This window comes from Eubacterium sp. OM08-24, from assembly GCF_003438075.1.
Lineage (GTDB): Bacteria > Bacillota > Clostridia > Oscillospirales > Acutalibacteraceae > Ruminococcoides.
In genome coordinates, this window is the sequence record NZ_QSTA01000006.1 from 27492 (window position 1) to 85162 (window position 57671).

Sequence of the window (57671 nt, forward strand, 5' to 3'; positions counted from 1 at the left end):
TATTATTGTCTTTATAGTTACATCTTTTCAAGGATATCTTGATGATGCAATGGATTTAAAGGTTTTTAGATTTTTATCTAAACCCATTGACGAAAATAGATTTTTTAGGAGCATGGAGATTGCTTTAAATCTGTATAAACAAAGCACAGAAAAAATTGTCTTAGACTATTTTGATGAATGTCACAATATATTTACAATTGACATCTTGTATTTAACTATAGAAAATCGCAAAACTAAACTAGTTACAAAAACGCAAGAGTTCATTTCAAATAAAAAGTTTGATTATTGGAAAAAGCAGTTATCCAAATACGAGTATTTTGCCCAATCACACTATAGTTACATAGTTAATTTAAAGAATGTAACAGACTTTAATAAAAATGAAATCACATTATCATTTAATTCTAAAAAAGCAACAGTACCTATATCCCGTAGTTTCTATGCATCATTCAAAAAAGCTTTTTATGAATATATGGGAGGTACAACATGATTTCTAGTATCTGTTACGCTATAGTCTTTCTGATTGAGTCACTCATATCTTTTTATTATTTTGATTTTAAATTTAAACGAAGAATATCAAAAAAATTTATTCCTATATCAATACTTTTATCCGGTTTAGTCCTATATATTATAAACCTTATCGAAATTCCGCTGATAAATGCTGTTTGTTTTTATGTTTGCAATTTTATTATCTTGAGAATTTGCTATAATTCAAGCATAAAATCCGGTATATTTGCTAATTTTGTCTTGTTGTTTTTAATGATTATCACAGAATTAATTGTTATTTTACCATTTTCTGTTGTATCTCGTTTTAGTCTTTTTGAAAGCCGGTCTGACGCATTTATCCTCATTATTCAGGCAATTATGAGTAAATTGCTTTATTTTATTTTTATATGGGGTGTTCTAAAATTTTCTGAAAAAGAATCTAAAAGTACAGGTTCTAAATTTTCATTACTGCTTTGCGTTTTACCCATGGCTTCAATAATATTAATGCATACAAATGTATATCTTTGTACATTCTACTCCGTAAACAACAACTTTAAAATTGCTATAATTATAGGTAACATTCTCATACTATTGTCAAACATAATAGTTTTTTACCTCCATGAAACAACGATAAAAATAAATAGGAAATACACTCAAATACTTTTAGATTATCAGCAGGAAATAAATACAATAGATTACTATGATTTGTTACGAGAACAAAACGAAAACTCAAAGATATTAATTCATGATATAACAAAACATTTAAAGACAATTAAACAATTATCAGAAGACAAGGATTCAAATATAGCTCAATATATTTCTGAAATTGTTAATGATTTTAGTATTATGAATCCAATTGACTACTGTAATAACCCTACAGTAAATTTAATTACTCATAGGTACTATGAGATATGCAAGAGAAATAACATCAACTTTACAATCAGTATAAAAAACACAAATATTGATTTTATGAAAGAACATGATATAACCGCCTTGCTTGACAATCTTTTAGAAAATGCAGTTGAGTCAGCGTTAATGACAAATGAAAAATTTATTGATTTTTCTATTAGTACAAGAAATTCCAATTTTGTAATCATTAAAATTTCAAATTCTTGCAATAAAAAACCTAAATACATTGATGGAACTCTCGTATCTTCTAAAAGCACATCCGGTATGCACGGAATTGGCACTAGAAGTATTAAACGAGTAGTTGAAAAATACAATGGAAATTTAGAAATGAAATTTGATAGCAATACAAATACATTCACTTCTACTATTGGAATAAACTCTAATATACAAAATAGCAATCAAACATAATCTCTTATATTTACATATATTATTATTCGTTATTTACTTATTGAAACAGTGTTACCGCCCTTGTTCACGGTAACACTGTTCAGTTACGATTTATCTAGGCTTTTTCGAGTTTTATAATAATCATGTAAGTGCTTAAGTATCGCTCTTTAGAAATAAATTATATTTTCTTAGACTTATATAATCTATCTGCATTGATACTATTGTCTGTTTCAACAATTATTTATGTAATTTTGATGTTAAAAATCAAATTATAGTATCAGGAAAAGGAATATCTAATGAAATGTTTTAAAAATCGCTATAACAATTTATCATATATAATTTTCACAATACTATCTTTGTTTTCAATAAGTTTGATTTTTAACAATAATATATGGTTTGATGAAGCTTATACACTGTCGCTAATTCAGCACAATTATTCCGAAGTAATTGAAATATTAAAATCGGATATGCATCCTCCTCTATACTTTATATCTCTGAAATTCTTCTGTGAGATTTTCGGTTATTCGATTTTAGTAACTAAAATTTTTTCGGTACTCGGTTACATTGCAACGCTTTTGCTTGGCTGTACCGTGGTTAAGAAGCATTTCGGTTCGGATACATCAGTGGTCTATATGCTTACTATAGGGGCAATTCCTATGTCGCTTTATTTCAGCGTTCAGCAAAGGTCATATGAGTGGTGTATATTTTTTGTTACGCTTTGCTTTACGGAAGCTTTGCTGTTTCTTGAAAATCACGGGACGCGGCATTGCGTTATATTTGTTATCACCGCTTTGTTTGCCGCGTACAACCACATTTACGCTTTGCTTGCGGTCGGCATGATTTTCATTTTCGTGAATATCTATGCTTTTGTAAAAGACGGAAAGCTGATAAAAGCAATCATAATATCTGATATAGCTATGACGGTGGGATATTCTCCGTGGATTATCCCGCTGTTATATCAAACCGAGGCGGCTGCCGGTAGCTTCTGGCTAAAAGGAGTAGAACCGCTTTCGGTGGTTGTGTTTGCATCGGGAATTGTTATTTCGACGCTGATACTCGCCAAAAAGGAAAACCGCAGGTTATCTGTAATATTTGCGATAACCTGCGTATTAAGCGTTCAGGCGATAGGTCTGCTTGTGACAATTTTCATTCGCCCCTTTTACATAGCGAGGTACAGCGTTGTTATATCGGGAATTTTCGCGCTGCTTGTCGCTTTCGGCACACAACATATAAAAGAAAAAGTTAAAAATATTATTTGCGTATTGCTTTGCGCACTTAACGTAGCCTGTCTTATCGGCACGGGAATATTTGAATACAACCCGTCAATGAATAATTTTTTCAACCGCTTTGATGAAATAGCTTCTTCAACAGATACATTTTTATATTGCGACAGCTCATTCGGAATTTTGTCATATTATTATCCCGAAAACACGCATATCTGCACTTATTACGAACCGTGGTTTTCGGCTTTTGACAATGTTGATTGTGTCAATAAAAAGGATATTGTAAATGATATTGATTTTGATAATACGGTTTGGTTTGTTAAGAACGAATTAACCAAGACGCCTGATTACATAAAAGATAATTTTATTTTGGAATTAACGGATACATTCAAATGTGATTTCAATACCTTTGAGGTGTATTTGGCTAAAAAATAATATGTATTATATGTTCTTACCATCATACTTTTATAATGTTTTATTTTTTATTCTATATAGCAAACTGCTCTTACCACCCTGTTCACGATAACGCTGTTCGGTTTCGATTAATCCGGCTTTTTTCAAATCTTTAATAGCTCTGCGGACGGTAGCAGGCGACAGCTTTATGTCGTCTGCTATTGTTTTTACAGAGGGGAAGCATTCACCATTTTTATCGGCTCGGTCGTGTAGATAGGTATAGACTGCTACGGCTCTGTGGGGTAAGTCCATTTGATAGAGAAAAGTTAATCTACTCATTGTCCAGCACCTCCTGAGGTTGTCTTTCGGTTCTGACGACTACTTTTCCCTGCTTATTTTTGTTCTGTTCAACGCTTGAATTTTCGGGTTCTTCTGTTGGCTCATATTTCTGTTCAGAATCAATAGTATTTCCACGGTCGGCTTGTTCCGCATTTGGTGAGGTCTTAAGATTTTCATTTTTCTTCTTTTTCTCACTGCTTGCCTCATCAAAATCCGAATCAGTTGCAGGCTGTTCAAGATAGTGAGGATAGTATTTCTGAATTATGTTATTGAACAACTCCGAACGGTTTGCATAGTGAACTTCACGATTGCCGTTTTCCATGACCTCATACTTTTCCTCAAATTCAATGCCCCATTCAAAGAACAGCTTAAGCTTAACTTTCATGGGATAAAAACCTGTTTTCATAACAACAAATGTGCCTTTTGGAAGTGACTTCAACTCATCGGGAGTCATAAGTGGTCGTTCAATCATTTGCAAGGATTGCGACGGATCGTTTTTGCTCCTGCTTACAGAGCCTGACATAACAGTTCTTGAACCGAGTGCTTTTGATAGGACTTCCGCACTTGTGCTGTTTGGAGCAAAGCCGCCGAAAATGGTCAGCTGTGTGTTATCTATGATAACATCAGCACCCTCTTTGCCGTAATTTTTCTCAAGTTGTGCGAAGGATTGAATTATTGGCACTATCTGTAACCGCCTTGAACGGGAGGCAGAGAACATCATCTCTGCCGAATCAATCTTCGGCAAAGTGCCAAATTCATCGCAGAAGAACACACAGCGGTTTTTCAGTACACCTCCATTTTCATCTGCAACTGAAAGTATTTCTCGGTAAAGCTGTTGGATAATCAGCGAAACCATAAAGAAAGTGTTGGGGTTTTCTTCGGGCATTACAATGAATATTGCACACTTTTCATTACAGAATTTTTCAGCGTCTATTTCTGTATCAAAACACAAAAGCTGTTCAAGCTCAGAGTCAAGAAATGCATTCAGCCTTGAAAGTGCCGTACTCATTACGCTTGACATAGCCTGTTCAGCTGTGTTGAGAGCCGCCCCTGCAAACCACTTTGCCTTGTGGTCATCGGGCAGATAGTCCATAAGAAGCTGAAACTGATTTTTCCCTTTCTTTCCTGTTGGTGCGAGTAGTTCCTGAATGATTTTGAATACCGAAACAATGTGGCGTTCTTCAGGTTTGCAAAACTCTGACACAAGTAAAATTGTTGCTGTGAGAAGTCCCTCGGCGGCATCATAAAAATATGCATTTTGACCGAATGATGCCGAGTCCATACCGGAAAGAATAATTGTTTTTGAAATGATTTTTGCATATTTTTCTGCCCTCACCTTGTAAACAAGATGTTCGGGTTCGGCTTTGTATAAGTCCATATATTTGTTTACGAGGTGCAGAAGATTGTTACCATGGGAGCGTGTGGGATTACGCAAATCTATGACTGAAATTTTGTAGCCGTAATACTTTTCTGCAATCGTTCCGTAGTTGCGAACAATATCGCCTTTGGTGTCGGTTGATAAAAATGACATACCCGTTGCACAGGCATATTCAATGCATGGATATAACCAATAGGCGGTCTTGCCGACACCGGCCGCACCAATCATCAGAGCGTGAACATCTCCTGTATCAACCATTGCGGTTGTTCCTTTTCTACTGTTCTTGCAACCGACAACTATTCCTTGTTCAGTTGGTCTGCTGTCAGGATTTGTACGCCATTCATTTGGTTTAAAATCAATTTGCTTGTAGGTTTTCTTGATTTCCTTTTTTGTCGCCCAACGAGCCGTACCATGCTGACCTTGTCCGACCGTCTTGTTCTTTATGCGGTTGAGGGAATAGTAATTTCCGACCGTAGAAATAATTATGAACAAGGCAAACATTGAACCTGCAACAATAATCAGAGTTATAACACTTGACGGCATATTTCATCAGTCCTTTCACCGTTTAAAATATCATCATTCCAGTCTTTATGGATAGGAATGAGGATTTCGCTTTTGATATTCATTGAGTTTAATTTATCGGCTATCCGTTTGTTTGCTGTCTGTCCTGCCTCGTCATTGTCAAAGCAAAGAAACACATTTTTAATATTTGGATTGTCTTTAAGACATTGAAAAAGCACCCTGTCCGAAACGGAACAGGATGCCGCATAGCTGTGTTCTTGCCAGTTTTCCTTGTGCATTGAAATGTAGGAAAGCATATCAATCGGTGCTTCAAAGAGATAAATTTTATCGCTTGTGCCGTGCCAGTGAAAACTGAATTCGGGTTGACTTCCTGCAGCATTTCCTTTGTACGGATTGTTCGTCACAGTTCCTCGCTTGTGGGCGTGGCGAGGTTTACCGTTTGAATCGTAGCCGACAAAGACAGCGTTGTGAAAATCTGACGATTCATAAATCATTTTCCGCCGCACGAACTCATACAAAACATCTTTATCAATACCACGAGTCAACAGCAGATAAGAAAAAACTCGGCTCATTCTGTCATTCCTTGGTGGCAATTTAAAGGGTTTATGCTCTTTTTCTATGGGCGGTGATGTTATGATTTGACTGCCACCGTTATTCAAAAGCATTTGAACCGCTTCGGCATAGTCCTTGTTGTAAAATTTGCGAATGAAATCAATCGCATCACCGCCTTTTTGTTCGTACTGATGATACCAGAGATGACCTCTGATTGTGACCTTTTGCGAACCGTCAAGCCATTCATATTCCGAACCTGATTTCTTGACTTTCTCGCCTTGATGGATTAAAAAATTAGCAAGGTCTGTTCGCCTTGCCTGTTCTCGCTGTTCTTTTGTAAAATGAATGTAGGTTGATATTTTAATCACTTCCTTGTATATATTTTTCTTTTCTGCTGTAATATCTTATAGTTGGTAGTTCTTCTCTTATCACTGTGACAGGAGGCACCTATCAACCTTTGGGTGCAGTTTCCCCTTGGCGGTGTGATGATTTTTTGATTGACAATTTCCTATATATATGGTAAGATAATTATAAATAATCGATCAAAAATTATAAATTTCAGGAGGTTAATCCTATGACAAAGGAAGAATTATTTGAGCCAATAACGAAGAAATATAATGAACTAAAACTTGCATTACAAGGAACAGATATAGATAAAATAAGAGAACTTACTTTAGAAGTTCATGCTATGGTGCATCCTGCTGAAATTTCTGGAAGAACTGAAAAAACTATTGCAGATTATGTTTTGGATTATATGTTAAGAGGCAATCAAAATGAATTAGTGCCCAGAGAGGATTATGATGTGGATTTACATTACGCAGGCACTAGAACCGTTCCTTTGTGTTGGCAATTTTGGCATACATATCGAATTGAAGATTTAGTAAGCAATATTTTAATGGCAAATCAAAATCAAATATTCAATGAAGAATGGCAAAGAAAAATTGGTTCACCTATTACAGATACAGGCAATGCTTTGGAACTTGATGAAGCAATAGCGTTTGGAAAAGAGATAAACGTTGAAGCTCTTCATGAATATATGCTCGCAGTTGGTAAAAACACACGTAATATATTAGGAAATCTAACATTAGTACAGATAAATTCAATGGTACCGGAAGAATGGGTAATGAGAATATTAGAAGAAGGTGGAGTAACAACAGATTTTCGCTCGGTATGGTTATTAGTATTTTGGGGAAGGTTAACAATGGGAGGTATGATTTTAACTCCAATGACTGACCATCATATGATGCATTTACCTCCATGTTTAAACAATTTACCGATATTAGATTGATTTAAAGAAAATCCCTTTTGCCAACTTTATTCATTAAATCTGTGATTACATTTTTAAACCCTGAGCTTGTTTCTTATCATTTATCTTCTGCTGAAGCTTTTTATCCGTTCTTTGCACTTTCTGCTTTTCTTCAAAACGGAGCTGATTTTGAATTATGTTGCAGAGGTAGCGCAGGAGATAAAGGGAAGAAACTGCAACACTGTTTCGGTTGGTTTTAATTGAATAATGAGGATACAGAACACCTCTGCCTGAATCAAAGACTGATTCGACAGAGGTGTTTTCTTCATATTCAAAGGGATTTAAAACAGATTCTTCGTCCGTATTCTCTCTTTTCTCAACCTCATCTTCAGTGAGATTTAGTTTCAACGCTTCCTTGATTATTGCATTTTTGATTGACTTGAATTCCTTATTATCAACCAATGGAATACGCTCGGGCATTTCATCCGTGTAGGTGCGGATTGTATTTTCCTTTTGCTCATACCAAAGGACATACAGCTTTTTGATTCTATCATCATTTGCAAGCTCATCAACAATTGAATCAACGATGGCTTTTACATCGGGTTTCAGATAACCGTAGACCTTTTTGCCTTTCGATTTTGAAAGTCTGTCGGCAAGTTCCAACAGCTTATGCTGAATTGATGCACTAATATATATTTCAGAGTTAATCTTTGAAACCAAATCCTCTACAATTTCACGAGCCTCAGCACGGAGCTTATCTCTGTGTTCGGTCTGCTTCTGATAAATACTTATCAAGTCCTGACGGAAAATTACCTTTGCAAGATTTGACTTTATGTTTTCAATGCCTTTTTCCGTTAGATACGCTTCGTTCGGCTTTTTAGAATATGCAATCATATGAATGTGTGGATGGTGTCCTTCATTATGAAAAGCCGCATACCATTTGAAGTTTTCGGGAGCGATTTTCATATTCTCCGCTATCATATTTCGCTGTGAACGAATTAAATTCATCCAAGCTTTTGCATTGTTGTAGCCCAGCCGTTCCACATCCTCTCGCTTTAGAGAAATGATATGAGTCCAGATATTACTATTACTCTCGGCAATCTCTTTTTGCACATTAGATAAAACTATCGGCACACCATCATCAGTAAATAAGCCGTGTGAGGATATTTTTTCTACTCTCGGTCGCTGTGCAATGTAACTTACATACTTTTCTCTGTCGCCGAATAGTTCAGCGTGAGCTTCGGCAATCCGCAAAATCAATTCATCTGCATTACCTATGTTCGGCTTATCAAGATAATCCTGATACTCATACAAGTCCTTTGAGTCAGGATAATCAGAAAGCAATTTCTTAATAATCTGTTTTTGTCTTTCGGTTGTTTCCATAAACTTTTGTGTACTGTCAGCCTTTTCAACTCCGTCACGAGTCGCAATGTAGGAAACATAATTTCCGATATGAGTTTTGAAATTCGGCTTGATGTAGGGCGATTTCATAATAATTCTCGGCATAGCTTACCCTTTCTGAAACCTTACAACATCATCAAACTTATATTTACCGCTGTTTCGTTTGACCTCATCAACACATATTTTTCTTAAATCTCTCAGCTGTCCTTCGGTAATATCATTGGTCGCCGCAACAACATGCATCAGCATGGCAAGTTCCACACCTTGCTTGAAGAGAACTCTTGCGAGCCTGTCCTCAGTATCAAGAATTTTTGAACTGATGACAGATTCAAGTGCAGGAGTAAGCACACGACTTACATTTTTTGAGTTTAGCCACGCAATGTAAAATTCTATTGCATCGGATATGAATTCACTTCGTGATGTTGCATTGGTTATTGAGATTGCATTATCACAGGCTTTGAGTAAATCCTGATTGATGTACAGTCCTATTCTCTTTGAGTCGTTGTCCATTTTTCACCTTTTCCTTCAGTAACACTTGGAGTATTCAGAAAAAACCTCTTAAAATCGGCAAAATCGGGCAGTTTGGAATACAAGCGGTAACACAATCCAAAAAAAGTAACACCTTTGAAAATCCCCGAACGGCGTTGCCGGTCGGTGTGTTTCGGCGACCGTTGCTCTGCAACGGAATACGCCTTTATCCTGCTTAAATACCTACCCTTGAAAAACTGCCCAAATTGCCGTAACTTCGATTTTTCACACCTTGCCACAAACCACCCGATTTCGGCTTTTATTCGATTTCGGATACTTTTCCGACTTCTCCTTTTAAAGCCGACACAGGGCGAATGTGGCGAGAATACCGCCGTTATTCTGCTTTTATTGATTTGCCGTTTATTACTTCAAAATTACACTCTGTATATGACAGTCCGTACTCCTTAACCTCACGATTCAGAATATCAAACATAGCCTGTTCAATACTGCGAGGGGATAACTTGATTTCATCACTCAAAGTGTCATAGCAAATCCATTCTTCACTCTCGGGTTTGTCCTTTACAAGAATATCAAAGCCGAGGAGCATTTTATCGGGTGTGGGAAATACAACGGCATTGATTTTCACACAGCCGACTGTGAGTGAAGCAAAGAGAGTGTCATGCTTGTCCTTTGGATTTTCACAAAGTAATTTCTTAACTTCGTTTACCGACAAATACATTTTGAAAATATACTTATCACCGAGTTGCTTTTTCAGTTTCTTCCTCTCGTTCATAAAGTCATACCACCCATTCCCATATCTTCATCTTCGTCAGGTGAATCAAACAGATTGTTCTGTTCAAGGTTTTCGTAGTATTTCTTTGCACTGTCAGTTACCGCATCATTTAGAATTTTCATATCAAAACCGCAGTCCTTGTAACCCTGTGACGCTGTATCGTAGTAGCTCGCACTTGGCAATCCGAACTGCTGTTTCAGATTCATAATGTAAACCATTGCAGTCAGTTCAGAGCCGTTATTCAATTTCACAGGCAAGTCCTGCTTGAAGTAGTGTGACGGATAACCCTCGTAGCGGTCAAGCAATCTTTCATCTCTCGGCTGAAGTTCCCATAAAGCAACGGGAACTGACTTGCCAATACAAGGTGCGATTGTTGCGTATGAACAATTTGGCATACCCTTGAACTGTAATTCGTAATTTTCAATTGTACCTTTGCCAACAAGTTTTGCAGTTGGGCAACGATATTTCATCTGATTGAGATTAAGGTTACTGCCATAGGCAATGTATAATTTTTTACTCATAATAGATTTCTCTCCTTACATACTCATAACAAAACCCGAAGTTTCTTCCTGTTCATCATTTGGAACAGGATTGACTTCGGGTTCGTTGACATTTATATTTTCGTTTGTATTATTAAGTTCTGCGGCTCGTTTTTGAGCAAGCCTTTCCTTTTGTTTTTCAGCCTGTGCAGGATCCTTCCACGCAATGTTTCCGTCAAGATTTTTCAGCAGATGATGACGAGCTGTTTTGAATTCGTCACCTATCAAACCTAATCTCAAAAGCCAAGTTCTGAAAGTATACTTTTCATTGTCCGATACAGTTTTAGCGTGTCTTGCAGACTTCTGTATCAACGCCTGATGACTGATTGCAAGGCACAGCTGAATCGCACTTTTGACCTCGCCTGCGTGTAAGGTGGAATTGAAAAGGCGGAATTCAATCGTACCCTTGTAGAACACGCTGTGAAGATTCAGTGCGTGATAGCGAGTGTCATCATAATGTCTGTAGCTGTAATCTTCGCCGTCATACCACATTGATTTTATCTGCTCCATTGACATAGGAGGACGGTTATTGATTTCATCAAGGAAACGAGTGTCCATCTTCTGACAGTAATGCTCACGGGAAACATTCACTTTCAATGCTTTGTATAGCAAGTCCTCTTTTTCATTTCACCTCTGTTATATACTCAAATTCATGTAAACTCGGTGTACTTTCTCCTTTGCTTACACACAAAGTAAAAGTTTTATAAGGATTATAACGCTTTATTAATGTATCTCCGTAAGAAGGATAAGTATCAAATTTTTGTGAGCATTGTCTATAATTTTCAATATCAAAGAAATAACCGTTTATTACAAGTTTAAAACTATAACTCTTACTAATATTTTCAAATATCGTAACCAATTGTTCTTTACTTATATTATCATCACAGTAGATTGCCTTTACATACATACCGCTAACATTGTGCTTTTTAACAAACTCTTCAATTGATAAATTTGTATTGATTTCAGGCTTAATATCCGTAACTATTTCAACATCAACCGCACAGTCTATGTTATATTTATTAAAACTCTCTACAATATCATTTTGAACTTTATATGTCATAATATTGCTCACATAATCATCTGTTACATTGCCGTCATTATCTATTACAGCTGTAAACATCAGTTTAGGGGTATCTTTCGGATGCACATAAAGTGTTGCGGAATTAGTATCTATTCTGTTTCCTATGTATTCAGCCTCAAAATCCTCGTTGTATTTTTCATTCAGCCTTTCGCATACTGTATTTGCCGTAGTATCGTTGAAAGTGCCGAGCATTGAGCAAGCACCCATTGATAAAGAAAATCCTAATGTCAAAGTTAAAACAACTGCCTTTCCTATAAATTTTATCATTTTATTTCTCCCAAGTTTTTGAAAATATAGTATTGTTTTTAATTCTAAAATTCTGTATAGACACGATTTCCGGCTTATCAAGATCGTAATTATACTTGTCTATTAGAGCATAGCAATCCGGCAAAACATGAAAAATCGAAACGCTCATATTCATATTTTCTGACGCCGCTAACATTTCATTTGCCATTTCATCATCATTATCAATTTTTTGTGTAAACTATTGCACTAATTAATCTACATTGAGAACTATATTCTTTGTAATTGCTGAATGCATTATTTGATCCAAAATACATTGAACTTGTATCTACAAAAATCTTGTTATCACCATCAAATTTTTTTGCACATTCCAAATATTTATCCGTACTTAAAAAATAACCGTTTATCAATAATCCAAAACTATATTTTGGGCTAATATTTTTAAAAGTTAATAGCATTTTCTCTTTACTGATCGATTCATCATAAAAAACAATCTTAAAATATATATCTTCTATATTGTGTTTATCAGCAAATTCATTTACCGACAACGATTTATCAGTTTCTTCACTAACATCTGATATTATTGAACCATCGACAGCACAATCTATACCGATTTTGCTAAATTCATCAACTATATCATTTTCTATTTGATAAATAATAATATTGCTCGCATAATCATCTGTCACATTGCCATCATTATCTATTACAGCTTTAAACATCAATTTAGGAGTATCTTTCGGATGCACATAAAGTGTTGCGGAATTAGTATCTATTCTGTTTCCTATGTATTCAGCCTCAAACTCCTTGTTGTATTTTGCATTCAGTCTTCCACATACTGTATTTGTCGTAGTTTTGTTGAAAGTGCCGAGCATTGAGCAAGCACCCATTAATAAGATAACACCTAATAAGAGGGGAATACAATTACTTTTTTACTGCCTTTTTCATAATTCTTATTTCCTCATTATTTTTATCATAGCTAATAATTTATATTATAGCACAAAAACAACAAATGATATACCAATAATCAAAAAATATTATATTTTTATCAATCATTACTTTTAAGAAAGCCAAATATATAAATGTGTAATAGTCATGAGCAATACAGTTATTTTTCATAACAAAAACAAGCGACAGTTTAATTTTCTGCCACTTGTTAAATATCTCTATTTCATTTTTCGGATTACCCCAACTCTTGACATAGAGCCAGTTTTTTTACAAAGTCCTTGTCCTCTGATTTATCGGACAGGGAGAACAGATAGATAACCTCTGCCTGCGTGTTATAGTCGGACAGTTTTTTGCTTTTGAGTTGATTTTCAACCTCAGTCATTGTGTTGTTGATAAGCTGTAGATTTTCCATCTGCTCGGCTGAGATATTTTCTTGTATGGACTTACCCAGCTTGTCAGTGTCAATATCCATACTGCCGTTGAAAATTGACACAACAGCAATAATCGGCATAACCACAATTATGATTACGCCGATTATTATACCGCCTATTGTTTTTATGACCTTTTTATCCGTGAGCAGAGAAACTGCTATTTTCTTTAGTGCCGCACCTATGGTTGCACTCATTGAATCACCTCCGCAAATAAAAATCCGATTGACTTTCATTTAAGAAAAACAATCGGATTATAATATTTTTTAATTGTAAAAATAATCTTAAACAGGATATTGACTATCTCACTTATAAAGACAGTTTTCTACATAAATCATCATTCTGTTATTCTGGTAACCATATTCAATAAATGCTATCAATGGTACTAATCCAACAAACCATGGTTTACTGACAACAAATGGCAATACAAAAGCGACAATTAGAATTAACAATAAAACAACAAAAAGTGATATATGCTCCTTACGCCATTTCTTTTTGAAATATGCTTTTCTTTCCTCAAACGAGAATGCACTTTCTTTTGAAACAGCAATTATGTTTTCATCTGCATTTTTCCGAAACTCTTCGTCTGACATCTTTTGTCCAGCCAACAATTCATTTATGCTAACATTAAATTCCTTTGCAAGTAGTTGGAGCATTTCAATGTCTGGCATATAGTTACCATTTTCCCAGCGAGATATTGTTTTGTTTGTTACACCAATTTTCTCTCCGAGCTTCTCTTGAGTTAGTCCGCTCTGCCGACGAAGCGTAGCAATAAATTTACCGATTTTTATTTGATCCATGACGTTCACCTCCGAAAATATGGTACATCAACGGTTATGAGAATTCTTCCCCACAAACAGAGAATGTGTCAAATATCAATTTATTAACCTGTTATTTTGTAATTATCATACCACAATTTTAAAATTCTGTCTATTCAAAATTTTATCTTCCACCTGCACTTCCGAAAATTTCGGCTTTGTATTCAGGAGCCTGAACAAGAAGCAGATACCTTTCGTTTCCACACCTATACAGACAAGTGCCACGCTCACCGAATTTGATTAGGGCATACTCATTTGGTTCTACCATTAGGGCATCTTCAAAGTCCTTTGGATTGATATTACCGGGGAAGAACAGGAAATGATGAGTCGGAATTGAAAACAGCGGCTTGGTAATTCCTTAACGCTTGGAATCAGAAAATCGTCGATATTTTGCGAGGCAAGAATTACTGCTGAATCTTTCTTACGTACACGTTTCATTGCATTGCGGATATACTCAATTGCAGTGAGGTTGGATAAAAATAAATAGAGCTCGTCTATTGATGCAACTGTGTTTCCCTCTCCAAGGAGCTTGTTGCTCATATATGAGAGGATATTAAAAAGCATAGCGTCTGCGTAATATCATTATTATAAGAAAATATTTCTTTTACAACCGAGGGGAAATTTCGCCCCTCGGAATCTTGATTTATGCAGTTTTAATGTCTTTATGCTGGATATTAAGCTGTTCCTTGCGCTCAACGGTGAAGTAAATCACAATATCATTTCCGCATTCTGTTGAATGCCATTTTGCCTTTTCGTGTACCTCAATCCTGCTGATAAATGCTCTTAAAATTTCAGGCGTCAGTTCCTGAATGTCAATGTACTTCTTTGCATTTTCAATAAAGTCCTGAATCAGCTGCTCTCGCTTTTCATTCTCATCAAGAAAGGCGTTCATCTCATTGAGCTTAGTTTTCAGTTCTAACTGCTCGGTTTCATATCCTGCTGACAATGATTCGTAGCGTTCAACAGAAATTCGTCCGAGCACTCGATCTTCGTACAGACAACGGATAATACTTTCAAGCTCTGCTATTCTTTGCTCTGCCGCTTCTTTTTCTCTCAGATAAGTTTTCATTTCACGCTCGGCTTCGGCTCTTGCATTACGGCTTGCTATTTCATAAAATTCTTCGGGATTCTCACGTACATATGCGGTTACCTCTCTCAGCTTTTGAAGTATCACAGCGTGTAAATCCTGTTCGCTGATTCTGTGTGCCGTACAGTGATTATTGCCGTATCGCTGATAGGTTTTGCAAAGGTAGTTGTTTTCTTTAGGGTACTTAAGCACTCGGCGAAGATACATTCTGCTTTTGCAATCAGCACAATAAACTAACCCGGCAAACACATCTGTCTTGCCTGATTTGTTCGGTTTTCTTCTTCCTGCAAACCACTTCTGCACCATTTCAAAGGTTGATTTATCAACGATAGGCTCGTGGGTATTTTCAAACACCAGCCAATCCTTGCGGTCGTTGTGAATTTGCTTTTTCAGCTTATTTGATTTGGTGGTGGTTTTGTAGTTCGCCGTTGTGCCGATATATACCTCGTTTACAAGCATTCCTCTGAGTGTAACATCACTCCACAGATAGGGATTATTCAGCTTCAAGCCATTTTCTTTTCTGCCGTATTTGTAGTAGGCATATGCGCTTGGCGACATAATTTTATCTCTTTCAAGAGTCATTGCAATCGTACGGGTTCCCACTCCGTTGACATACATATCAAAGATTCGTTTTACCACGGGAGCAGTGTCGGGATCGGGTACTAACCTGTTATCTTCGGATTTCATATATCCGTAAGGAAGCTTAGAGCCTATCCTTTCACCACGCTCTGCCTTTGCTCTTTGGACTGCCCTGATTTTTTTGGATGTGTCAGCAGCAAAGAAATCATTGAAGTAATTACGGATTCCGATAAATTCATTACAGCCTTTTTCGGAATCAACACCGTCATTTACGGCAATATATCTCACATCGTTCTGAGGGAATATAATTTCAATATATGTACCGGTTTTAAGGTAATCTCTGCCGAGTCGGGAAAGGTCTTTTGTGATAACAGTTCCAATTTCTCCTTTTTCCATATCGGCAATCATACGCTTGAAGTCAGGGCGTTCAAAGGATACTCCGCTGTAACCGTCATCAATATAGAACCGACAGTTGCCAAAGCCGTTATCGGCGGCATATTTTTCGAGCATACTTTTTTGATTTTTAATGCTGTTTGATTCACCCTCTAACTCGTCCTCCTGAGAAAGACGGCAGTAGAGTGCGGTAATCTTTTGTTGGTTTGATTTCATAATTTTTTCATCCTTTCCGAGCCGTTCAGGCTCTGTTGAATCAAACCGAATAGGATTGCAAGTCAACAATACTCCTACTCGGTTTGAATGTCCAGTAAAATATTTATCCCGTTTTTCGTTCAAGTAAATTTTTAATTTTTTCATCGGCACTTGGGTTGTCACCGTTCTCGGTTCCGATAGGAAATACCGATGTGACTAAAAATGTCTTTTTGCCGATTTTAACCTTATCGCTTTCGTACAGATGACGGCGGTTAAACGCAATATCGTTTCTTGTGATTGGTGTTATTCTATTTTCAGTTTCGTTCATGGCAATCCTTTCTTTACATCTTCATACCAAATCCGCCTTGTGGATTTTCTTGTATGTTCTTTCTCTCTTTACGAGGTTTTTTCATTGTAGTGCAGTCCTCTACAGGGTGGTTGCTGTCTAAAATATTTGTGAGATTTGCGACCAGATATGCAATATCATTTCCGTTATTGCTGTAATAGCTGTCGGTATCAAAGCCAGGAAAAACAGTATCCTCACATGATGATTCAGTTTCTCCTCCGCCTGACTGATACTGTATGAATATTTCTCGCTCGCGCTCCCAACCTGTTGTGAAGCATTCTTCGCCGCATTGTTTATCTGACTGACGTAATTGTTCGTCATATCCTGAAGCTCCTTCTTGAAGGTCTGCGCCATTGCATTGGAATTGTCGATAGACTTCTGCAAGGAATTCATCTGGCGGTTAAGGTATATCCGTATTTCCTCTTTCGTAGTCAGTTCTGAAATTTCGTCCAGTATTGATTTCAGCATATCTATCTGTGCTGTCTGAGTTGAAATTAATGCTTTCCAGTTCTGCTCCGTAACCGCTACGCAGGGTTCTGCTTTTGAGGCGATTTGCATTTGCTTTTTGGCTTGTTCCTTTAATTCCTGTGGTGATTTCTTCCCGTATTCTGAATTCATTTTCCATATTCTCCTTAAGATATTTTTCTTCGTGTAATTTATTATCCCTGCACTTCATTCCATTTGGTGTAGTGTAGGTAATGCTTTTTCTTTCTGCCGTCCATTTAACTTCATAGCCTTCGTTCTCCATCAGGCTTATGAAATGTTCCTTTGAGGTTGCATATTTCATAGCTTCATCAACAGCTATTGCAAGCTGTAACTTCCAGCTTTGACCTTTGTCTGCTGAACGATATTCTCTTGCCGACATCTGTTTTACTTTTGGTTGCTTAGGAATTACAACTGATAAACCGTATTTTCTGCATAGGTTGTCAGAATAATCTCTCAACCGTTGTATCTCATTTTTATCTGGATGATATTTCAATCCTGTTTCAGCACTGACAGAATTTAAAATGAAGTGTGAATGTATATGCTCTCTGTCAATATGAGTAGCAACTAAAACTTCATAACCTTTGAATCGCTCTTGTGCAAACTTCAAAGCAATTTCGTGAGCAGTTTCGGGTGTTATAGGTTCATCGGGGTGGAACGACTGAAACAAATGATAGTACATTCTGCCATCAGTTTTTCTATATTGAATTTTAGTATTCATCATTTCATTGAACGCTGACTCTGCTACACAATTCACTCCGCTCACCAGCTTTCTGCCATCGTACAAAGTTTTCTTATCCTGTTTGCAGTAGGCAAGGATTGAAGCTAACCCTTGCCGTGACTGCATTTGTTTGCTTGCGATAAATTTTACTGTTGCTATTATGACCACCTCTTTCTGTCAAGCAAATCGGTAAGTAGTTTATTCATCTCTGCATACTGATTTGTAAGTTCAGCAAGATTAAAGCAAATGACTTTACCCATATTGCAAAGTGTTGCAATTTGATTTAAGTTTCTGCCGATAGCCTTTTGCTGACGGATAATTTCATCAAGTCCGTCAACAACAAAGATTTGTTTTCCGAGGCAAGCCTTCGTTATATATTCGGTTAAAGTTAAATTTGCCTTGTCTGCTTTATTGTGAATCTTCTGTAAATCGGATTCCGATATTCTTATGCTCATTTTTCTGTCTTTCATTTAGGTTTCCTCCTTTGCCAATAAAGTGGGTTCGGGCTTCTGCCCGTATATTGCATTCGGCAGGTCAGCGACCAGCCGAATGCGTTGCTTGCCACAGCTTAAAAGCTGTGAAAATGTGAACCCCAACTTTACGCTGAATTCATAATCCGTTATATAGAATTACTTTCGCTCACAAACCGCCCAAATTTTGATTTTTGCTTGAAGTCGGGTACTTTATCCGTTTTCTCTTGAAAGTCGGACAAACCGCCAAATTCTGCTCAACATCTGCATTAAGGACGATAAAAACGATAAATCAAACGGCTATATTTTCATCGTACTTATCGTACCTAACGTACTCGCTATCTGAATTATCAATCTCAAAATCATATTTGATTTCAACCTTTCTGATGTTATTTTCCTTATACGATTTGAAATAAACGTGATTATCATTCAAGTCATACTTCCACTTGTTCATCATCCTTTTCAGAATACGAGCAGAAAGATTTTTGCCTGAATAAGCATTATATCGTTCAAGAAATTCCGCATTGCTTCCGTTGAAATATTTTTCTGCTTTCATCATCTCAATGAGCAAGTTCATTTCATCAGGCAAAAGCATATTCGGATTCTCTGCGCTGTCTGCAGTCATTTTCCAAGTGCAATCCTCTTTTGAAAATGCAAGCTCAATTTCTCTGTCCTCAATATCTCTTCCCGTGCAAAATAAAGTTGCGTTGCCCTGCGTGCGATTGCTTTTTTTCAAAACAAATAGAGCATCGGCACAGCCAGCTATACCATTTGTACCTGAAATCTCATTGATTGGGTCAGAGTCGCCTTGCTTTCTTAAATGATGAACCAGAAGAATAGCAATTTTCAACTCATCAGCAAGTTTTTTGAGTTTCTGTACCTCAAGATAATCATTTGAATAGCTCGAGTCATTTTTTGCAGAACGGATAAGTTGAAACGTGTCAATGATTATCAAGACAGTATCCATATGCTCATCAACAAAAGTTTGAATCTGTTCTTCCAACCTTTCATCAAGTTTTGAACAATCCGTAACAAAATGAACATCACTCGGCACTTCATCGGTTATCGCTGTCAGCCTGTCCTGCAATCTGCTTTCATCATCTTCAAGTGACAGATACAGAGTTGTACCGCTGTCGGTATGCAGATTCCATACATCTTTGCCTTTTGCAATCCGAACGCACCAGTCAAGAACAAGCCACGACTTACCTACCTTTGGTGAGCCGGCTATAATCGAAAGACCGCTTGCAAGAAGTGAATTGATTATAAACTTCTTTCTCGGCAAATCTTTTTCAACAAGACTTGCACCGTCGATTGAATCAAATCTTGCCTTACTGCTCAACTCCAAATTTAAATTCTTAATCATTTTTCTCATTTCCCTGTTACTCATACCTCATATGATTTCAAAATATTTTAGCTTTGGTATGGTTATTCAGTTGTAATCCAAAAGCTGTTGGAATTTTTTCACCAGTGTGATACAATAATCTCATACTTTTCAAGAAAAATATATGACAAAATGAATTGAAGTGATTTTTATAATTTTCACTTCAGGACAGAGGTGTATATGGCAAAGCACGAAGGTTTATTATTAAAAATTGATTCCAAAGGAAATATTTCCGGCTATATGCAGGAAAATAACAATAAGATTCCAATTGAAAATACTACTATCAAAAATGAGTTGATTAGTTTCTCAGAAGAAGATTTTGAAGAGTATTCTGAACTGCAAAATGAAATAAGAAAAGTTTACAGAACATATCCTGATGAAAGTGAAGAAAGATTTGCACTGATTAAAAAGTTAACTGCAAAAGCAGAAAAGGCATTGGCGGAATATAGAACTTTTTACGGTCTTTTGAACAGACTTATGATTGAGGATTTTTTAGGAGAGAACGACGGAACTGAACATTATCTGCGTGAATATGCAAGCTATCTTGACCAGATAAAAACCGTGCAGTTTTTTGTTTTGCACTTTTTCAGCGATTTATCAAATCAAATAGAAATTGATGTTAACGAAGATTTCAATTACAACAGCGTACAGATTTCCACCGTATTTTATTTTGAGGATAACAAATCCAGACAGATGTACCATATCCGTAACCTGACAGAGTATTATTTTCTGCTGTTACATTTATTTGTTGAGAACGGATACCGCCTCTGCCTCTGTCAGCTTTGTGGCAGATACTTTGTGCCAAAGACAAAAAAGAAAACCCTGTACTGCGACAGAGTTCTGAATAATGGTAAAACTTGCAAGGAATTTGCGCCGAAATTAAAGCACCGAATCTTGGCAAACAGAAATGAGGTGCTGAAAACTTTTGACACACAGCGAGGCAAAATGTATAAGCGTTATGAAAGAACACTGAACACACCTGATACTGTGGAAAAGCCTTTGAGTTTTGAGGAATATTATGATTGGCTTGAAAAATCGAGAACAGCAAGGGACAATTATCTTGAGGATAAAATTCCCAAGGAGGAAGCATTGAACATAATTTGTATTGAGTAAAATTTGTAAAAAGTAATCGGATAGGCAATCAATGGGAAAAATTAACTGCCTATCCGTTTTCTTAATTATTTACTACATCAATGATAATCCTTGCACCCAGTCGAAATCCGTTCAGAAATATTTCTCGTTCGCTGATTTCAGAAATTTCACGATTACAATCCTTGTATTTTTCAAAGGTTTCTTTCTGCGCCTCAGTCAGGGCTGCCGCAAGCTTTTCTTCATTCCTGTTGAGCAGTTTCAATAGCTCCTTGACCTCATCATCAAGCTTTGCACATTTTTCGTGAGGGAATAAGTTTCCGTAATATAAATCTTCAAGTATATCCATATCTTATGCCACCTTTCGTAGAACAAACATATCCCACATAACTTTGCATAAGTCCTGATATACTTACATTTATTACTTTAATTAAGTTTGAAATTTATTTTTATTATTACTTTACAAAAAGCAATACAAGAAGTATAATAAATATCACAATTTAGTAATATTAAATGCATAAAATCAAAAAATCTCAAATAATTTCCAGTTAAAATATATAATAGGAATAGGAGCATACAAATGAAATACAAAATCTTATCAGCAATAATATCCATCGTACTTATGATTTTGCTTGTAGGCTGTCAGCAGAACAATACAATTATTAAGCCTGATATAGAAACAAAAACTGTGACGGAAAACAGCGAAGGTGATTATATAACTTTTTCACTTGATATTCCTTCAAACTGGAAATTATACGCTCAGAATTATACATCTATTGCTTGTTTTAGTCCTGATGCAAACAAAACAAATGCCAGCGAAAATATTTCTCCCTACAAATTAAGTATAGATAACTATATCATTCCATCACTAATGCCAATAGATGACAAATATAAACAAGCTTATAAAGATTTATTTAGTGGCAAATATGATGGTATTAAAGATTTAATTTGCGATAACATTGAATATATAAATATAGGGAAGGTAATAGACAGTTTCCCGGACGTTACTTTTGAAACTCCTGAAAGCATTATGGATTACTTTAATATACTTGTTGACGGTATAAGTACACCGGATGTTACAATGCCAGAGTCATGGAATGATAAAAAATGGGCAACTGATTTTACTTTCAGTGAATATAACGGTAAGAACGGAAAGATTATTGCGGTAGAATATTCCTATGTAATTATAGATAAAACCTACAAAGCTATTAATTGCTACCGTGATGACGACTTTTCCGTATGCGGAGCTTTTGATGACGATGCAGATCTTTCTTCGGGCGATTTAGCACTATGGGTTGCCGATAATATGGAAATTACCAAACACTATAAAATTGAAGATAATATGATAAAGCAAGAGGGAGTAGATTATTAAATTTTATGTTTTTAAAATCTATATATTGTAATTACAGCCGAAGTATTTTCTACTTCGGCTGTTGTGAATATATTTATGCTTTTACAAATTCAAAAAATGCTGCTTTATCTTGAGGTAATTCACTTACAGGATTAATTTGAGGCAAAATATTTATACGATCAATTTCTGTACCCCAAAAATCTTTAACAACAATTTCAATTTTTTCACTATCATATATAGTCGCATATTCATACATTTTTCCATCTTTGCCACAGAAAATTTGAGATACATATTTATCCTCTTTTCGTCTTTCATCAAATGTAAACTCAATATCATATTTATATGAATCATTTGGTATTATTCCCTTAAATTTCGCATACTGCCCTTTTGCAAAATCATTAACAGTACTTTCCCATACTTGTGCAGAATACATATTAGCTCCTGACCAGCGGCCATAAAGAGCTCTCATAGATTGATTTTTAAGTGATATTAAATTATTAAAGAAATTGCAATATTTAGATTCGCCACAACGAATTACCGCTTGCTTTTGACCCGTAGAAGAAACTTTATAATATTCAACATCCATATAGAGTGTCTCCCAGCTATTTGCAAAAGAGGTAATTCCACCTATAAGTATTGCTGAAAAATTGCCTATTGCTGGATGGTTTTGTGCTTCAACCATACTATCGTCAAATTCTAATCCAGAAATAAACTTTGCAACATCAAAGGTATTTTTTTGCAGTCTTGTTGGTTTTTTCTCATCCGGTTTATTTTCATACTGATAAGCAGGTTTAATATAGGTTTTTCCATTTTCATACAGCATAATTGGATATATTTCTTTAGTTTCAGGATTTTTAACTGCACCATATTTATAAACCGGTGCTGGAGTAGGTGTAGGCGTAACAGTATCCTTTTTTTCAAGAACAATTGCCTGTAAATTTAATCCTTTATACGCCGTTTCAACAGAAGATTTGCTATAGTACGTTTGTGATTGAGAAGTTAGAGGGTCATTAAAAATATAATGAGTACTATCATATCCAATCAACAGTAAACAATGTTCCGGTGCAATCCAATTAATTGTTTTTCCGTTGTAGGTCCATGTAGAGCTGATGTATGGAGTGTTCATATACATAGTTGCCCACAGAATTACCGGTATACCTTTGTCTATGTAGTTAGAGCATAAATTTTTCAGAGAAACACCATATAATTGTTTTGCAGTATATTTTTGTCCGGATAAAACTTTATCCAAAGCCTTTTTTATTACCGGAGCATAACATCCATAACCACTCGTAGATCTGGGATTTCCTCCGAATGAAATATTGGGATCAAAAGGTGTGCCTGATCTGTTAAGATAATTATCAATAAATGTATCTACTGAGATATTGATTCCTGCATGATTTAATGCCATAACTGTAGTAACACTTTCGCATCCTGTCGGATATTTGCCTAACTGAGAAATAAACGGAGCTTGAATTATTTTACTATTACCTGTAGGTGTTGATGGTTTAGTATAAATTTCATTTTCCTCGTAGATATGGATTTCCACACCGTTAATATTTTTACCGTCAATACCTGCATAGGAACAACCTGTGTCCAAAGTACCATCTAAATTATACTTTGACTGTACACTGCGCATCCACTTTGGATCAGCATTACTTACCCATGGTAACCAATTACCGTCTACATGCACTCTGTACATAACAACTACACCTGATGTTAGTTTTACATCTTCTTTACTATATACTTGAATATTCAATAACTGCACAGTGCCACCCGGATATCCTGCATAGTCATTTTCATTGCTTTTAACAAAAGGATAATAGTATGATCTTCCTTCATTCCAAGTCCTGTATAAAAGGTAATATGGCTTAGACTTATCGGTTTTAATTTTTATACCATTAATATGAACGGAGCTTGCCATTGAAGTAAAGCTATGCCAATTTGAATCTTCGTCAATATAGCTAAGTGTTGAAGCTACTTTGCCTCCGGATAAATTACCGATTGACGATGAGATGGATTTGCCATTAAACACATAGATTTCAACACCGCTTATATTTTTACCGATAATTCCAGCATATGATGAACTGACATCCAATGTTCCACCTAAATTATAGTTTTCTTGAACATTCTGCATCCACTCCGGATCAGCATTACTAACCCATGGCAACCATCTTCCATCAACATAAGCACGATACATTACAACAACACCGGCAGTTAGCTTTGTTCCATCCTTACTATATGCACTTATACTCAGTCCCTGAATTGGTTTATTTGGATAACCTGCGTAATCATTTTCTAAACTTGTTACTTCAGGATAATAGTATGATTGTCCTTCGTTCCATGTTTTGTAACGCAAATAAAAATCCGAATTTGAATTGGTCTGAATTTTAATACCGTCAATAGGAGAAGCCATTACTTTATGATTGAAACTTTTCCAATTAGATGTACTATTTGCCATATACTGGGTTGTTATTAATTCTTCAGAACCAACGAAACTACCTGAACCCGCATTTAACGAATCTTCTTCAAAAATACGAATTTCAACGCCACCAATATTTTTACCGTCTATGCCGGCATAAGATGAACCTGTATCTAAAGTACCATTCAAACTATATTTAGTTTTTACATTTCTCATCCATTCAGGATCAGCGTTACTTACCCATGGCAGCCACCTTGAATCAGTATATACTCTATACATAACAATAATTCCGGAAGTAAGTTTTGTGCCATTATTTCTATATACATTGATACTTAACCTCTGAATAGCTTTTCCAGGGGAACCTGCATAATCATTTTCTGTACTATTTACGGCAGGATAATAAGATGACTGTCCTTCATTCCATGTTCGATAAGTTAAATAATAATCCTTGTTACTGCCTGTCTGTATTTTTACTCCATCTATTCTGGATGACAAAGTGCTTTTTGAAAAAGACTTCCAATTAGATTCATTTCCAACCATATAGCTTAGCGAAGGATTTGATTCACCACCAGAGTAGTTTCCTAACGATGATTCTTTATAAACACGAATTTCTATTCCGCTAATATTCTTTCCGGAGATACCGGCATACGAGCTGCTGGTATCTAAAGTGCCACCCAGATTATATTTACTCTGTACACTATCCATCCATTCAGGGTCAGCATTACTTACCCATGGTAGCCATTTATTTTCTACAAAGGCTCTATACATAACAACAACACCTGATACTAACTTCGTACCATCATTCCTGTATGCTTGAATCTGAAGTTGTTGAATTGGCTTACCTGAAGAACCTGCATAATCGTTTTCAGTACTTTTTACATATGGATAATATCCATTCATTCCCTTATTCCAAGTTCTATATTGTAAATAAAAAGATTCATTTGAACTTGTTTTAATCTTTAAGCAGTCCATAGTAGATTTTGTCTGATCACTAAAACCTATCCACTTTCCACCGTATAAATATGAAAGAGAAATTGCTTGCTTACTCAATAATTTTTTCCTCCTAATATAAATAATTAATATTTTTGATCGATCGCATAGAACATATGTTCTATATATAATTTTAGCGTATAAATTCAAAGTTGTCAAGAAAATCAATAATACTTTTTTGCAAACTAGTTAATTAAAATAGTTTTTGAAATATAAACATATTTTTCACTAAATAAAAACGAGATAAACAATAAAGGTCATCTCGTTTAATTACATCCTATTCGGTTTCGAACAATAATTATATTTAACATCTTTGAGTCTTTTATTAGTATCAAGCAATCCCTTAACACCGAAACAGAGGAAACTGTCGTCGGTAATGTTGGTGTGACCGTTGAAATACTTTGATTCTGAACCTACACACATACTATGAATACCCAGACAAACCTCCTGCAAGATTTCTTCTGTATAAAGATACTTTCGCTTGTGGTCGTAGGTCATATATTCTTCCTCACACAAGTCATAAAAGTCAGACATAACAGGAAAGTCGGTAGGCTTTTTTGTGCTGTAATTTGTTGTATCTGTAATACCGAATCGTGCGTACAGCTTCATAAGCAGAATTTCAATTGTATCAAGCTGTGCGTCCGTGAAATCCTTGTAGGTTCTGAAAAAATCTTTCAAAAACGCAATGTGCTGTGAAAGTCGTGTTACCTTGTTAAATGCAGGCGGTGCGTCCTTATCGATCTCATCCTGACCGTCATTTCATGCTTTTGGCTCAAGGGGATTGATTTTGTATTTGCCTGACATAAAATCAATGTAACAACCGCCAAGGGCATTTGTCAGATCCTCATATTCCGCTTCGGGATCAAGGCAAATTATTTTCTTTCCGCTTTCTCTTATGTTGGTTAAAATCAATTTAAGAAGATAACTTTTGCCCTGACCTGAGTTTCCAAGAATAAGGATGTTGCTCGTTGTCTTGTCCTCTGTTCGCCTGTCAAAGTCAACAAGGATATTAGTGCCGTATTTATCTCTGCCGATGTACAAGCCGTTTGGATCTGTCTTACCACTGAAATTAAACGGAAACAAATTTGCAACAGATGAAGCAGGCAGAACACGCTCGTATAAACTTCCGAACTGATTACTTCCGATAGGATTTACAGACAAAAATCCTTCTTTCTGCCGTAAAGTTAGGCGGTCAACTTCAATCTTTGAACGAGTAAGTTCCATTGCAATATCGGTTTGCAACTCCTTTAATTTCTGTTTGCTCTTGGCTTTAAGTTCTATAAACACAGAGCAATGAAGCAGTGTTGCTTATCGGATAAAAAATTCTTATTGAACACCCGAGATTTTTCTTCTCGGGTGTTCGCTTATTAATTGAGGTTCTGACTATACTGAAAGCATCTCATCAGCTTCAAAGGTATAGTAAATATCAATCTGATTACCGCACTTCTGAGACCGAGGAATTGCTCTTTCACGTATGTTTATTCGCTTGATGAATGCATGCAAAATTTCAGGTGTTACTTCCGTGATATCAATATATTTTTTTGCACTTTCTATAAATTCTGATATTTTCTTATCACGAGTACCTTGTATTGAGATCTCATTGTTCAGATTTTCAAGCTTTTGTTTTTGCTCTGCCTGCTCTTGCTCATAACCCGATACAAGAAGTTCGAATCGTTCCGGCGTGATTCGTCCTGCAACTCTGTCCTCATACAGACATCTTATAATTCCGTCAAGCTCTGTTATGCGTTTCTGTACGTCAGTAATCTCGCCTTTTGAAATCTTTATAAGCTTTTTGGATTCTTTTTCTGCTTTTGATTTTGCTATTTCATAAAACTCAGCAGGGTTTTCTCTTGCGAACGCAGTAATTTCTCTCAGCCTGTTGAGTACCAATTCATCAAGCACTACAGCACGAATATAATGATATGAACAATGATGACTTCCCTTTGTCTGATAAGTTCCGCAAGTATAACATTCTTGTGTTTCCTTTAAGCTTTTTGCTCGGTTGATATACATCCTCGCACCACATTCAGCGCAGTACAGATATCCTGCATACTTATCGGTAAGTCCTGTTTTATTTGCTTTCTTTCTGCCGTCAAACTTTTTCTGAACCATGTCCCAGAGCTTTCTGTCAACTATAGGCTCCTGTGTATTCTCAAATATTTTCCATTCCGATCTTGGAACAGATATTCGTTTTTTCAGCTTATTCGATTTTGAATAAGTCTTGCCGCAAACGGTTGCTCCCAGATATTCGGGATTGCTAAGCATTCTGCGGATTGTACGCTTCGGCCAGTTATACGGACGGCTTGGATCAGGCTTACCTCTTAAGCTTCCATACTTCTGAAACAGGTAAATAGCAGGAGATATAGCCTTGTCATCTTCAAGAATTTTTTGGATTTTTGCAACTCCGTAGCCTGCTGCTGACAGCTCATAAATTCTTTTGACTATCGGTGCGGTTTCCGGATTAACCAGATACTGCTTTGGATTGTCGGGATTTAACATATATCCGTAAGGCACGCTTCCGTTGGTTCGCTCACCTCTGTTCATTGCGGCAGTTTTTACCGAGCGTATTTTCTTGCTGATGTCTTGCGCATAGTAATCATTGAAATAGTTTCTTATTCCAATAAACTCATTACTGTCTGTTTCAGAATCGACTCCGTCATTAATCGCTATATATCTGACATTATTCTGCGGAAATATGATTTCAAGATATGTACCTGTTTTAAGATAATCTCTGCCAAGTCTTGACAAATCCTTTGTTATTATTGTACCTATCAAGCCGTTGTTCATATCATCAATCATTCTGTTGAAGTCAGGTCTATTGAAATCAACCCCCGAATAACCGTCGTCAATATAAAATCGGCAGTTATGGAATCCGTTATCCAACGCATATTTTTCAAGAAGTGCTTTCTGATTTCTTATGCTGTTTGACTCTCCCTGCAATTCATCTTCCTGTGAAAGGCGGCAGTAAAGTGCTGTAATTAACTGTTGGTTTGAATTTGTGTTCAACATATTTCATTCCTTTCCGAGTGTTATCAACTCTATCAAATCAAACCGAATAGGATTACGACTACACAATATTCCTATTCGGCTTGAATATCCAGACTTTTATTCAGGTTTTTCACCTGAAACAAGATACTTTATTTTATCTGATACGGTATTATGTTTTTGCTCGTCCGCTATAGGAAATATATCCTGCACACAATAAGATGTGTTATCAATTTCAACTACATTCATTTTACATATATGCCTGCGTTTAAAAGCAAGGCTCGTAAGGTTATGTTCTTCTGAAAATGTATTATTGTTTTTCTCCATTAAATGCTCCTTTCTCCAACTACATTTGCATAGTCGGACTGTCATCAATTTCTTCATCTTCATATTCAATATTTTCTTCTTTTGATATTGCACCTGTAATCAATCCGGCGGTAAGACCAAGCAAAGTACCAATATCACTTCCATTTTGCTCAGCTGTAATCCGTTTTCTGCGTTCTTCTTCATCTTCAGATTCATCATCTATTATCCAAGAAAGTGATTCAGCAAGAGAGTTGACACCGCCGAGGACATTATGGTTATTGCTATCCATTTTAGAGTTGTCAGGAGTGTTGACTTTTTCACCTGTGAAGCTATTGCTAATTCCAGTTCCTGACCTTTTTGCAAGGTATTGTTCAAAAACCCTTCTTGAATCTTCCCAACCTGTTGTATAGACTCGGTCATCTGCATTTGCACAGACCTGATTTCTTTCAGCGTCTGTACCGAAACTTTCTTCAGCTCCGTCTGACAATTTTTCGAGATTGATTCCATATTGTCTTTGTTGATTTCCAGAATTCTCTCCAGATATTCCACAATCTGGTCGTCCGTTGAGATTTTTGAAATCAGGTTGTAAAGTTCCGGCTGAAAGGTTATTGCCGTTCTCAGCAGGGTGAGTTCTTCTTCCTTGACCTGTGACGGAATCGAAATCACTTTCGTTTCTCCCGATAGTAGCTCTATCGCTGTCAGTGAGTTGCTGTTTCTCTGCTTGAGGCTTTCCAAAATATTGTTCTTGCCTGTATCTGAATTCATTTTCCATACTTCCTTTCAAATATTTATCGTTGTGTAGTTTAATATCTCTGCACTTCATTTTGTTCGGGCATTGATAGGTGATGTATTTCCTGCCATCAGTCCAAGTCACCGAATAACCCATAATTGACATTGCGTTTATGAAATCCTCCTTGTTTCCGCTTATGTTCATAGCTTTGTCTATGTCATTCATCAGTTTGAATTTCCAGTTCTGACCTTTGACTGCGGTGCGGTATTCGTAGAGATTTTAATACCGTTCTTGCTGTAAGCCTCAAGAGTTGAAAGGCTATGCTGTCTGAAAATTTCATCGCTCAATGCTCGTAATGATTTGAGTGTGTTTGGATTCTGACGGAGTTTTTTACCATTCTCAAAGCTGACAGAGTTGATAACAAAGTGAGAGTGGATGTGTTGTGCATCACAATGTGTTGCAACCAAAACTTCATATCCTGTCCACGCTTTCTCGGCAAACTCTAATGCAACCTCATGAGCTTTCTGCGGAGTAATATTTTCTTCCGGCGAGAAAGATTGAACATACTGGTAGAAATTCATACAGTCCGTCTTTTTATACGATTTCTTTGTTGCAAGGAATTCTGAAAAAACATTCTCACCGTCACAGTTAATTCCGCTGATAAGTCTTTGATTTAAAATTTCATCGTAAACTTTTTTGTCCTGACAACAGTAATCAATTACACCTTTCATTGCACTGATTGATTGCTTAGACTCACGAATGTATGTCACGGTCGCCATTACTTATCCTCCGAAAGTTTTATGATTGCGTCATAGATTTTTCTCTGCATAGCAATCGTTTCACTAAAGTTGTAGGAATTAAAAGCACCGCTGTTTATCTTTCGTGTTATCTGATTCAGGTTATTGCCAATCCTTTTCAGTTCAACAAGTAACGGTTGCAAGTCAACTACTTTGATTTCACTTTGTAATGAAGATTTCAAAATATATTCAGTCAATGTCAGCTTAGCTTTCTTTGATTTTTTATAGATTGCTGATTTTTCGGAATCAGTTAATCTGATACTTAAGATTTGATTTCTCTTACGGGTTTCTATTTTTACACACCTCCGTGTTAAAGTGGGTCCGGGCTTCCGCCCGACTTTATGCCTTTGGCGGACAGCCGGGCGCTCTGCTTGCCCCTGACAAGTCCGGGAAATTTAGCCCCAACCTCTGCTACTGAAAATAAACTTTCAATTCTGCCGTAAATTCGCCCCAATTGCGATTTTTACTTGCAGTCGGATAACTTCCTCCACCTCTGCAAAATAATCGCACAAATCGGCAACGCCGGCGAAACAAATGCCTTGCGACGATAAATGAATAAGAAAACGGTACTCTCGTTGTATCTATCGTCACTTTTTATTACACTATGAATTCACAACAGAAGGATCAAATAAGTAGTACATATTACTGCTGTTAGAATTGTTCCATCTCTTCCTTAACTTCACTTGGACTAACCCAATTTTTTCAAGTGATCTCAAGCATTTGATTACAGTATTCTTTGTCAGATGACACTTCTCGCAAATCATTCTCAGCGATGGAAAACAACTGAGCTTTTCTCTGTCGGCGAACATAAGTAGACAGCAATAAACTGCAATTGTATTTGCGGGCAAATTAAAATCAAATATTTTATTGCTGACTATAAAGAAATCCTTGTGCTGTACCGTTGTATCATTCAAAAATTTTTTCTCCCTTCTTCTTCCTCTGCAGTTGATAATATCTTTACTTGAGTTTTGTTATGTAACTCTTGTTAGTTGTAATAGAAATATTGAACCACCTGATAGAAAATTTAAACTATCCTCCTGTCACTGGTTACAAGCATATTTTCATCACTCTCCTTTGTCCTCTAATATATAAATGTCAAAGTTTTTAAAATCACAGAAATTTCCGTGACAGAGTAAAATTATTTCTTAGTATATTGTGATATTGTCGGTTCAGTGATATAATACTTTTGAGGTGAGAGAATTGAGCTATATTGAAAGGTACGAAAATAAAATCACAACTATTGATTATTTCGCAGTAGATTTTGATGAAAAGAATATAATTTTAAACAACGAGAAACTACCGCTTGGATATATAAGCAACTGCATTGCCAATCTTCCAAAGGAGTTCGCAACCAATCTACTGATTCACAGCGGTAAGATAAATCGTCATTGGCAGGAGCTTAAATTAAACGGTTACAGCAGAAAATTATTTATGGATATATTTGCTGACATAAATAAAATGATTGACTATATGCAATCACTTGAGCCTTTTAAATATTTTGATATTGAAAAATCAAGAACGACTGTTTCAAAATTGTTTGGTAAAGATGCACTTGATGATTACGAGTATCTTTTGAAGCATCTAAAAATCAATTACGGAAGAACAGAAAGAAACGAAATTGCAAGGCTTGAAGAAATAGAGAATAAATCAAAGACCGCTGAAAATGTTTTGAGAGCATATTCATATATCGGCGTTGATACCGCTAACTTCGGCACAATGATAATTAACTATGTAGAGAATTTTATAAAAGAAGATTCACGACAGAAAGATAACATTGCTAAATTCACTTGTGAGTTTTTCGAGAACGAAGAAGTACAAATGAACTTAGCAGCAAGCAATCCTGCGGCAATGATAAGGGACGGATTCAACCTTAAACCGATTCAATCTGCTGTTCCTACGATAAAAATTGAAAATGGTAAGTACAAAATTATAAGACGAATGTATTTCAGCAGAATGATGGATTTCTTTGTGACGGAGTTTTTTGAGGCACTTTCGCAAGGTCACTACATATGGAAGTGCGGAGTCTGCAACAAATATTTTCTTATGACTACAGCACACAAGCAGCTTTATTGCAGTACGGTAAATAAGGAATACGGTGTGCCTTGTTTCTATGTTGCAAAGCACCCTGAAATTACAAAGCGCAAAATGAAAAAGCAGAAAAAATCCGACAGTCCGTATTATGTTCTCTGGAACAGGCGATACAGCTCAATACGCCAAAATAAAAGCCTCGGCAAATACAGTAAAGCTGTATCATCCAAGGCTAAAAAGATTATCGATATGAAATTTGAGCGAGCACAGTTTGATTTTGACTATGCTGAAAATAACTACGAAGACGAAATGAATTTAGAAAAGATTTACGAGGAAGCAATGAAAGAATAGGCGGTGAGCAAATGCAAAATGAAAACCTGCATATGTATCAGTTAGGTTACGAACCAAATAGACTTGATGATTTCAATGATTATTTTATACAGTACCTGAAAACAAACGATAGTAAATATTTTAATGAATTTCTGCATTTCTATGAGCCTATACTTAACAGAAAAGCTGCCGAGTTTATAAAATGCAACCATATTGAAGAATACAGGTTACCTGATTTAAAACAAATTTTTGTTTCTCTACTGTGGGACGAATTGCAAAGATATTCAGCAGACGAAAAACTCCCTCTTCTGCAAATTATGAAATATAAAACTCACAAAGCGTGGTTAGAATATGTTCGTACAGACTGCGGTATTACAAAAATTGAAAGTAAAAACGCACATAACAATCTCCGTAAAGTAACATCATTATACTTCAAAACTAAAGATAAAAAGCCGTTTGATAAAATAGTAAAAGAAATATCCGAACAATTACATCTTTCCGAGAATACTGTCATTGAGTATATAGAAGCAGCGTTAGCAACAAAATATTCTGGAAACAGAGAATCTTTTGAAATAGAGGATATTACCGCATCCGAGGATATTGTCTTTAACAACTACAAATCTAAACAAATAAAAGAAGCTATTCAATCGCTATCCCCGATAGAGCGCAAATTGCTTGAACTTACAACAGGAATCAACTTTGACACATTTGAAACAACAGAAAAGCTTTCATACAATAAAACAGCACTTCTGCTCGGTATGACAGAAAGTGCTGTTCAAAAGAAACGCAAAAGGATTATAGAGAAACTCAAACAAATATTGTAAAATACTTGAAGAGAATTCTAGCTTTTATAATCTATATGCTATCAAATTCTATACGGCAAAGTTTCATAGCCTTGCCATTTTGCAATATGACGAGTAAGAATCATACGATCCTTTGCGTTTACATCACCATCATTGTTTACATCTGCGGCGGTCATATCAATGTTTTCATATCCTATCCACTTTGCAAGATAGCGTGTGAGCGTCATACGGTCTTTTGCATTTACCTGACTATCGGTATTTACATCCCCAATAGAAATATATCCATTAATTGTAATAGGCAACTTATATGTAAAACTGCAATTATTTTCGGTTTCCTTAAAGTTGATTATAATGTTTGTTGTGCCTTTACTTTTTGGTTTTATAATAATTTTTCCGCCATTAATTGATATATCACTTATAATCTCAGCAATGTCAGAATTTTCCACTTCAACTTCAGGAACTACATCGCAAAAGTATAGCCAAAAGGAATAAACGCATTCACTATTAATATCATTAAGCATACTGATATCCCCGATTGCCCACATTTCAGGAATCATTTTATAGGTCCTGACATAAGCATTATAGTCAGCAATCGTTATTGGCATACCGTTATTAATTTTTATACTGTCCTCTATCCAACCGGGAAGAATAGAATTACTGTCGCTGTTAAGTTTTTCTACAAATGAACTGTCAATAAGTTCCGCGTTAGATAACACTGTTGCATTTCCATTGTTAACTCCGGGCTGAATATTTGTAAAACAATTTTTAAATTCACCACGAGATATTGCACTTTTTAAAATATCAGCCTGCGAAATACTACCTACATTATAACAATTGGATATTCCTTCCTCATCTGATCTTGAATAATTTTCCGGTACAATTCCTGCAACCCAAGATGCCTTATTCAACCCAAAACCACCTGTAACCAGCCCGGTATTATAACAATCATATATCCAAGCATAATTATACCCGGCAATTCCACCTACAGAACCTGTTGCCATAGCAATACCTGTATTATTACAAGCACTAATGGTCCCTCCTGTATTATTATTGCCTACAATTCCTCCTGTATCGCTTCCATCTACTGTGCCATAGTTTTTGCATCCGTAAACTAAATTGCTGTTTCTATTACAAATAGCCCCTGTTGAGAACAAATCATAGCCATAAACTAAAGATTTACTGTTGCAAAACATAATTATCCCTTTATTATCATTGGCTACACATCCACCGTATTGAAATGTACCCTGCGATATGTTAAGTGCTTTAATTATACCATTTTCGCCAATATACCCAAACAAGCCACCTGAATTTTCCTCGGGCACATACATATTATAAATGCTGAATCCATTACCATTGAATGTGCCATCAAAACATTTTTGCTCGGTGTTTCCAATTGGTGTCCATTTGTTAACATAAGAAAAAGCATTTTTATTAATATATATATCATTCTTAAGATTTACCGTTTTATTCTTAAATGTATTTCCTTCGTTTACAAGTTGAGCCAATCCTGAAAGCTGCTCAGAAGTAGTAATATCAAAACTTTTTTTACCATCAGAATACCAAGACACATCAGATATTCCGTTCCATGCGTTTTCAGAGCTTTTTATGTTATCATGATTAATATAATATGATCCGCCTGTTGCCAAATCATTTATAAGGTCAAAGTTCACCTTTCCATCAAAAATATTAACAAGAATAATTCTGTTATTATCATAAATCGGCTCACAATCCGACAAATAGGCAAAATTAAGGTTCTTAAGATTGCTAATAACAGCACCTTTTCCATCTACAATAACATATTGAACGGAAGGTCCTTTTGAAGCTGACCACATAACTGCAAATCTATCATCATTTATTTTAACTATTTTAGGATTGCCATAGCCTTCTGCATAAAATGTACTAGAAGCAGTCAGCCATTCACATTCTGAAGTATTTAAAGACTTATTGTAGCTTGATAGAAAAATATTGTTCATTTCATTATTCATAGAAGAGCCCACAACGAGATAATTTGTTGGTGAAATTTCCATACCTGATACCTCTGCATTTGTCACATTATCACCAATGTCACCCGAAATTTTCAATAAAGGTTGAGAACCATAGTAAGACTGCAAATACACTGAACGTTCAGGATATCCATCACTTAAGTCGACATAAACAGGATAATCACCATCGAATTTAACTATTTGCCTAAGCGAATGACTCACATGTTTATAAGGATACATATATTCTGTAGCCCCAAAATCAGACATACAACTATATTCAGTCATATTATCTGTATTAACTTTTATTGTCATATTTGACTGATGCCCATCAAGACGCAATCTACTTGTATATACTACAAGCGAATTGCCGTTCTCCGCTATCGAAACATTTCCAGAATCAAAAGGTCTCCTTGTATAAGTTTCAGCTCCGTTAAGTGATAACCCCACTATTTTTTTAAAATTTTTATCGTATTTAATAATTCTGTATACATCGCCCCCCTTGTCCAAAGATGTATCATAAGATTGACCGCAAACTACATAATTATAATTCTCTCCGCAATAATATCCACCCCATAATGGGAGTTCAAGCTCAATAGTTTGGGTTGATAACAAAGAAAACTTTGAATTATAAGTCATAATATACAATAAATCGCTATACACTACTACTTGATAATTTCCATTTGACAATTTATTTACAAATGAAGTTTTCGAAGTACCGAAAACTTCAGGAGAATAACTTGACAAAATATTTGAATAATCCTCAGGTAAAACTTCTGAACCCTCCTCCACAACATAATTCAAAACACTTGCAGAAAAAGGTATTGCAGAAGAAATGCTAAATACTATTGCTATAGAAAATATAATAGAAATAATCTGTTTTGCTTTCCTTAACATAAATTTCACTCCTTGGTTTTTATCTTTTGCGGAATAGAAACTAAGAACATGTTAAATTCCTACTCCATATATTTCTTATAAAATTGATAAGGTTTCATATCCCTGCCATTTTGCCAAGTGGCGTGTAAGAATCATTCTGTCCTTCGCATTGACCTCACCATCTTTATTTACATCTGCAGATGTCATATTAATATTTTCATAGCTCAACCATTTTGCAAGATAGCGGGTTAACATCATACGATCTTTTGCGTTGACTGAGCCGTCACCGTTAGCGTCACCGGAAGAAAAAAACTTCTCGTCTAAAGCAATAAATTCAAAACCGTTGATATTAGCATATTCCTCGGAAGCAGTATTTTTATAACCGTAAATTATAAAGCCTTCTCTCTTATAAGAATCAGATAAATATCCTAATGCTCTTTGGCCAATATATAAAACACTTTTTGGAATTGTTATGCTAGCCAAATTTTCACAAGCAAGAAATGCTCCATCTCCTATTTCTTTTACTGTATCAGGTAATATAACCCTATTGATATTAGAATTTCCTCCTATCAGAGGGTGTAACTGAGCGAAATATGCACCTATTGAGGTGACTTTGTTTCCATTAATTTCCGAAGGAATTTCAAGCACTGAAGGGTACATCTCTCCATCATATTGATAAATTTGCATTCCATCAAAATCATCTAATCTATAACTATACAAACTGTTTCTAACCTTAACACTGTAATATCTAGGGGCACTTCCTGTAAATCCTGCCTCAACTTCATAATACTCCTTTCCATCAGAAACCATAGCGTTCATATGTCCTGAACCAGCTCCATAATCTTTACTTCCATTTCTTTTCCATGCTTGTAAACCTGCACTTTTTGACATATATATTATAGCGTCTGTTGAAGCCCAACAATCTCCACCTCCTGCAATAATCAACCCTGCATAAGACGAATAACCATCATCGTAATCTCTTTCTGCTACAAATTTAGCGATGATATTAATTTTCTCATATGTGGACATATCGTTTTTTATATTCTTCGACACATAGTCATCCATTATTTTTTCTGCATATACATCAGAATAATCAACTACATTAACTTTAACCTCAAACTCTACATCATCAGCACAGACAATGATTGTACTTTCTCCATACTCAATATCCTTGGTTATTTTTGTCGGTGTTTTGTTAGGTTCCTCAACAGTTGTACCATAATTACCATACCAATAGTATGTATTAATTTTAGGTGTAATTAAACCATTGCTTGATATGTTCACTTTCTCATATCCATCAACATAATAAGATATCTGGTTTGCCCCACTAACAATAAGTTGAAAAGAACTATTAAAATTTGACGGAATACTGATGTATTTTGCAGCCCAATCTTCTATCGCATATATTGTTACATCTGTTGAATTAATACTAATATTCTTTTTTACATCAATTTGTGTTGCATCAGCCATTACACCCGTTGCAGCTCCTGCTATAACGGATGTGTTAATAACCACACTTATAATGATTGTTGCTGAAAACAAAATGCTCAATACTCTTTTTAAATTACATTTCATAAGATTCCCCTCCTGTAAAAGTAATTTTATTTATTATTTGGTAAAATTTCATATTCCTGCCATTTTGCCAGATGCCGTGTAAGAATCATTCTGTCCTTTGCGTTGACTTTGCCGTCATAATTCACATCAGAAGCCTGATCATTTATGATTTTTATGCCATTCCATTTTGCAATGTACCGCGTTAATGTCATCCTGTCCTTTGAATTTATCACACCATCATTGTTTATGTCTCCGAATGTATACGAAAGTTTTTTGCTATTGACAATTTCACCTGATTCATCATCAATCATTATGTTATTGACAGTATTCTCAACATTGTTTTCAGAAATATTATCAAATTCATACGATTTAACATTTGCTGCATTTATATATGTATCAGATTTTATCTCTATTGTATTACTATTATCACTCACAGATGTATTTCCGCTTGCTTTACCTGAAACTCGGATAAAATCTTTTTCGCTCTGCGTTTGTAAAGCAATATCGAAATCATAGTTTCTACCCTCAACCGTTACGCTTTTACCATTAATAGTGAATCCATCTGAATAATTTGAGCAAATATAAAATCCTCCGGAATATGTTTCGCCGATAATCTCACAGTCATTTTCTAAGTTTGAAAACACAAATTTTGAACTATTATTAACGGTAATATCCCATGAACAAGTATTATCCAGATTGTCCACCAATTTACAATCATATACATTCATATTACCGTTATAGCTGCTTCCATCATATTCAAGATACTCACCCCTATCATTCACCACTTTAAATGTTTTGTATGCAGTAATATTTAATTGAGTGGTATTACTTGCAGAAACAGGCTCACTTCCTTTTACTACCGAAATACTGCTAAAATTTTTTCCACTGTATAATTTATCAATATCATAAACTTCAAGATTAGTCCAAATGTCACTAATCATATATCCAAGCGCTTCACCGTTAGCATCTGTAAATGTAAAAGAGCTATAATCTGAAGATATTTTAAAAATAAAGTACCTTACATTTGGATATGTATTCTCATCATAGATTAAGATTTCATGCTCGTTTGTGCTATCATTATAGTTGTATCCACATACTACAACGCTATGTCCGGACACATCATTGTTATGCTTATAGCTAAATGAAAGTACAAAAGGCTTTTTCTCATTCTGGGAACGTTCAGCATCCTGTTTGAATTTTTTTAGAAAATCTGACAATCTTTTATTGAGACTTTGAGTATGCCATCCGTTCCTTTCAACAGAATAACTTTCAGCACCATTTGCTGTAAGTTGAGTTAACTGATAATATGTAACTAAATCCTTGAATCTTCCTTTATCACTATCGTACATAGAACCTAAGCCCCAATAATTGCTAGTCTGTATGCCATTATTCAAAGCTTTAAGATCCAAATTTCCGTTATTTGCATAACACATACTCAAAGCTATTCCATGACACACTCCTCCTGTTTCTCCAGAATAAATTTGATCATGAATTCTGAAAGTACTATCCCAAGTATTTAAACTATCCCAATATAATTTGTGTCTATAATTTTTGTTATTAACATGATAAGTAGTAGCCTCATGCAAATACTGATTTGTATCTTGCTTAAGTTTAAAATAGTTATTATCGCTATAATCATTATAACTAAAACTGCTATAGGAATCTAATAAGGATTCTCTCTTTTGTGAATATGTGTAAGAATCCCAGTCACTCTTTGTAATAAACTTTGATTTTAAATTTGCATCTACACAGTTTTTCAAAATGTTTTCATTTATAGTATTATACTCAGCTTCTTCAATGGCATTAAAACCAGAAGAATTACCATAACCAACAGCACCATCGTAATAAGTAAAAATATTTTCGTAAGTAGTGAAATTCACTTCCTTATAATTTGATGAATAATAATAAAAATTCAGAGTGTTATTAGTATAAGTTAATTTGTAATTACCACACCATCTATCTGCAGCAAAACCAGCAGCACAAGTGTTCATTCCTGTAATAAAATATTTATCATATAATTTATTATAATAATATTTTAAGCTATAAACATTTAAGTACTCACCATATTTTTTACCGGTTATCTCATGTATGGAATCATTACTATAGTAATAAATTCTTACAGAATGGTTATCCATTGTACCACCGGCTTCCTGAACAACTAATTCACATTTTCCGTCAAAATCCAAATCTAAAAATTCAAATCCCGCCTGCATTCTTATTGAATTACTTGTTAGAGGTAACCAAGAAGACTCATTACTGAGCAACTTATTAATAAAATTATTACAATAATCACTTTCACTTGAAGCACTTACTGTTATTACTGACAACATTGTAATTAACACAAGAACAATCACTAATATAATAGCTATTGATTTTTTACTTTTTTCATTTCTATTCCTCCTCGTAAATTTAATTTCAATTTTCTTTTGTCAATTCAAAAGTTCCCTTATTTTTATCTTTTGACAAAAGTGTTAATTTGTTTTCATCTATAATAAACTCATAAGTCGAATCCTGTGCAGATTCACTTACAAAATCAATTTTTATTTCATCATTATTTATAGTGTAATTAAATTCATATTCTGAGTCTGAAACAGCCATTTTACCGTTTCCTCTGCCGTCAAAAGTATATTTTGTAACGCTGTCCAGTTTCCATATTCCAATTAGTTCATCGGAAGTAACTTCAATCTGACTGCTAATATCCTGATTATTCCTGCAACCGCACGAAAATGCAAAAAATAATACAACCAATGCTAAAACACATACAGATTTAAAATTTGTCAATTTCACAACTTACTCCTCTAATATAAAAGACGGACGATGACAGAAAATCCGCCACCGTCCGCTAATCATTTTTCTAATTCAAGAATAATGTGGTATTATTTTGTGGATTTATTTTTTCTAAAGTAGCCATAAGCATAAACAACCGCTGAACAAAGCATTAATACAACAGCAAGTATAACTGCAATATTGCTATTTCCAGTCTGAACAGTGCCATTATCCGAAGAAATCACTGAAGAAGTTACAGTATCGGATGTTGACGAGCCTTTGTCTGGCTTTGATGTAGCTGATTCCACTGTAGTTGGTTCAGTTACAGTAGGTTCAGTTGTAACAGGCTTAATAGCCGGAATTTCTTCTGTTTCAAGAACTGTACCGCATACTGTACATTCCTTATGCTGACTGCCCTTTTCAGTTTCAGTAGCTTCCTTATCAACTATCCAATCTGAAGGGGTGTGTGCTGCTTTGATAATTACACTGTCATGGTCTGTAATCTCAACAGATGCCGTAGCATCCTCAAACCACTTTCCGCAGCCGTCACAAACATAGTATGCTTTCTGACCATCCTCTGTACATGTTGCAGCAAAGCCCTCAACTAATGTAAGCTTATGTGTATGTCCGAGTGCAGGAGTGATTACATATCCGCATTCTTTACAAACCTCAGGTTCATACTCTGTTGCAGGACCACTTGAAGTATGCTCTGCAAAATCAAGCTTGTCTTCACAAACTGTGCACGCATGCCAATGTCCTGTTTTATCCGATTTCCATGTGGTTGTATCGTAGTTGTGGTCTGCAAGTTCACCATACTCAAAGGTTTCAGTATCACTTGCCTGTCCACATACAGAACAGCTCTTGAAATAAACAGCTTTTGAAACGCATGTTGCAGGAGTCTTTAAGTATTCGTCAGCAACTTTTTCTGTATACTGATGAGGAGCATATTCGCCGTATTCCTGACCACAAACATCACATACAGCTTTCTTTGTACAAGTAGCTTCGCCACCGTGATGAGCAACTAGCGGAAGTTGTTCAGCTTCTTTTGTTGTTTCAATAGTTGCCCCTGCATCCTTAAAATACTTTCCACAGCCTGCACAGTAGTAATATTCATTATTACCGTTTTCTGTACAGCTGGACTTCTTGGCAGGAATCAACTCTGTTTCGTGGATGTGTTTGCCCTCAATCTGAATATTGCCACTTACTAAATCAAAAACAACATTATCCATATCAAAGTTAAGGATATCCTGGTCAAGACTTATGGTTGTAGTGCCTGTCACGGCCTCTTCTGAAACCTCAAAGGTTAATGTTGCAAGAACGCCATTAACTTTAAAGTTCTCCGGAGCGGTATCATTAACCCAGCACAAACCGTAAGGGCTTGTTGTATAATTGTCGCTGTGAGTAACTCCCGACAACAAACCTCCGTCCTTCACCTCTTTGAGCTTAAGTACATCAGCATCGTAATTCACATACAGATTAGCCGATACCAAGCCCGGGTTGTTTGACATCGTGATTGTAACATCAACGGTGTCGCCTGCTTTTGCTTCTGTGCTGCTTACAACGATTGACGGTGCGTCTTCCGAATCAGCAAACGCTGTAAAGCATACTGCCTGAGCCATCAGAATACAAACTGCCATAATCACTGCAAATGCAGCTGAAAGTTTTCTCTTCATCAAACTTTCTTCCTTCCTTTAAAATTTATCAAAAGGTAGGGTTTCATAACCCTGCCATTTTGCCAAGTGTCTTGTAAGAACCATACGATCCTTAGCGTTTACATCACCGTCGTTGTTTACATCAGCAGCGGTCATATCAATGTTTTCATATCCACTCCACTTTGCAAGGTAGCGAGTCAGCATCATTCTGTCCTTTGCATTTACTTCACTGTCATTATTAATGTCACCTAAAACACTCTTTCTCGGCGATGCAACAACATAATCGCTGAAATGCTCAGTATAGAACTTCAAATATCCGTCTTTATACACTGCTTGCATATCAGTCAGTGTATTATCTGATTCAACACGATAAACCTTTGCGTTTTCATCTTTACAAGGAATGCTTACCTCTGCCATTCCCTCATGCTGAACCTTTTTCCCGTTTTTCGACAATGTAATGTCATACACATTCAAAATGCTCTTGTTATTGTCAAATAAGGACTTTATTTTATCAAGATTTTCTTTATCTGAAATCTCTTTTACAACAAGCTCAGCGTCAGCTTTTGCGATAACTCCTATGCCACTGTTATTATCTATATGGTTATAATTCTTATTGTCCAAATCAATAAATGTAAAACCATTTTCATTTGCATAGGTTTCTGCGGCGGTTCCTGTTTTGCCCATGATGGTAAAATTATCATACGGATTAAGTTCCGTCCTGTATTCTTCTTTATTGAAATATGAATTATAGCCAAATGAATATTCGCCAATCCTTTCAACACTGCTCGGAACAGTAACGCATTTTAGGTTGGGGCAGTTAACGAATGCACCACTACCATAAGAACTTATACGTTTCACACTATCGGGAATATTAATATAGCCGAGTGAAGAACAATTTGCAAAGGCACTGTACATTATTTGAGTTACTGAATCCGGCAAATCAACGCTTTTTATTGCCTTGTTTCCCTCAAATGCAACCTGACCGATAATATCGGTTCCACTTGGAATTGATATATTCTCTTCCGTATTACCTTCAGCGTAATAAATCAACTTATTTATTAACTTATTATCATATTTTTTCTTTGCGACGAGCATACCGTCGACACTATAGTAATATTCACTTCCGTTTTCAACCGTAAGATTTTTAAGCGAAGTACAGCCTGAAAAAGCATCCTGCACCACAAGTTGAGTTTCTGCCGGAACTGTAATACTTTCAATGCTCATACAATCACCAAACGAGCGTCTGTATATTTTTATTACGCTTTTTGGAATTGTAATATTTTTTAGCTTTTTACAGCCATCAAATGTAGATTGCAATGCTACAATTCCATCGGGAATATTTGTACTTTCAAGATTTTCACAATATGAAAATGTATCAAGCAATGCACCTGTGGACTTTGACGGTAATTTTGCAGTTTTCAAACTTATACATTTGGAAAATGCCGACCAACCAATCGATGTAACACCGTCGGGAATCTCTATGCTTGCAAGGCTTGTGCAACCGCAAAATGCTTTATTACCAATATACGTAACACCGTTAGGGATTGTTATACTTTCAAGGCTTGTACAATTCTCAAAAACAGATGAACCAATCGAATTGACGCTGTCTGGTATTACTACATTTTTTAAATTGACGCAGTCTGAAAATACATCGTTTGAAATTACCTTAGTTCCTTCTTTAATTTCAACATCAGTAGCCTTCGTTTTATCTCCTTTATAAGCATACAAAACTTTTCCTATATACAACAAGCCGTCTGGCTGATTGTTGTACCATGCTGTATCATCAAAAGCATCATCACCAATCTTCTCAATGTTAGAAGGAATTTGTAAACCTAATAAATTAGTGCAATTCTCAAAGGCTCTATCACCAATTTCAGTTACACTTTCAGGGATTGTTATACTTGTAAGGTTTGTGCAACCGTAAAATGCACTATCGCCAATTTCAGCAACATTTTCAGGAATTGTTATGCTTTTAAGGCTTGTACAATCACTAAATGCGTTACTACCGATACTCTTGACATTACTTCCGAGTACTACTCGCTCAAGGTTACTATTGTTATTAAAATCACTTGCAACTTTAGTTACTTTGTCACCGTAAATGACAGTTTTAACTGAATTTTCAAAACTAAAGTTAAAATAAACATCTTCATCATCATTTGAAGCAATAGCATTAAAATATACGGTTTCAAGATTAGAACAATTTTCAAAAACGTCCCAACCTGTTTTCGTTAATTGCTCGGGTATATTAATTGATTTAAGATTTTCACACGCATTAAATGCATTATGACCTAAATATGTTATATTTTCTGAAAGCTTAACATCTATAAGAGAATCACAATCATAAAATGCTTTTTCACCGATGTATGTTACAGAATTGGGAAACTCTACATTTATAAGATTGCTGCAATAACTGAATGCATTATCACATATGGACTTTGTTCCGTCTTTTATTGAAATTGATGTGTTTTCCGGCATCCAACCTTTATATTCATAAAGGCATTTATTTATGTAAATAACTCCATCTTCTTGATTGTTATACCAAGAAGTATTATCAAATGCATCATCACCGATAACACTAACACTATCGGAAATTTTGATATCGCTTAGATTTTCCGCATAGCCAAAAGCCTCCTCACCAATAGATACAACACTATCAGGAATTTCTATACTCTTCAAATTATTGGCTGTATAAAAAGCACCGTCCAATATTTCATTTACTGTTTCAAGGATAGAATAATTTGCTTGTTTTTTACCTGCAGGATATAATATTAGCTTGGTCTTATCTTTATTGAACAAAACACCGTCAACACTTGAATATGTTTCATTATCCGAAGAAACATTTATATTTTCAACACTATTGTTTTCCCAGCACTTATCGACCCAACCGACAACAGGAAAACTCTCAATTGATTTTGGAACATTAAGATTAATCAAATTACTGCATTTATAAAATGCGGCAAATTCTAAATTATTAATGCCCTCCGGAATTTGATATGTAGTGTTACTTTTTGCTCTCGGATATATAATAAGGCTATATGGGGCCTTTGTTTCATAATTCAGAGAAAACAATACACCGTCTATATCACAATAATCTTCATTTTGAGCATTTACAAAGATATTTTCAAGATTGTCATAGTTTTTAAAGACATAGTCCTTTATATAGCTGACACCTTCGGGTATAGTAAAACTTTTAATCTTATCAGTGTTTTCGGAATAATATAGTTCATCAATTGCCACTACTTTATAACCATCAATTTCGGAGGGAATAATAACATCAGTATCACTTCCGCTGTATTCGGTTATTCGTGCAACATTATATGACTGCTCGGTATCCCCGTCATATCTCTCTACCAACTCATACCCAAAATCACCGCTTGTATAAGTTTCACCTACACTTTCACTGTTTGTTTCTGCTGCACTTGCTGAAAAAGGCAGAGATGTAAATACACCGAATACAGTTATTATCGCAAGTAAAACTGAAACAATTTTTCTCTTTTTAAACACTAATAATCACCTCATTTTTTTCTTGTGCGTTTGTAATATACAAATACTGCTGTTAATATAATTGCAGCAATAAGGATTACCGCAATTAATATAGACACTGTTTGAACTACTCCTCCCCCTTTATTTGTTGCTGAATCAGATGTTGAAGATTTTTTAGTATTACCAACTAAATCGCTTGTAGATAAAACAGTTGCATCATAATCCTCTGATTTTTCATTTATGTCGCTTGCATCAGAGTCTTTGACTTCAGACTGATTTACGCTTTCATTATTTTTTGATGCTTTATCGGAATCATCGACCGAATTTACATTTGAATCAGAATTCGATGCCTTAGATGTTGTTTCCGGCAAATCACTATCTTTTGACTGTGATGAACTACTGATTTCAACTTTACCGCTTATCAAATCAAAAACTACATTCTCAACATCACAATTCAAAATATCCTGTTCAAGACTGATTGTTGTGCTGCCGGGGTTAGCCTCCTTTGAAATTTCAAATGTAAGTGTTGCGAGAACACCATTGACTTTGAAATTCTCTTTAGACAAATCATTCACCCAACACAATCCATATGGGCTTGTATAATTGTCGCTGTGTGTTACTCCTGAAAGCAAGCCGCCGTCTTTTACTTTTTTTAGAGTAAGTACGCTCTCGTCATATTTTACATAGAGATTAGCCGAAACAAATCCCGGATTATTTGACATTGTTATTGTCACATCCACGGTATCTCCTGCCTCTCCCCGAGCACTGTTTATGACAATGCTCGGGTTTTTAGAAGATACTGCAAAGCATATAAACATATTCATTGATATCAAACTGCAAAAAACCATCGCAAAAGCAAATATGTGAATTATATTTTTATATACCTTATTCATTACTGACTCCGTTTTTTACTTTGTATACGGAAGTGTTTCATATCCACTCCACTTTGCTATATGCCTTGTTAATATCATTCTGTCCTTTGCGTTGACAGCACCGTCGTTATTTAAATCTGCAGCGGTCATATCAATGTTTTCATAGCCTGACCACTTTGCAAGATGACGAGTAAGCATCATACGGTCTTTTGCATTGATTTCGCCATCGCCGTTAGCATCGCCAAAATCAATAATTATAGTCGGATCAATATATTCACATTTTAGTTTGTCATTGTCTTTAGTATTTTGAACATATTGATCAGCTGTTGAACCCTTTGCGCAACAGATAATTGCATCAAGGTTTTTAGTACACCATTTTTTTGTAACCTCAGAAACAACCGGTATCCAAGGTTCAGTGGTATACCCAATTGCATAATCTTCCAGCTTAACATTTGTTCTGTTGATTACAATTCTTTCAGTCCCACTATTGGCAAAAGCAAATGATTTGATTGTCTTTACAGAGTTTGGAACAGTATATTCGCCGCTGCTCTGTTTTGGACAATAGATTAGCTCTGTTTTGTTTTTATTAAACAGTACTCCGTTTTCGCTTGAATAAAACTTATTATTGGGATCAACATTGATTGATGTCAGCGATTCACAACCCAAGAAAGCATAATCACCGATTTGTTCAACGGATGCAGGAATTGTAATTTCTGTGAGTGATGTGCAGCCATTAAAAGCAAGGTCGCCGATTCTTATCAAGCTATCTGGCAAAGAAATAGTTTTGATATTCTCAGTTGCTCCGCAAAAAACATTAAACAAAGCCCCGTCAGCAATAGTTTTAGTACCTTCTTTTATGGTAAGATTTTGCGGAGCCGACTCGCCTTTGTTTCTCAGATAGATATGGTCAAGATATACTGAACCGTCGGGCTGAGCATCATACCATTTTGTGCCGTCAAAGGCACAGCTTGAAATTTTGAGAACAGTATCAGGAATTTGAATATCAGAAAGTTCTGAGCATCCGCCAAATGAGTTATATGCTATTTCTGTAACAGTTTTTCCTGCGTGGAAGTTTCTAATCTTGGAGTATCTAAAACTGCTATCGCCATAGTTTGAAATATTCTCACTCGGTGAATAATTTTTAAGTGGGCAGCAAATAAAAGCACTTTCACCGATTTCAACATTATCGCCTTTAATTTCAAGGTCATTTAGATAGTTACAGTTTTCAAAAGCTTTATAACAAATTTTGGTAATATTTTTTGGTATAAAAACATTATTTAATGCAGTCTGAGCAAATGTGCAGTCCTTAATTTCAGTTAATCCAGAACCTAAATTTATACTTTTTAAATTTTCACATAAACAAAAAGCAGATGCACCAATTGATTTAACATTATCAGGGATGCTAACATTTATTACGGGTGTTAGTTGAAATGTACCCTCTCCGATTGTTTCAACACTTTTTCCAATTGTTATTGTTTGTACTTTAGAGCTTGCAAAAGCATAGTCATCAACCGATTTAACCTTGTCAGGAATTGTAATTTTTGCTAATCCGCTTTCATAAAAAGCACTATCACCAATTGCTTCCAAATTATCAGAAAGTGAAATATCTTTTAGAGAAGTACACTTGGCAAATGCCTCGTTACTGATTTTTGTTACATTGCTCGGCAAAGAAACATTATTAAGAGAAGTACAACCTCTAAATGCACTATATACAATATCTGTTACATTTTTGGAGATATTTACATCTGTAAGATTTTTACAAGCGGCAAAAGCTTTATCGGAAATTTGTGTAACAGAATCAGGCATAGTGTATTTACCGCCCTTTGTTTTATTACATAAAACAACTTTAGTCATATCTACTGTATATGTAACGCCATCAACTGTCTTGTAATATTTTGATTCATCTGCAAAAACTATGTTAATATTGTCAGATTTACTTTCGGTAATTGCATCAATATTACTAACCGATGCAGGTACTGTATGTGATTTAGATTTTCCATTCGGATAAACCACCATAGTATCAACTGCACTATTATATACAACACCTTCTATAGATAAATAATTCTTATTGTTTGAAGAAACATTAATTTCGCTTAAATTATAAAGACGCATAAACATTTTAGCGCTAAGGTATTCAACTCCACTACCGATTGTCAGGGATTGCAATGAACTACAGCCTTCAAATGCGTCCTCGGAAATCGTTTTTACGGAATCAGGAATAGTAATGCTCTTAGCATTAGTATCAAAATGATATCCCAATGAAGTAATACCAATAACCTTTTTTCCTGCTATTTCTTCTGGAATTATGATATCTTCATCTTCAAGCGTACAATTGGTAATATAAATTCCGTCATTTTGTGCCACAAAATCAAAACCATAGTCAGGTATAACTTCAGCATAACCTTTTGCGGTTGCTTTTCCCAAGTGCACTATAAATTCGTTTTCTTTACCAATCTGCCAGTCACCTATTATTGAAATAGTAGGATTATCATCGTAATAATCACCTGAATTTCTTTGCTCAACCCTTCCACCTTTATATGTAACCTTGTATACAAATTTTAATGCACATTCATAATCCCAGCTATCCTCTTTTTCCTTTACAGGGTCAACACTTAGTATTTCAATTGAGGCGTAGGGACTTTCTTTGATATTACAATTAAAAGATGTCTCAAAGCCCAAAGCCTTAGCTACGACTTTGTGAGTGCCAATATCCCATTGGTTTTCATAGCTTTGGTCATTTTCAAAATCAAAATAATAATAATTATTTTTATATTCAAAGCCGCCGCTTGTTATTTCAGCTGATGTTCCGTCATCAAATGTGACTGTACCGTTAACATCAAAATAACTATATTTATACCATTCAACATACTCGTCCTTATCATAATCATATTCTTTGGTATAATATCCACTTGTACATTCGACAATGTCAATGTCATTAATTTCTATACTTTTAACAGTAACAGGCGGTTTAACAATATTAACATTAAAGGTTGTTTTAATTCCCTCAAGCTCGGCAGTAACCTGATGAGAACCAAGTCCCCACTGATTATTTACGCTTTGAGAATCCGTAAGATCAACATCATTGTCGGATATCCAAGCATAGTCTATATCAACTGTCGAACCGTCTGTTAATGTAGCTGTGCCGACAATTTTGCTACTATAGTCATAATTGTACCATTTAACATACTCGTCCTTATCATAATCGTAGTCTTCAGTATAATATCCATTTGTAAATTGGATAATTTCTATATCGTCAATACTAAAGTTCTTGAAATCTGTTTGTGATGCTGCATTAGTTATCGGGATACTGCTCATCAGCAAACACGCCATTAATGCGATTACTGTTACTAATTTAAAAATCTTTGTTAGTTTGTGTTTTTGTCTCATAAAAAAGCCTCCTAAAAACTTTATTGATGAATTTTGCATTTTTCTATAATTTCATCTGCAAAATAATATCCCATATCAACCCGTTTGCAATTCTCGTTGCATAACAAGCCACTATCCGCACAATAGATTGCCTGTTTTATTTCTCTGCATTTCGGGTATTTTACGCTTTCATCAAGCTTTAACTCTTGCATAATACTTTTGAAAATCTGTGGTGAATAGTTATCTACTAAGCTTCCTCCGTGCCACACAGCACAACTGTACTGCGGAACAAATCCAACAAACCAATGACAGTCATTTGCTATTCCCGTACCTGTTTTTCCGCCAACTTCAATATCATCCATTTTTGCTCCTGCACCCGTTCCGCCACTCTGCACTACACCTTGAAGCAATTCGTTCATAATAAATGCCGTTGGCTCACTGATAACCTGTTTATATTCATCTTTTGCTGTAAAAATTACTTCTCCGTTGCTGTCAGTAATTTTATTTATGGATTTTGGTATGTAATATTTTCCTCCGTTTGCAAAAATCTGATAATATCCTGACATTTCAACAGGTGATAATCCCTTATAAAGATAGCCCATTGCCATATTGCCTATAACATCGGATTCATCTGAATTTATCGCCTTTTCATATTCATACTTTATATCCATATCAAAGTTCTTTCTTAAAAATTGAATTGAATTTAAAACACCATAATCATCAAGGCACTTAACTGCTACAGTATTTAATGATTCTTTTATCGCCTGATATACAGTTATATTTTTATTGTAATAAATTCCTGTTGCATTTTCAGGCCAATCACTTTTCTCTCCATCCTCATTTTCAACTTGTGTATAAGGCGAATCTTCATATACCTTTGACCAATATGCCTTACCGCTTTCTATAGCAGGAGCGTATACGCTTAAAGGCTTTAAAGAAGAATATGGGGAAAATCCGGTTATAGCAAAATTGCTTTCTTCTTTAGATTCACTGCTATAAACAGCACATAAACCGCCTTTTAAATTTGTCACTGCACAGCCAAAAGGAATCTCCTTAACATCAGATTTGTTATATGCTGTCTCTATAGAAGAAAATATTTCTCTATCGAGGAAAGTATCAATTGTATAGCTGTTTTTAAATAATAATTTCTCTGCTTTTTCTTCATCACAACCGTTTATATCAGCTATAATATCAATTGCTTCATTAATTACCAATTCGGAATAGGAACTATATTCTGAAGACTTTTCAAGTTTTGCAGAGCTAACTTTCGCAAAAACCTCACCTTTGTTATCTTTAAGCGTTATCTCTTTTGTCGTACACGAACTAAACATAAACAACGTCAAAAGCAAAACTATCAAAACAGAGAAAAAAACAAGATTCTTTTTCATTTTATATTTCCTCCTAAATTTTCTGCATACAATAAGATATCACCCGGAAGCTGTGTATTTGGTTGGTCTGCAATCTTTTTGCCCAATTCGCTAAGTCTGTAGTCAAGATTTTTAACCTTGTCTACCGTCTTGAGCAATTCTTTTTGGCAATACTCAAAACTATAACTGTCACCTATTTGTTGATACAGATAACTTCCCTGAATCAACATATAACAATATTCTTCATATTCTTCGTATGAAAACGGAGCAATTTCAAAAACTTTATTTTTATATTTAATTAAATTTTCAAAGTCACCCTGAGAATATGCATAACGAGCCTTTGCACTATAAGCTATCTGAACAAATTCATTCTGGGAAATTATCCTATCCGCAATTGTATTTTGAGCGAAAATATCATCCTCGGCAATTAGCAAATCAACTTTATTCTGCGTGTTGCCCGGGAACATTGAGTCGGCGGCTTGATTAAAGCCAAAATGCGCAAGTCCCAGCGCAACAGCAAAATACAGTGACAACAGACCAGTGATTACAAAAGAAAATACAAAAACTGCTCCCTTTTTAAGTTCAAGCTGTTTGCCATCGTTATAATCGAGAAACAGCAAAAGTATAAAGAACATTGAGATAAACTGCAAATCAAAGTCAAACAAACAATGCAAAAAAATTGTAAGCAAAATAATCCTTTTACCCGCCGAGTTGCCCTTGCGGAAAAACGATTTTATAATTCCCACTACGAATAATAGGCAAGGAATCCAGCCAACATCAAGCAAAAGCTGTAAAAAGTCATTATGAATGAACATAACCGAATACACACCAGTCTGAATTGACTGCTGAATGTAGTAATAACCCATATATCCCAAGCCAAACGGATGCTTTAAAATAACAGGGAATGCATCTGCATAATAAAGCAATCTGCCAACAAAGGTGCTCTCACCAAATGAAATAGTAAAATACCTTGAAAAAATCTCATTGCTTTTAAGCAATGGTAACAGTAAAAGTACTGCAAGTACAAGAGCCGCAAGAACTGTGCAGAGAATAATTTTGTTTTTTCTGCCCTTTCTAAAAAATATAATTAAAACATTTGAAAAAACAGCTAAAATAAATACTGCACGACTACCGGTAAATAACAGAAGTATAATAAGAAGCAGTACAAAAACTATGTCAATCGGTTTTAGTTTTTCTTTGCTTAATGCAGTAAGCTCGCCTACAAGCAAAAACAGTGCAAAGGTGTTTGGATACTGTAAGAAGCCTGCCATTCTCTCCGACACAGTAAAATAATCCTTAGTTATAGGAATATACATAAGCACAAGCGAAAGCACTCCCAATATAAGTGCTATATAAGGTAACAAAGCTATTAGACGTTCCTTTATTCCTTTATCTTGCATTAACAAAAGCATATACAATAGCACCGGCAGAAATTTGAGAAAACCGACAAATGCCATTCCGGAATCAATGGCATAGAAACAGGAAATCAAATAGAACAGCGTAATAACCGCAATAGAAAGACTCGTTATATTTATGTTAACAACCAAATTCCTGTTTCGGGCAATTTTAACAATCAGCAAAACCGAAATTATAGCCGACAAAACACAGCCGACATACTCGTTGAAACCACCCGATAATACCAACGAAAGCAACAGAACCCACTCCGCCGCATATGTACCTGAAAAGAAATTTTTTATTTTACCCATAATTTTCCTTTTAAAAAGTCATTTTTGAAACATATTCTTCGTTATATAATAAATAATATTTAATAAACTACAGAAACTAAAATTTCTTTTCGCAAAGTATATCACTTTGCGATAAACTTTCTAAAATTAAGATATTGTCAGCTTTTTTTTATTTTTCTGACTACTTTTTTGACTGCGATTATGCTGACAAAAAATTAAGCTTATCCATATTTTTTCTTTTTAAATCCATAGACGAATGAACATATCGGTCCAATGTGATTTTTATGCTTGAATGACCTAAAATTTCGCTGAGACTTTTAATTTCAAAGCCGTTTTCTATGCACCGAGTTGCAAATGTGTGCCTCAGTATATGAAATTTAACACTCCTTATCCCACATTTTTTCAGAACCTTTTTAAAATAATACTGCATACTTCTTGGCTCTATAAAATCGGTTTCCGTACCTGTAAGAACATAAGCATCGGAATTTCTTCTAAAGTTCTTTAAAATATTGATAACAAAATTAGGAATCGGTATTTCCCGTATCGAATCCCCGCTTTTCGGCGGCGTTATTATTATCTTTGTTTTGCTTCCGTGTTGCTCCGAATAATTATCCCTTATGCGTAACATTGTTTTATTTACACTCAAAACCTTTTCCCCCATATCAATGTCAGACCATTTCAAAGCACACAATTCGCCGATACGAATCCCCGTGTAAATGCATAACAAAATTCCGAGATTTTTGTCATTAAGATTATTAACAAGGTAATTACAGAGCCTTTCCTGCTCAAACAACGTTAATATTTCAACTTCTGATTTGTGTGCCTTCAGAGAAATAATTGATAAATCGCAGTTGTGATAAAAACCCTTTCGTTCAGCGTACTTCAATATACTTTTTATTACGGTCAATATGTCTTTTGCCGTTTTTACAGCGTACCCGTCCAAAAGCAGCCTGTTCATATATTGCTGAACTACATCCAGAGAAACAGCCGAAACATCATACTTTCCGAGCAAAGGTAAAATATGTTTGCCGATAATCATCTTATAGTGAGCCAAAGTTGACTCCTTAACGCACAGTCTTTTGTTTTCGAGCCATTCCTCGGATAGTTTTGCAAAGTTAGCAGATAAAATATTACAACTTGCTTTGTGTGATTTAACTCGTTCCAGATTTTGCTTAACCTCGGTGTAGCTTTTTCCATATAAATAACCATATACAGCCTTGTTGCTCAAATCTCTATCTTTGATATATCTACCTTCCCATCTTCCATCCTTTCTTTTAAAAATATTTTCGCCCTTTCTTGGCATAAAAAACGACTCCCTTCTTGACTGCAATTTTGACTGATAATAAAATAAAAAGTAACTAAATTTTTTAGAAAATTATTTCAATTTGTCTTTTATTATAAATTTTATGCTTAAACTACTACAAAAATCAAATGCTTAAACTCCTTTTTATATTGACTTTTCTAACACTAAGTGCTAAAATTTAGATGTAGTATTGTAATATTTTTAATCGCAAAGTGATATACTTTGCGATAAATTTTCTCTAAAGCAAGTATCTTCGGGTACTTGTTTTTATTTTTTACAATGTTAATGGCAGTCATATTTCTTATTTGTATAGGTCACTGACTCTGTGCTACGCCAAAATTCCATCTACATATGAAAGCAAAAAATCACTTTTACAAAAACATATATTTATCATGTCATTATAATACACAACATAAATTTCTCATGTATAATGATAAAATCATAGTTTTCTAGAATGCATTCTTTAGACGATATTATTCTACTATAGACGCTTATAAAAATCAACCATAGCACATATAATATCTACAGTAGCAACGGAGGATGTATATGAGCAACAATGATATTTTACTTAAAGATATGGGAAAACGAATTTCCGAGCGCAGAAAAGATATGAAACTTTCACAAGAAGAATTAGCTGAATTAGCAGAAGTTTCACCTCAACTTTTATCTACAGCAGAAAGGGGAACAAAAGCACTTCGCCCTGAAAATCTCTTAAAAATCAGCACAGCTCTCGGAGTAAGTGTCGATTACCTCCTTACTGGCGAAATCATCGACAAGGATTTATCAATTATTTCTAATAAACTGAAAAATGCATCCTCAACTCAGGTAAGGTCAATAGAAAAAATAATCGACGAATGTATTAATCTCTGTGAATGATAGTCGGTATAGTTTTATATCTATTTATATTATAATATCTATAATCTAATTGTAATAAAATAGGCACCTGTAACCAAACGGATAGTAGATTTCCCTTTGGACATAGCTGCTCATTTTTATAATATACCACAATATGCTTTTGATTTACTAAATATCAATTTCTGACTATTAAGATAAAAAATTCACTTCGGTTATTACTGTGTAAAAGGTTTCGGACTGCAGTTTTAATGCAGTCCTTGACTTTATCCTATTCGATTTGTTTCCGATAAGGCGCACTGCAATGCAATAACGGTTCTTTGTTTTTTCGTAAGTTTGCCATCAGTGTGACAACATCCTGCAAGTTGCCCTGTGCTTCAATCGTTTCGTTTACATCATTACCACTGGATTTGAGCTTGTTTTTGCGTGTTGCATTCTGTATAATTTTACGCTGTTCCTTACTCTCCACAAGCCTGTGATATATGCGGAGAGTAACGCCGTTTCTGTCTGCAAGCTGAGAGAGAATTGCCTGTTCTTCCGTATTCGGCGGATATTCTCTGACTGCCCAAACGCTTCTGTATGAGTCACCAACTATATAATAATCGGTGAAAAACTTAATTGTTGACGGCAGAATCATATCAAAGAAATCTTTGGTGTATATTTCTTCTGCCTGCTCGGGTGTGAGCACCTTTGGTTTTCTTTTGAATAGTCCCATATCATAAGCCTCCTTTTAATTTTGGACTGCCAACACAAGTATGCGGTCATCCTGATTGTAGCCGTAACAGGTTGAAAGCGTTAAAATCTGCTGACCGTAAACAGGTGTGATTTCTGTGTTGTATATGGATTTCTCTTTTGCATATTCAATTCTTGAGTTATAGCTTTTTTCCGTTCCAACTGTTGTGAATCTGTACCAATCATCATCGGATTTTACTTTCATAACAGAAAAGACGGAGTAAGCAAATGGCCCGTCTTTAGTTTCAAGCACAACTGTCGGATGCTCCGTAAAGTATGAATAATCGGTATAGTTGCAGAGGTCTGCAAACATTGTGCCATTGTTCATATGGTGTCCGTAGATTATGAGATTGGTGCTGTCGGCTGAACACCTTGCATCAAGAAACGGTGTACCGCTATAGCTGTACTCACCGTAAAAATTCCTGTTCAGATACTTCTGCGGATTACTAGGTGTGTGCATAACAGGATAGTTTATGTTTGTTCCTGATATGTTGATCCAGCCGAAGCATTCGGAATTCATCGAAATGAGTTCCGATATTGAATGAGGTTCGTAATATGTCGTGAAATACATAGTTTGTTCAGCCTGAACTTCATTATCAAAATCGCTGACTTTTAATATATTTGGCTTTTTAATTGTTTCTTCAATGGTTGCATCTGTTGTATCCTCAGTAACGATTTCTGCAAGCTGTCTGAATGCTTCCTTTTCCTTGTTTTCGGTGTACATACGTGAAAATATTGAAATCAAACAGGCAATTATAATTACAGAAAATACGCCTATCACAATTCCCGTTTGGATTTTCCTTTTATGCTTCTTCATTTTCCACCTCCGAAATATTACTGTTCGCCGTCATAGTCGGGCATCAAATCGCCGTTCATACTTGCGTCAAAATATATTGCAAGAAAACGCTTGATGTCGGCTTTCTTCATTCTGGTTACTTCAAAGCCTTGGTCTGAAATAATCTTCTCAACTCTGTTTGCTTTCTGCAAAACATTTTCTGATTTTGAAGATTTACACCTTGCAATGAACAGGAACTGTCTTGCGGTTGAGGTTTCGGTCTGAATACTGTCGAGAAAATCCAGATCCTTATTCAATATTTTTCTGACTTTTTCATTCTGTTCAGCTTCAATTCTGCCTTTGATATAGCTTTTGTTTGTATCGAAGCACTCGCAGGAATCGGTACAGGTGATCTCAATATCCGGCACAGCAGAAAGCACCATCATCAGTTGGCGCACCTTGATTTCGATATTCGTGTGGGAAAGCACAGAAATATTTGTAGGCTTAACCATATAGAAAATAAATTCTTCCTTGCCGACCTTTAAACCGTTTTTCGTAAAGGTTTTTATGCCCATCAAATCCTGAACAGATTTACCTTTTTGTTTTGTTTTTTTCTGCTTGTTCTTCATTTATTTGCCCCTTTCTGCCCAGAAATATATCTGTTGAGTTGATATAAAATACTTTACGGCATAGCGTATGAAATCAAGAATTGTTGTATCTTCCAGTCTTATTGACAAAAACCCGAAGCAAAGTGTCACTGCAAGCGGTACTATTATCC

The 57671-nt window shown here is 35.4% G+C and carries 48 protein-coding genes and 3 pseudogenes (1 of these 51 only partly in view); 9 read left to right on the forward strand and 42 right to left on the reverse strand.

All coding sequences use genetic code 11. The features are described from left to right. The 3 genes from DXC23_RS12550 to DXC23_RS09180 form a co-directional block, all read left to right on the forward strand. Nucleotides 1-487, forward strand: a 487-nt coding sequence (locus DXC23_RS12550) for a LytTR family transcriptional regulator DNA-binding domain-containing protein (protein WP_199523067.1), incomplete at its 5' end; no start/stop codon positions are given. Further along, the gene (locus DXC23_RS09175) at nucleotides 484-1800 is read left to right on the forward strand and encodes a GHKL domain-containing protein (RefSeq protein WP_117705814.1); all 1317 of its coding nucleotides are present in this window, start codon (nucleotides 484-486) and stop codon (nucleotides 1798-1800) included. The genes DXC23_RS12550 and DXC23_RS09175, both read left to right, overlap by 4 nt. A 275-nt stretch (nucleotides 1801-2075) precedes the next feature. Beyond that, nucleotides 2076-3437, forward strand: a complete 1362-nt coding sequence (locus DXC23_RS09180) for a hypothetical protein (RefSeq protein WP_117705815.1) — start codon at nucleotides 2076-2078, stop codon at nucleotides 3435-3437. Between the two features lie 30 nt (nucleotides 3438-3467). Here the strand turns inward: DXC23_RS09180 and DXC23_RS09185 are convergent, their stop codons facing one another. The 3 genes from DXC23_RS09185 to DXC23_RS09195 are packed head-to-tail and all read right to left on the reverse strand — an operon-like array spanning nucleotide 3468 to nucleotide 6554. After that, nucleotides 3468-3734, reverse strand: coding sequence for a helix-turn-helix domain-containing protein (locus DXC23_RS09185; protein ID WP_117705816.1), 267 nt, complete (start codon nucleotides 3732-3734; stop codon nucleotides 3468-3470). Next, on the reverse strand, nucleotides 3727-5655 hold the full coding sequence (locus DXC23_RS09190) for a type IV secretory system conjugative DNA transfer family protein (RefSeq protein WP_117705817.1): 1929 nt from the start codon (nucleotides 5653-5655) through the stop codon (nucleotides 3727-3729). The genes DXC23_RS09185 and DXC23_RS09190 overlap by 8 nt, the downstream gene beginning before the upstream one ends. After that, nucleotides 5637-6554, reverse strand: a complete 918-nt coding sequence (locus DXC23_RS09195; RefSeq protein WP_117705818.1) for a DUF3991 and toprim domain-containing protein — start codon at nucleotides 6552-6554, stop codon at nucleotides 5637-5639. Before DXC23_RS09195 ends, DXC23_RS09190 begins: the two co-directional genes overlap by 19 nt. A 206-nt stretch (nucleotides 6555-6760) precedes the next feature. On the opposite strand from DXC23_RS09195, the gene DXC23_RS09200 reads away from it, so the two are divergent. Then, a complete protein-coding gene (locus DXC23_RS09200) occupies nucleotides 6761-7474 on the forward strand; it encodes a hypothetical protein (protein ID WP_117705819.1) in 714 nt (237 codons plus the stop codon). 45 nt (nucleotides 7475-7519) lie between these two features. On the opposite strand, the gene mobP3 is transcribed toward DXC23_RS09200, so the two are convergent. The 16 genes and pseudogenes from mobP3 to DXC23_RS09285 all read right to left on the reverse strand — a co-directional run bounded on the left by mobP3 (nucleotide 7520) and on the right by DXC23_RS09285 (nucleotide 19785). Further along, nucleotides 7520-8938 carry a MobP3 family relaxase gene (mobP3, locus tag DXC23_RS09205; protein WP_117705820.1) on the reverse strand — a complete coding sequence of 473 codons (1419 nt, stop codon included), beginning with the start codon at nucleotides 8936-8938 and terminating at the stop codon, nucleotides 7520-7522. A 3-nt stretch (nucleotides 8939-8941) separates the two neighbouring features. Then, a complete protein-coding gene (locus DXC23_RS09210; RefSeq protein WP_117705821.1) occupies nucleotides 8942-9343 on the reverse strand; it encodes a ribbon-helix-helix domain-containing protein in 402 nt (133 codons plus the stop codon). Nucleotides 9344-9695: 352 nt separating this feature from the next. Continuing rightward, nucleotides 9696-10094 (reverse strand): hypothetical protein, encoded by a 399-nt coding sequence (locus tag DXC23_RS09215; protein ID WP_117705822.1) that lies wholly within the window; start codon nucleotides 10092-10094, stop codon nucleotides 9696-9698. After that, nucleotides 10091-10615, reverse strand: a complete 525-nt coding sequence (locus DXC23_RS09220; RefSeq protein WP_117705823.1) for a gamma-glutamylcyclotransferase family protein — start codon at nucleotides 10613-10615, stop codon at nucleotides 10091-10093. Before DXC23_RS09220 ends, DXC23_RS09215 begins: the two co-directional genes overlap by 4 nt. 126 nt (nucleotides 10616-10741) lie before the next feature. Beyond that, nucleotides 10742-11254, reverse strand: a pseudogene (locus DXC23_RS09225) (amidoligase family protein); the annotation flags it as partial. Nucleotide 11255: 1 nt separating this feature from the next. Further along, nucleotides 11256-11981: a hypothetical protein gene (locus tag DXC23_RS09230; RefSeq protein WP_117705825.1), complete on the reverse strand. Its 726-nt coding sequence runs from the start codon at nucleotides 11979-11981 to the stop codon at nucleotides 11256-11258. A 1-nt stretch (nucleotide 11982) separates the two neighbouring features. After that, complete coding sequence (locus DXC23_RS09235) at nucleotides 11983-12168, reverse strand: hypothetical protein (RefSeq protein WP_117705826.1); 186 nt, start codon at nucleotides 12166-12168, stop codon at nucleotides 11983-11985. A gap of 13 nt (nucleotides 12169-12181) precedes the next feature. Further along, nucleotides 12182-12844: a hypothetical protein gene (locus DXC23_RS09240; protein ID WP_117705827.1), complete on the reverse strand. Its 663-nt coding sequence runs from the start codon at nucleotides 12842-12844 to the stop codon at nucleotides 12182-12184. A 293-nt stretch (nucleotides 12845-13137) separates the two neighbouring features. Further along, on the reverse strand, nucleotides 13138-13527 hold the full coding sequence (locus DXC23_RS09245) for a hypothetical protein (protein ID WP_117705828.1): 390 nt from the start codon (nucleotides 13525-13527) through the stop codon (nucleotides 13138-13140). A 108-nt stretch (nucleotides 13528-13635) separates the two neighbouring features. Then, a complete protein-coding gene (locus tag DXC23_RS09250) occupies nucleotides 13636-14130 on the reverse strand; it encodes a helix-turn-helix transcriptional regulator (protein ID WP_117705829.1) in 495 nt (164 codons plus the stop codon). Between the two features lie 142 nt (nucleotides 14131-14272). Next, a pseudogene (locus DXC23_RS09255) lies at nucleotides 14273-14718 on the reverse strand (type VI secretion protein); the annotation flags it as partial. Nucleotides 14719-14791: 73 nt separating this feature from the next. Next, complete coding sequence (locus DXC23_RS09260; protein ID WP_242997470.1) at nucleotides 14792-16423, reverse strand: recombinase family protein; 1632 nt, start codon at nucleotides 16421-16423, stop codon at nucleotides 14792-14794. A gap of 103 nt (nucleotides 16424-16526) precedes the next feature. Continuing rightward, entirely contained in the window at nucleotides 16527-16730 is a 204-nt protein-coding gene (locus DXC23_RS09265; protein ID WP_117705830.1) for a hypothetical protein, read from the reverse strand. 418 nt (nucleotides 16731-17148) lie between these two features. Further along, entirely contained in the window at nucleotides 17149-18078 is a 930-nt protein-coding gene (locus DXC23_RS09275) for a relaxase/mobilization nuclease domain-containing protein (protein WP_147329136.1), read from the reverse strand. A gap of 32 nt (nucleotides 18079-18110) precedes the next feature. Continuing rightward, the gene (locus DXC23_RS09280; protein ID WP_117705833.1) at nucleotides 18111-18422 is read right to left on the reverse strand and encodes a MobC family plasmid mobilization relaxosome protein; all 312 of its coding nucleotides are present in this window, start codon (nucleotides 18420-18422) and stop codon (nucleotides 18111-18113) included. Between the two features lie 292 nt (nucleotides 18423-18714). Further along, on the reverse strand, nucleotides 18715-19785 hold the full coding sequence (locus tag DXC23_RS09285) for an AAA family ATPase (protein ID WP_117705871.1): 1071 nt from the start codon (nucleotides 19783-19785) through the stop codon (nucleotides 18715-18717). A gap of 198 nt (nucleotides 19786-19983) precedes the next feature. Between DXC23_RS09285 and DXC23_RS09290 the strand changes: the two genes are divergently transcribed. Further along, the gene (locus DXC23_RS09290; RefSeq protein WP_117705834.1) at nucleotides 19984-20916 is read left to right on the forward strand and encodes a DUF6076 domain-containing protein; all 933 of its coding nucleotides are present in this window, start codon (nucleotides 19984-19986) and stop codon (nucleotides 20914-20916) included. Between the two features lie 61 nt (nucleotides 20917-20977). Here the strand turns inward: DXC23_RS09290 and DXC23_RS09295 are convergent, their stop codons facing one another. Beyond that, nucleotides 20978-21241 (reverse strand): DUF6809 family protein, encoded by a 264-nt coding sequence (locus tag DXC23_RS09295; protein ID WP_117705835.1) that lies wholly within the window; start codon nucleotides 21239-21241, stop codon nucleotides 20978-20980. A gap of 231 nt (nucleotides 21242-21472) precedes the next feature. Here DXC23_RS09295 and DXC23_RS09300 point away from each other — a divergent pair, with 231 nt between their 5' ends. Further along, a complete protein-coding gene (locus tag DXC23_RS09300) occupies nucleotides 21473-22264 on the forward strand; it encodes a hypothetical protein (RefSeq protein WP_117705836.1) in 792 nt (263 codons plus the stop codon). Between the two features lie 73 nt (nucleotides 22265-22337). Here the strand turns inward: DXC23_RS09300 and DXC23_RS09305 are convergent, their stop codons facing one another. The 7 genes and pseudogenes from DXC23_RS09305 to mobC all read right to left on the reverse strand — a co-directional run bounded on the left by DXC23_RS09305 (nucleotide 22338) and on the right by mobC (nucleotide 30652). Then, on the reverse strand, nucleotides 22338-25712 hold the full coding sequence (locus tag DXC23_RS09305) for a C39 family peptidase (protein WP_117705837.1): 3375 nt from the start codon (nucleotides 25710-25712) through the stop codon (nucleotides 22338-22340). 249 nt (nucleotides 25713-25961) lie between these two features. Continuing rightward, nucleotides 25962-26954 (reverse strand): annotated as a pseudogene (locus DXC23_RS09310) (DUF87 domain-containing protein); the annotation flags it as partial. Between the two features lie 81 nt (nucleotides 26955-27035). Next, complete coding sequence (locus DXC23_RS09315; protein WP_117705838.1) at nucleotides 27036-28661, reverse strand: recombinase family protein; 1626 nt, start codon at nucleotides 28659-28661, stop codon at nucleotides 27036-27038. Nucleotides 28662-28757: 96 nt separating this feature from the next. After that, complete coding sequence (locus tag DXC23_RS09320) at nucleotides 28758-28964, reverse strand: hypothetical protein (protein ID WP_117705839.1); 207 nt, start codon at nucleotides 28962-28964, stop codon at nucleotides 28758-28760. Nucleotides 28965-28983: 19 nt separating this feature from the next. Beyond that, nucleotides 28984-29898 carry a hypothetical protein gene (locus DXC23_RS09325; RefSeq protein WP_117705840.1) on the reverse strand — a complete coding sequence of 305 codons (915 nt, stop codon included), beginning with the start codon at nucleotides 29896-29898 and terminating at the stop codon, nucleotides 28984-28986. Continuing rightward, nucleotides 29898-30452: a relaxase/mobilization nuclease domain-containing protein gene (locus DXC23_RS09330; protein WP_117705841.1), complete on the reverse strand. Its 555-nt coding sequence runs from the start codon at nucleotides 30450-30452 to the stop codon at nucleotides 29898-29900. The genes DXC23_RS09325 and DXC23_RS09330 overlap by 1 nt, the downstream gene beginning before the upstream one ends. After that, on the reverse strand, nucleotides 30452-30652 hold the full coding sequence (mobC, locus tag DXC23_RS12450) for a plasmid mobilization relaxosome protein MobC (RefSeq protein ID WP_158552541.1): 201 nt from the start codon (nucleotides 30650-30652) through the stop codon (nucleotides 30452-30454). The genes DXC23_RS09330 and mobC overlap by 1 nt, the downstream gene beginning before the upstream one ends. A 1018-nt stretch (nucleotides 30653-31670) precedes the next feature. Here mobC and DXC23_RS12690 point away from each other — a divergent pair. Together DXC23_RS12690 and DXC23_RS09350 are read left to right on the forward strand one after the other, a co-directional pair. Continuing rightward, nucleotides 31671-32849 (forward strand): DUF6076 domain-containing protein, encoded by a 1179-nt coding sequence (locus tag DXC23_RS12690; RefSeq protein ID WP_242997472.1) that lies wholly within the window; start codon nucleotides 31671-31673, stop codon nucleotides 32847-32849. An 11-nt stretch (nucleotides 32850-32860) separates the two neighbouring features. Then, nucleotides 32861-33652 (forward strand): sigma-70 family RNA polymerase sigma factor, encoded by a 792-nt coding sequence (locus DXC23_RS09350; RefSeq protein WP_117705844.1) that lies wholly within the window; start codon nucleotides 32861-32863, stop codon nucleotides 33650-33652. A 41-nt stretch (nucleotides 33653-33693) separates the two neighbouring features. Here the strand turns inward: DXC23_RS09350 and DXC23_RS09355 are convergent, their stop codons facing one another. The 11 genes from DXC23_RS09355 to DXC23_RS09405 all read right to left on the reverse strand — a co-directional run bounded on the left by DXC23_RS09355 (nucleotide 33694) and on the right by DXC23_RS09405 (nucleotide 54534). After that, complete coding sequence (locus DXC23_RS09355) at nucleotides 33694-36507, reverse strand: dockerin type I domain-containing protein (protein ID WP_117705845.1); 2814 nt, start codon at nucleotides 36505-36507, stop codon at nucleotides 33694-33696. Nucleotides 36508-36582: 75 nt separating this feature from the next. Then, complete coding sequence (locus DXC23_RS09360) at nucleotides 36583-38061, reverse strand: dockerin type I domain-containing protein (protein WP_117705846.1); 1479 nt, start codon at nucleotides 38059-38061, stop codon at nucleotides 36583-36585. 26 nt (nucleotides 38062-38087) lie between these two features. After that, nucleotides 38088-40370 carry a dockerin type I domain-containing protein gene (locus tag DXC23_RS09365; protein WP_158552543.1) on the reverse strand — a complete coding sequence of 761 codons (2283 nt, stop codon included), beginning with the start codon at nucleotides 40368-40370 and terminating at the stop codon, nucleotides 38088-38090. 85 nt (nucleotides 40371-40455) lie between these two features. Then, nucleotides 40456-40827: a DUF5640 domain-containing protein gene (locus DXC23_RS09370; RefSeq protein WP_117705848.1), complete on the reverse strand. Its 372-nt coding sequence runs from the start codon at nucleotides 40825-40827 to the stop codon at nucleotides 40456-40458. A gap of 89 nt (nucleotides 40828-40916) precedes the next feature. Continuing rightward, complete coding sequence (locus DXC23_RS09375) at nucleotides 40917-42479, reverse strand: cohesin domain-containing protein (RefSeq protein WP_117705849.1); 1563 nt, start codon at nucleotides 42477-42479, stop codon at nucleotides 40917-40919. 18 nt (nucleotides 42480-42497) lie between these two features. Then, the gene (locus DXC23_RS09380) at nucleotides 42498-45962 is read right to left on the reverse strand and encodes a leucine-rich repeat protein (protein WP_117705850.1); all 3465 of its coding nucleotides are present in this window, start codon (nucleotides 45960-45962) and stop codon (nucleotides 42498-42500) included. Between the two features lie 11 nt (nucleotides 45963-45973). Beyond that, on the reverse strand, nucleotides 45974-46834 hold the full coding sequence (locus DXC23_RS09385) for a cohesin domain-containing protein (RefSeq protein ID WP_117705851.1): 861 nt from the start codon (nucleotides 46832-46834) through the stop codon (nucleotides 45974-45976). A 15-nt stretch (nucleotides 46835-46849) separates the two neighbouring features. Continuing rightward, on the reverse strand, nucleotides 46850-50200 hold the full coding sequence (locus DXC23_RS09390; RefSeq protein ID WP_158552548.1) for a leucine-rich repeat protein: 3351 nt from the start codon (nucleotides 50198-50200) through the stop codon (nucleotides 46850-46852). Nucleotides 50201-50220: 20 nt separating this feature from the next. Continuing rightward, complete coding sequence (locus DXC23_RS09395) at nucleotides 50221-51567, reverse strand: penicillin-binding transpeptidase domain-containing protein (protein ID WP_117705853.1); 1347 nt, start codon at nucleotides 51565-51567, stop codon at nucleotides 50221-50223. Continuing rightward, nucleotides 51564-53252 (reverse strand): O-antigen ligase family protein, encoded by a 1689-nt coding sequence (locus tag DXC23_RS09400; RefSeq protein WP_117705854.1) that lies wholly within the window; start codon nucleotides 53250-53252, stop codon nucleotides 51564-51566. The genes DXC23_RS09395 and DXC23_RS09400 overlap by 4 nt, the downstream gene beginning before the upstream one ends. Nucleotides 53253-53430: 178 nt before the next feature. Continuing rightward, nucleotides 53431-54534, reverse strand: coding sequence for a site-specific integrase (locus tag DXC23_RS09405; protein WP_117705855.1), 1104 nt, complete (start codon nucleotides 54532-54534; stop codon nucleotides 53431-53433). 546 nt (nucleotides 54535-55080) lie between these two features. Here DXC23_RS09405 and DXC23_RS09410 point away from each other — a divergent pair. Beyond that, nucleotides 55081-55410, forward strand: a complete 330-nt coding sequence (locus tag DXC23_RS09410) for a helix-turn-helix transcriptional regulator (protein ID WP_117705856.1) — start codon at nucleotides 55081-55083, stop codon at nucleotides 55408-55410. 247 nt (nucleotides 55411-55657) lie between these two features. Here the strand turns inward: DXC23_RS09410 and DXC23_RS09415 are convergent, their stop codons facing one another. The 4 genes in view from DXC23_RS09415 to DXC23_RS09430 are tightly spaced (at most 17 nt apart) and all read right to left on the reverse strand, a layout consistent with a single transcriptional unit that may run on beyond the window. Next, nucleotides 55658-56101, reverse strand: coding sequence for a hypothetical protein (locus tag DXC23_RS09415; protein WP_199523068.1), 444 nt, complete (start codon nucleotides 56099-56101; stop codon nucleotides 55658-55660). A gap of 15 nt (nucleotides 56102-56116) precedes the next feature. Then, a complete protein-coding gene (gene srtB / locus DXC23_RS09420; protein WP_117705857.1) occupies nucleotides 56117-56935 on the reverse strand; it encodes a class B sortase in 819 nt (272 codons plus the stop codon). Between the two features lie 17 nt (nucleotides 56936-56952). After that, a complete protein-coding gene (locus DXC23_RS09425; RefSeq protein ID WP_117705858.1) occupies nucleotides 56953-57522 on the reverse strand; it encodes a hypothetical protein in 570 nt (189 codons plus the stop codon). Continuing rightward, nucleotides 57523-57671, reverse strand: partial view of a hypothetical protein gene (locus tag DXC23_RS09430; protein WP_117705859.1) — the 3' portion only. It continues 124 nt past the right edge of the window; only the last 149 of its 273 coding nucleotides appear in the window; its start codon lies beyond the right edge, outside the window; it ends in the stop codon at nucleotides 57523-57525. It abuts the gene before it with no gap.

Excerpts from the sequence above, each read along its gene's own strand:
- DXC23_RS09175 (WP_117705814.1), top strand. The coding sequence starts at position 484 with ATGATTTCTAGTATCTGTTACGCTATAGTCTTTCTGATTGAGTCACTC.
- DXC23_RS09180 (WP_117705815.1), top strand. The coding sequence starts at position 2,076 with ATGAAATGTTTTAAAAATCGCTATAACAATTTATCATATATAATTTTC.
- DXC23_RS09185 (WP_117705816.1), bottom strand. The coding sequence starts at position 3,734 with ATGAGTAGATTAACTTTTCTCTATCAAATGGACTTACCCCACAGAGCC.
- DXC23_RS09190 (WP_117705817.1), bottom strand. The coding sequence starts at position 5,655 with ATGCCGTCAAGTGTTATAACTCTGATTATTGTTGCAGGTTCAATGTTT.
- DXC23_RS09200 (WP_117705819.1), top strand. The coding sequence starts at position 6,761 with ATGACAAAGGAAGAATTATTTGAGCCAATAACGAAGAAATATAATGAA.
- mobP3 (WP_117705820.1), bottom strand. The coding sequence starts at position 8,938 with ATGCCGAGAATTATTATGAAATCGCCCTACATCAAGCCGAATTTCAAA.
- DXC23_RS09210 (WP_117705821.1), bottom strand. The coding sequence starts at position 9,343 with ATGGACAACGACTCAAAGAGAATAGGACTGTACATCAATCAGGATTTA.
- DXC23_RS09215 (WP_117705822.1), bottom strand. The coding sequence starts at position 10,094 with ATGAACGAGAGGAAGAAACTGAAAAAGCAACTCGGTGATAAGTATATT.
- DXC23_RS09220 (WP_117705823.1), bottom strand. The coding sequence starts at position 10,615 with ATGAGTAAAAAATTATACATTGCCTATGGCAGTAACCTTAATCTCAAT.
- DXC23_RS09230 (WP_117705825.1), bottom strand. The coding sequence starts at position 11,981 with ATGATAAAATTTATAGGAAAGGCAGTTGTTTTAACTTTGACATTAGGA.
- DXC23_RS09235 (WP_117705826.1), bottom strand. The coding sequence starts at position 12,168 with ATGGCAAATGAAATGTTAGCGGCGTCAGAAAATATGAATATGAGCGTT.
- DXC23_RS09240 (WP_117705827.1), bottom strand. The coding sequence starts at position 12,844 with ATGGGTGCTTGCTCAATGCTCGGCACTTTCAACAAAACTACGACAAAT.
- DXC23_RS09245 (WP_117705828.1), bottom strand. The coding sequence starts at position 13,527 with ATGAGTGCAACCATAGGTGCGGCACTAAAGAAAATAGCAGTTTCTCTG.
- DXC23_RS09250 (WP_117705829.1), bottom strand. The coding sequence starts at position 14,130 with ATGGATCAAATAAAAATCGGTAAATTTATTGCTACGCTTCGTCGGCAG.
- DXC23_RS09260 (WP_242997470.1), bottom strand. The coding sequence starts at position 16,423 with ATGAAATCAAACCAACAAAAGATTACCGCACTCTACTGCCGTCTTTCT.
- DXC23_RS09265 (WP_117705830.1), bottom strand. The coding sequence starts at position 16,730 with ATGAACGAAACTGAAAATAGAATAACACCAATCACAAGAAACGATATT.
- DXC23_RS09275 (WP_147329136.1), bottom strand. The coding sequence starts at position 18,078 with ATGCAGTCACGGCAAGGGTTAGCTTCAATCCTTGCCTACTGCAAACAG.
- DXC23_RS09280 (WP_117705833.1), bottom strand. The coding sequence starts at position 18,422 with ATGAAAGACAGAAAAATGAGCATAAGAATATCGGAATCCGATTTACAG.
- DXC23_RS09285 (WP_117705871.1), bottom strand. The coding sequence starts at position 19,785 with ATGATTAAGAATTTAAATTTGGAGTTGAGCAGTAAGGCAAGATTTGAT.
- DXC23_RS09290 (WP_117705834.1), top strand. The coding sequence starts at position 19,984 with ATGGCAAAGCACGAAGGTTTATTATTAAAAATTGATTCCAAAGGAAAT.
- DXC23_RS09295 (WP_117705835.1), bottom strand. The coding sequence starts at position 21,241 with ATGGATATACTTGAAGATTTATATTACGGAAACTTATTCCCTCACGAA.
- DXC23_RS09300 (WP_117705836.1), top strand. The coding sequence starts at position 21,473 with ATGAAATACAAAATCTTATCAGCAATAATATCCATCGTACTTATGATT.
- DXC23_RS09315 (WP_117705838.1), bottom strand. The coding sequence starts at position 28,661 with ATGTTGAACACAAATTCAAACCAACAGTTAATTACAGCACTTTACTGC.
- DXC23_RS09320 (WP_117705839.1), bottom strand. The coding sequence starts at position 28,964 with ATGGAGAAAAACAATAATACATTTTCAGAAGAACATAACCTTACGAGC.
- DXC23_RS09325 (WP_117705840.1), bottom strand. The coding sequence starts at position 29,898 with ATGAATGACATAGACAAAGCTATGAACATAAGCGGAAACAAGGAGGAT.
- DXC23_RS09330 (WP_117705841.1), bottom strand. The coding sequence starts at position 30,452 with ATGGCGACCGTGACATACATTCGTGAGTCTAAGCAATCAATCAGTGCA.
- DXC23_RS09350 (WP_117705844.1), top strand. The coding sequence starts at position 32,861 with ATGCAAAATGAAAACCTGCATATGTATCAGTTAGGTTACGAACCAAAT.
- DXC23_RS09355 (WP_117705845.1), bottom strand. The coding sequence starts at position 36,507 with ATGTTAAGGAAAGCAAAACAGATTATTTCTATTATATTTTCTATAGCA.
- DXC23_RS09360 (WP_117705846.1), bottom strand. The coding sequence starts at position 38,061 with ATGAAATGTAATTTAAAAAGAGTATTGAGCATTTTGTTTTCAGCAACA.
- DXC23_RS09365 (WP_158552543.1), bottom strand. The coding sequence starts at position 40,370 with ATGTTGTCAGTAATAACAGTAAGTGCTTCAAGTGAAAGTGATTATTGT.
- DXC23_RS09375 (WP_117705849.1), bottom strand. The coding sequence starts at position 42,479 with ATGAAGAGAAAACTTTCAGCTGCATTTGCAGTGATTATGGCAGTTTGT.
- DXC23_RS09385 (WP_117705851.1), bottom strand. The coding sequence starts at position 46,834 with ATGAATAAGGTATATAAAAATATAATTCACATATTTGCTTTTGCGATG.
- DXC23_RS09390 (WP_158552548.1), bottom strand. The coding sequence starts at position 50,200 with ATGAGACAAAAACACAAACTAACAAAGATTTTTAAATTAGTAACAGTA.
- DXC23_RS09395 (WP_117705853.1), bottom strand. The coding sequence starts at position 51,567 with ATGAAAAAGAATCTTGTTTTTTTCTCTGTTTTGATAGTTTTGCTTTTG.
- DXC23_RS09400 (WP_117705854.1), bottom strand. The coding sequence starts at position 53,252 with ATGGGTAAAATAAAAAATTTCTTTTCAGGTACATATGCGGCGGAGTGG.
- DXC23_RS09405 (WP_117705855.1), bottom strand. The coding sequence starts at position 54,534 with ATGCCAAGAAAGGGCGAAAATATTTTTAAAAGAAAGGATGGAAGATGG.
- DXC23_RS09410 (WP_117705856.1), top strand. The coding sequence starts at position 55,081 with ATGAGCAACAATGATATTTTACTTAAAGATATGGGAAAACGAATTTCC.
- DXC23_RS09415 (WP_199523068.1), bottom strand. The coding sequence starts at position 56,101 with ATGGGACTATTCAAAAGAAAACCAAAGGTGCTCACACCCGAGCAGGCA.
- srtB (WP_117705857.1), bottom strand. The coding sequence starts at position 56,935 with ATGAAGAAGCATAAAAGGAAAATCCAAACGGGAATTGTGATAGGCGTA.
- DXC23_RS09425 (WP_117705858.1), bottom strand. The coding sequence starts at position 57,522 with ATGAAGAACAAGCAGAAAAAAACAAAACAAAAAGGTAAATCTGTTCAG.